This is a genomic window from Citrobacter sp. CK189 (assembly GCF_030333505.1).
GTDB classification, from domain to species: domain Bacteria; phylum Pseudomonadota; class Gammaproteobacteria; order Enterobacterales; family Enterobacteriaceae; genus Citrobacter_B; species Citrobacter_B koseri.
In genome coordinates, this window is record NZ_JAOWFV010000039.1 from 461374 (window position 1) to 519044 (window position 57671).

52 protein-coding genes (2 of these 52 only partly in view) are annotated in these 57671 nt (G+C 54.9%); 37 read left to right on the top strand and 15 right to left on the bottom strand.

The window, feature by feature from the left end:
- A protein-coding gene (csdA, locus tag OGV83_RS17875) for a cysteine desulfurase CsdA (RefSeq protein WP_200029657.1) crosses the window boundary here: on the bottom strand, positions 1 to 280 show its beginning. 926 nt of this gene lie to the left of the window's left edge; the window shows 280 of its 1206 coding nt (coding positions 1–280); the start codon lies at positions 278 to 280; the stop codon falls past the left edge of the window.
- A 198-nt stretch (positions 281 to 478) separates the two neighbouring features.
- Here csdA and OGV83_RS17880 point away from each other — a divergent pair, with 198 nt between their 5' ends.
- The 4 genes from OGV83_RS17880 to rlmM all read left to right on the top strand — a co-directional run bounded on the left by OGV83_RS17880 (position 479) and on the right by rlmM (position 3480).
- The gene (locus OGV83_RS17880) at positions 479 to 706 is read left to right on the top strand and encodes a YgdI/YgdR family lipoprotein (RefSeq protein WP_024130904.1); all 228 of its coding nucleotides are present in this window, start codon (positions 479 to 481) and stop codon (positions 704 to 706) included.
- A 349-nt stretch (positions 707 to 1055) separates the two neighbouring features.
- Positions 1056 to 1973: a glycine cleavage system transcriptional regulator GcvA gene (gene gcvA / locus OGV83_RS17885; protein WP_012134925.1), complete on the top strand. Its 918-nt coding sequence runs from the start codon at positions 1056 to 1058 to the stop codon at positions 1971 to 1973.
- Between the two features lie 18 nt (positions 1974 to 1991).
- Positions 1992 to 2387, top strand: a complete 396-nt coding sequence (locus OGV83_RS17890; RefSeq protein WP_012134924.1) for a DUF423 domain-containing protein — start codon at positions 1992 to 1994, stop codon at positions 2385 to 2387.
- A complete protein-coding gene (gene rlmM / locus OGV83_RS17895; RefSeq protein ID WP_286464246.1) occupies positions 2380 to 3480 on the top strand; it encodes a 23S rRNA (cytidine(2498)-2'-O)-methyltransferase RlmM in 1101 nt (366 codons plus the stop codon). Before OGV83_RS17890 ends, rlmM begins: the two co-directional genes overlap by 8 nt.
- An 82-nt stretch (positions 3481 to 3562) precedes the next feature.
- On the opposite strand, the gene fucR is transcribed toward rlmM, so the two are convergent.
- The 5 genes from fucR to fucP form a co-directional block, all read right to left on the bottom strand.
- The gene (gene fucR / locus OGV83_RS17900) at positions 3563 to 4285 is read right to left on the bottom strand and encodes an L-fucose operon activator (protein ID WP_012134922.1); all 723 of its coding nucleotides are present in this window, start codon (positions 4283 to 4285) and stop codon (positions 3563 to 3565) included.
- A gap of 58 nt (positions 4286 to 4343) precedes the next feature.
- On the bottom strand, positions 4344 to 4766 hold the full coding sequence (gene fucU, locus OGV83_RS17905; protein ID WP_012134919.1) for an L-fucose mutarotase: 423 nt from the start codon (positions 4764 to 4766) through the stop codon (positions 4344 to 4346).
- A 1-nt stretch (position 4767) separates the two neighbouring features.
- Positions 4768 to 6186, bottom strand: coding sequence for an L-fuculokinase (fucK, locus tag OGV83_RS17910; RefSeq protein ID WP_047461559.1), 1419 nt, complete (start codon positions 6184 to 6186; stop codon positions 4768 to 4770).
- A 103-nt stretch (positions 6187 to 6289) separates the two neighbouring features.
- Positions 6290 to 8065, bottom strand: a complete 1776-nt coding sequence (fucI, locus tag OGV83_RS17915; protein ID WP_286464248.1) for an L-fucose isomerase — start codon at positions 8063 to 8065, stop codon at positions 6290 to 6292.
- A gap of 31 nt (positions 8066 to 8096) precedes the next feature.
- The gene (gene fucP / locus OGV83_RS17920) at positions 8097 to 9407 is read right to left on the bottom strand and encodes an L-fucose:H+ symporter permease (protein ID WP_012134914.1); all 1311 of its coding nucleotides are present in this window, start codon (positions 9405 to 9407) and stop codon (positions 8097 to 8099) included.
- A gap of 555 nt (positions 9408 to 9962) precedes the next feature.
- Here fucP and fucA point away from each other — a divergent pair.
- Together fucA and fucO are read left to right on the top strand one after the other, a co-directional pair.
- On the top strand, positions 9963 to 10610 hold the full coding sequence (fucA, locus tag OGV83_RS17925) for an L-fuculose-phosphate aldolase (protein ID WP_012134912.1): 648 nt from the start codon (positions 9963 to 9965) through the stop codon (positions 10608 to 10610).
- Positions 10611 to 10635: 25 nt separating this feature from the next.
- A complete protein-coding gene (gene fucO / locus OGV83_RS17930) occupies positions 10636 to 11784 on the top strand; it encodes a lactaldehyde reductase (protein ID WP_058668032.1) in 1149 nt (382 codons plus the stop codon).
- An 80-nt stretch (positions 11785 to 11864) separates the two neighbouring features.
- Here the strand turns inward: fucO and xni are convergent, their stop codons facing one another.
- The 5 genes from xni to queF form a co-directional block, all read right to left on the bottom strand.
- Complete coding sequence (xni, locus tag OGV83_RS17935; protein ID WP_047461571.1) at positions 11865 to 12620, bottom strand: flap endonuclease Xni; 756 nt, start codon at positions 12618 to 12620, stop codon at positions 11865 to 11867.
- Between the two features lie 170 nt (positions 12621 to 12790).
- Complete coding sequence (sdaB, locus tag OGV83_RS17940) at positions 12791 to 14158, bottom strand: L-serine ammonia-lyase II (protein ID WP_115181216.1); 1368 nt, start codon at positions 14156 to 14158, stop codon at positions 12791 to 12793.
- 60 nt (positions 14159 to 14218) lie between these two features.
- Entirely contained in the window at positions 14219 to 15508 is a 1290-nt protein-coding gene (gene sdaC / locus OGV83_RS17945) for an HAAAP family serine/threonine permease SdaC (protein WP_049009488.1), read from the bottom strand.
- A gap of 564 nt (positions 15509 to 16072) precedes the next feature.
- Positions 16073 to 17437, bottom strand: coding sequence for a nucleotide 5'-monophosphate nucleosidase PpnN (ppnN, locus tag OGV83_RS17950; RefSeq protein ID WP_049009490.1), 1365 nt, complete (start codon positions 17435 to 17437; stop codon positions 16073 to 16075).
- 114 nt (positions 17438 to 17551) lie between these two features.
- A complete protein-coding gene (queF, locus tag OGV83_RS17955) occupies positions 17552 to 18400 on the bottom strand; it encodes an NADPH-dependent 7-cyano-7-deazaguanine reductase QueF (protein WP_114848807.1) in 849 nt (282 codons plus the stop codon).
- A 68-nt stretch (positions 18401 to 18468) separates the two neighbouring features.
- Between queF and syd the strand changes: the two genes are divergently transcribed.
- The 8 genes from syd to OGV83_RS17995 all read left to right on the top strand — a co-directional run bounded on the left by syd (position 18469) and on the right by OGV83_RS17995 (position 26963).
- Entirely contained in the window at positions 18469 to 19014 is a 546-nt protein-coding gene (gene syd, locus OGV83_RS17960) for a SecY-interacting protein (protein WP_047461575.1), read from the top strand.
- A 633-nt stretch (positions 19015 to 19647) separates the two neighbouring features.
- Positions 19648 to 19977, top strand: a complete 330-nt coding sequence (locus OGV83_RS17965; RefSeq protein ID WP_058668029.1) for a YqcC family protein — start codon at positions 19648 to 19650, stop codon at positions 19975 to 19977.
- Positions 19977 to 20759 carry a tRNA pseudouridine(65) synthase TruC gene (gene truC, locus OGV83_RS17970; RefSeq protein ID WP_047461581.1) on the top strand — a complete coding sequence of 261 codons (783 nt, stop codon included), beginning with the start codon at positions 19977 to 19979 and terminating at the stop codon, positions 20757 to 20759. Before OGV83_RS17965 ends, truC begins: the two co-directional genes overlap by 1 nt.
- Before the next feature lie 18 nt (positions 20760 to 20777).
- Positions 20778 to 21227 carry a flavodoxin gene (locus OGV83_RS17975; protein ID WP_012134900.1) on the top strand — a complete coding sequence of 150 codons (450 nt, stop codon included), beginning with the start codon at positions 20778 to 20780 and terminating at the stop codon, positions 21225 to 21227.
- Positions 21228 to 21683: 456 nt separating this feature from the next.
- Positions 21684 to 23036 (top strand): galactarate/glucarate/glycerate transporter GudP, encoded by a 1353-nt coding sequence (gudP, locus tag OGV83_RS17980; RefSeq protein ID WP_012134898.1) that lies wholly within the window; start codon positions 21684 to 21686, stop codon positions 23034 to 23036.
- A gap of 2 nt (positions 23037 to 23038) precedes the next feature.
- A complete protein-coding gene (locus tag OGV83_RS17985) occupies positions 23039 to 24379 on the top strand; it encodes an enolase C-terminal domain-like protein (protein ID WP_286464253.1) in 1341 nt (446 codons plus the stop codon).
- A 19-nt stretch (positions 24380 to 24398) separates the two neighbouring features.
- Entirely contained in the window at positions 24399 to 25739 is a 1341-nt protein-coding gene (gene gudD / locus OGV83_RS17990) for a glucarate dehydratase (RefSeq protein ID WP_024130902.1), read from the top strand.
- An 81-nt stretch (positions 25740 to 25820) separates the two neighbouring features.
- Positions 25821 to 26963: a glycerate kinase gene (locus tag OGV83_RS17995; RefSeq protein ID WP_286464255.1), complete on the top strand. Its 1143-nt coding sequence runs from the start codon at positions 25821 to 25823 to the stop codon at positions 26961 to 26963.
- A 133-nt stretch (positions 26964 to 27096) separates the two neighbouring features.
- On the opposite strand, the gene barA is transcribed toward OGV83_RS17995, so the two are convergent.
- The gene (gene barA / locus OGV83_RS18000; RefSeq protein ID WP_049009494.1) at positions 27097 to 29853 is read right to left on the bottom strand and encodes a two-component sensor histidine kinase BarA; all 2757 of its coding nucleotides are present in this window, start codon (positions 29851 to 29853) and stop codon (positions 27097 to 27099) included.
- Between the two features lie 57 nt (positions 29854 to 29910).
- Between barA and rlmD the strand changes: the two genes are divergently transcribed.
- From rlmD to queE, 6 genes are all read left to right on the top strand, one after another.
- Entirely contained in the window at positions 29911 to 31209 is a 1299-nt protein-coding gene (gene rlmD / locus OGV83_RS18005) for a 23S rRNA (uracil(1939)-C(5))-methyltransferase RlmD (RefSeq protein ID WP_114848683.1), read from the top strand.
- Between the two features lie 51 nt (positions 31210 to 31260).
- Entirely contained in the window at positions 31261 to 33495 is a 2235-nt protein-coding gene (gene relA / locus OGV83_RS18010; RefSeq protein WP_047461598.1) for a GTP diphosphokinase, read from the top strand.
- A 130-nt stretch (positions 33496 to 33625) separates the two neighbouring features.
- Complete coding sequence (gene mazG / locus OGV83_RS18015; RefSeq protein WP_012134891.1) at positions 33626 to 34417, top strand: nucleoside triphosphate pyrophosphohydrolase; 792 nt, start codon at positions 33626 to 33628, stop codon at positions 34415 to 34417.
- 353 nt (positions 34418 to 34770) lie between these two features.
- Entirely contained in the window at positions 34771 to 36408 is a 1638-nt protein-coding gene (pyrG, locus tag OGV83_RS18020; protein ID WP_012134890.1) for a glutamine hydrolyzing CTP synthase, read from the top strand.
- 89 nt (positions 36409 to 36497) lie between these two features.
- Positions 36498 to 37796, top strand: coding sequence for a phosphopyruvate hydratase (gene eno, locus OGV83_RS18025; RefSeq protein ID WP_012134889.1), 1299 nt, complete (start codon positions 36498 to 36500; stop codon positions 37794 to 37796).
- A gap of 136 nt (positions 37797 to 37932) precedes the next feature.
- Positions 37933 to 38604 carry a 7-carboxy-7-deazaguanine synthase QueE gene (gene queE, locus OGV83_RS18030; RefSeq protein WP_047461605.1) on the top strand — a complete coding sequence of 224 codons (672 nt, stop codon included), beginning with the start codon at positions 37933 to 37935 and terminating at the stop codon, positions 38602 to 38604.
- Between the two features lie 112 nt (positions 38605 to 38716).
- On the opposite strand, the gene queD is transcribed toward queE, so the two are convergent.
- Positions 38717 to 39079 carry a 6-carboxytetrahydropterin synthase QueD gene (queD, locus tag OGV83_RS18035; protein ID WP_012134875.1) on the bottom strand — a complete coding sequence of 121 codons (363 nt, stop codon included), beginning with the start codon at positions 39077 to 39079 and terminating at the stop codon, positions 38717 to 38719.
- A 307-nt stretch (positions 39080 to 39386) separates the two neighbouring features.
- On the opposite strand from queD, the gene cysJ reads away from it, so the two are divergent.
- The 3 genes from cysJ (at position 39387) to cysH (ending at position 43740) form a co-directional block, all read left to right on the top strand.
- Positions 39387 to 41192, top strand: a complete 1806-nt coding sequence (gene cysJ, locus OGV83_RS18040; RefSeq protein WP_248622654.1) for an NADPH-dependent assimilatory sulfite reductase flavoprotein subunit — start codon at positions 39387 to 39389, stop codon at positions 41190 to 41192.
- The gene (cysI, locus tag OGV83_RS18045) at positions 41192 to 42904 is read left to right on the top strand and encodes an assimilatory sulfite reductase (NADPH) hemoprotein subunit (RefSeq protein ID WP_012134872.1); all 1713 of its coding nucleotides are present in this window, start codon (positions 41192 to 41194) and stop codon (positions 42902 to 42904) included. Before cysJ ends, cysI begins: the two co-directional genes overlap by 1 nt.
- A gap of 101 nt (positions 42905 to 43005) precedes the next feature.
- Positions 43006 to 43740: a phosphoadenosine phosphosulfate reductase gene (cysH, locus tag OGV83_RS18050; protein WP_058668019.1), complete on the top strand. Its 735-nt coding sequence runs from the start codon at positions 43006 to 43008 to the stop codon at positions 43738 to 43740.
- 134 nt (positions 43741 to 43874) lie between these two features.
- Here the strand turns inward: cysH and OGV83_RS18055 are convergent, their stop codons facing one another.
- Positions 43875 to 44918 carry an aminopeptidase gene (locus OGV83_RS18055; protein WP_114848670.1) on the bottom strand — a complete coding sequence of 348 codons (1044 nt, stop codon included), beginning with the start codon at positions 44916 to 44918 and terminating at the stop codon, positions 43875 to 43877.
- Positions 44919 to 45171: 253 nt separating this feature from the next.
- Here OGV83_RS18055 and cysD point away from each other — a divergent pair, with 253 nt between their 5' ends.
- From cysD to rpoS, 12 genes are all read left to right on the top strand, one after another.
- Positions 45172 to 46080 (top strand): sulfate adenylyltransferase subunit CysD, encoded by a 909-nt coding sequence (gene cysD / locus OGV83_RS18060; protein ID WP_012134868.1) that lies wholly within the window; start codon positions 45172 to 45174, stop codon positions 46078 to 46080.
- A gap of 9 nt (positions 46081 to 46089) precedes the next feature.
- Positions 46090 to 47517: a sulfate adenylyltransferase subunit CysN gene (gene cysN / locus OGV83_RS18065; protein WP_104868262.1), complete on the top strand. Its 1428-nt coding sequence runs from the start codon at positions 46090 to 46092 to the stop codon at positions 47515 to 47517.
- Positions 47517 to 48122 carry an adenylyl-sulfate kinase gene (gene cysC / locus OGV83_RS18070; RefSeq protein WP_104868263.1) on the top strand — a complete coding sequence of 202 codons (606 nt, stop codon included), beginning with the start codon at positions 47517 to 47519 and terminating at the stop codon, positions 48120 to 48122. Before cysN ends, cysC begins: the two co-directional genes overlap by 1 nt.
- A 49-nt stretch (positions 48123 to 48171) precedes the next feature.
- Positions 48172 to 48495, top strand: a complete 324-nt coding sequence (locus tag OGV83_RS18075; protein WP_012134865.1) for a DUF3561 family protein — start codon at positions 48172 to 48174, stop codon at positions 48493 to 48495.
- Positions 48496 to 48696: 201 nt separating this feature from the next.
- Positions 48697 to 49008, top strand: a complete 312-nt coding sequence (gene ftsB / locus OGV83_RS18080; RefSeq protein WP_012134864.1) for a cell division protein FtsB — start codon at positions 48697 to 48699, stop codon at positions 49006 to 49008.
- A gap of 18 nt (positions 49009 to 49026) precedes the next feature.
- Positions 49027 to 49722 (top strand): 2-C-methyl-D-erythritol 4-phosphate cytidylyltransferase, encoded by a 696-nt coding sequence (gene ispD / locus OGV83_RS18085; protein ID WP_112001655.1) that lies wholly within the window; start codon positions 49027 to 49029, stop codon positions 49720 to 49722.
- Positions 49723 to 49861: 139 nt separating this feature from the next.
- The gene (ispF, locus tag OGV83_RS18090; RefSeq protein ID WP_012134862.1) at positions 49862 to 50341 is read left to right on the top strand and encodes a 2-C-methyl-D-erythritol 2,4-cyclodiphosphate synthase; all 480 of its coding nucleotides are present in this window, start codon (positions 49862 to 49864) and stop codon (positions 50339 to 50341) included.
- The gene (gene truD / locus OGV83_RS18095) at positions 50338 to 51387 is read left to right on the top strand and encodes a tRNA pseudouridine(13) synthase TruD (RefSeq protein ID WP_286464260.1); all 1050 of its coding nucleotides are present in this window, start codon (positions 50338 to 50340) and stop codon (positions 51385 to 51387) included. The genes ispF and truD overlap by 4 nt, the downstream gene beginning before the upstream one ends.
- Positions 51368 to 52129 carry a 5'/3'-nucleotidase SurE gene (surE, locus tag OGV83_RS18100; protein ID WP_012134860.1) on the top strand — a complete coding sequence of 254 codons (762 nt, stop codon included), beginning with the start codon at positions 51368 to 51370 and terminating at the stop codon, positions 52127 to 52129. Before truD ends, surE begins: the two co-directional genes overlap by 20 nt.
- Complete coding sequence (gene pcm, locus OGV83_RS18105; RefSeq protein ID WP_012134859.1) at positions 52123 to 52749, top strand: protein-L-isoaspartate O-methyltransferase; 627 nt, start codon at positions 52123 to 52125, stop codon at positions 52747 to 52749. Before surE ends, pcm begins: the two co-directional genes overlap by 7 nt.
- A 138-nt stretch (positions 52750 to 52887) precedes the next feature.
- Entirely contained in the window at positions 52888 to 54015 is a 1128-nt protein-coding gene (nlpD, locus tag OGV83_RS18110) for a murein hydrolase activator NlpD (RefSeq protein WP_024130899.1), read from the top strand.
- A 62-nt stretch (positions 54016 to 54077) separates the two neighbouring features.
- The gene (gene rpoS, locus OGV83_RS18115) at positions 54078 to 55070 is read left to right on the top strand and encodes an RNA polymerase sigma factor RpoS (RefSeq protein WP_000081498.1); all 993 of its coding nucleotides are present in this window, start codon (positions 54078 to 54080) and stop codon (positions 55068 to 55070) included.
- A gap of 150 nt (positions 55071 to 55220) precedes the next feature.
- On the opposite strand, the gene OGV83_RS18120 is transcribed toward rpoS, so the two are convergent.
- Positions 55221 to 55625, bottom strand: a complete 405-nt coding sequence (locus OGV83_RS18120; RefSeq protein WP_286464262.1) for a MarR family winged helix-turn-helix transcriptional regulator — start codon at positions 55623 to 55625, stop codon at positions 55221 to 55223.
- 167 nt (positions 55626 to 55792) lie between these two features.
- Here OGV83_RS18120 and OGV83_RS18125 point away from each other — a divergent pair, with 167 nt between their 5' ends.
- Positions 55793 to 56386 (top strand): non-oxidative hydroxyarylic acid decarboxylases subunit B, encoded by a 594-nt coding sequence (locus OGV83_RS18125; RefSeq protein WP_012134854.1) that lies wholly within the window; start codon positions 55793 to 55795, stop codon positions 56384 to 56386.
- A protein-coding gene (locus OGV83_RS18130; protein WP_286464263.1) for a non-oxidative hydroxyarylic acid decarboxylases subunit C crosses the window boundary here: on the top strand, positions 56386 to 57671 show its 5' portion. 142 nt of this gene lie beyond the right edge of the window; the window shows 1286 of its 1428 coding nt (coding positions 1–1286); its start codon is at positions 56386 to 56388; its stop codon lies off the right edge, out of view. The genes OGV83_RS18125 and OGV83_RS18130 overlap by 1 nt, the downstream gene beginning before the upstream one ends.

Below are 57671 nucleotides of genomic sequence, written 5' to 3' on the forward strand. Positions count from 1 at the left end.
TGGCTTCCGTGGTGCCGCGTGTCCAGACAATCGATGCATCATCAGGCGCGTTCAGCCACTGCGCCACTTTGCCGCGCGCCGCTTCATAGCGTGCGGTTAGCCGCTGTGCCTCGGCGAACTGGCTGCGATGGACGTTTCCGGCGCTCAGGCTGTAGAACTGATGCGTGGCGTCGATCACGGCCTGAGGCTTAAGCGCCGTCGCGGCGCTGTCGAGATAAACGCCCGCATCGGTAAGGGCAGGAAATTGCGCGCGAAACTGCGCAGGATTGAAAGCGTTCATGGTATTCCTCAATTCAGTATACCGATCGTGGCGCAAAAAGGGCTGTGATACAAGGTTTGTCCTAACCATCGGAATTGTCTGGTTATCCTGGTGAAGTCAGGGAAGCAGGTTATGCTAAATAGTGTTAGGCGAATGTTTTTGCCTGTTACGGAACCCGTTTTATTTAGCATAAACAGCTTTAAGGAGAAGAAGATGAAAATGAAAAAGACTGCCGCAATGATCTCTGCATGTATGCTGACTTTTGCCCTGAGCGCCTGTTCCGGTCCGAATTATGTGATGCACACAAATGATGGCCGTACTATCGTGTCAGACGGTAAGCCAAAAACCGATGATGAAACCGGCATGATTTCTTATAAAGACGCTAACGGCAACAAACAGCAGATCAATCGTACTGACGTTAAAGAGATGGTCGAACTGGATCAGTAACCGGTCGGTCATGGACAAAAAAAAGCACCGCAATTGGCGGTGCTACATTAATCACTATGGACAGACAGGGTAAATGTACAGGAAGTGAAAAAGGGTAGCTTCGCTACCATGGTCTGAATCGCAGACCAATTGCAAACACAACAACACAACATCACAACCGTAAGCCAAAAGCCCATCAGAACACGCATTCCGATAAAACTTTTCGTTCCGGCTCAGGAAGTGTCGCCACTATAGGTATTTGCTGGTAGAACCTCAACGGACAAATTATAATGGCTCAGATTAAAAAAACTAATAGGTTACACAAGGTTACCTAATTGTTAAATTTATTTAACATCAAAGTCTAAAAGCCATGTCAAAACGATTACCACCCTTAAATGCATTACGTGTTTTTGATGCCGCAGCGCGGCATTTAAGCTTCACTCGCGCAGCAGAAGAGCTTTTTGTGACACAGGCCGCAGTAAGTCACCAAATCAAGTCACTTGAGGATTTTTTGGGGCTAAAACTGTTCCGTCGTCGCAATCGTTCGCTTTTGCTCACGGAAGAGGGGCAGAGCTATTTCCTCGACATCAAAGAGATTTTTTCGCAATTAACCGAAGCGACGCGTAAACTTCAGGCGCGGAGTGCAAAAGGCGCGCTTACGGTCAGTTTATTGCCCAGTTTTGCGATCCAGTGGCTGGTTCCTCGACTCTCAAGCTTTAACTCAACTTATCCGGGAATCGATGTCAGAATTCAGGCCGTGGACCGTCAGGAAGATAAGCTGGCTGATGATGTCGACGTCGCTATTTTTTATGGGCGTGGCAACTGGCCAGGCTTGCGCGTCGAAAAATTGTACGCAGAATATTTACTGCCGGTGTGTTCACCGTTATTACTGACGGGCGATAAGCCGTTAAAGACGCCGGAAGATCTGGCAAAACATACATTACTGCATGATGCTTCGCGAAGAGACTGGCAGACCTATACGCGTCAGTTGGGGCTGAATCATATTAATGTGCAGCAGGGACCTATTTTCAGCCATAGCGCAATGGTGCTACAGGCTGCCATCCACGGACAGGGGGTTGCGCTGGCGAACAACGTCATGGCGCAATCAGAAATTGAAGCCGGGCGTCTTGTCTGTCCCTTTAACGACGTTCTGGTCAGTAAAAATGCTTTTTATCTGGTTTGTCATGACAGTCAGGCAGAACTGGGTAAAATAGCCGCCTTTCGTCAGTGGATTCTGACCAAAGCGGCCGCTGAACAAGAAAAATTCCGCTTTCGTTACGAACAATAATTTATTTAGGGTACTACCATGACCAGCCGTTTTATGCTGATTTTTGCCGCGATAAGCGGCTTTATCTATGTTGCTCTGGGTGCCTTTGGGGCGCATGTCCTGAGCAAAACTCTTGGTGTGGTTGAAATGGGCTGGGTCCAGACCGGCCTGCAATATCAGGCGTTTCATACGCTGGCCATTTTTGGCCTGGCGGTTGCGATGCAGCGACGCATTAGCATCTGGTTTTACTGGAGCAGCGTTTTTCTGGCGTTAGGTACGGTGCTGTTTAGCGGCAGCCTGTATTGCCTGGCGCTGTCTCATTTACGCCTGTGGGCGTTTGTTACTCCTGTCGGCGGCGTGAGTTTCCTGGCAGGCTGGGTGCTGATGTTAATTGGCGCCATCCGTTTGAAACGTAAGGGCGTTGGTCATGAATAAGGTTGTATTGTTGTGTCGCCCTGGTTTTGAAAAGGAGTGCGCTGCTGAAATAACGGATAAGGCGGCGCGTCGGGAAATCTTTGGCTTCGCTCGTGTTAAAGACAATGCCGGATACGTCGTCTTTGAGTGCTATCAGCCGGACGATGCTGAAAAAATAGTAAAAGAGTTGCCTTTTTTCTCGCTCATTTTTGCGCGTCAGATGTTCGTCGTCGGCGAGTTGCTGCGCGACCTGCCGCCGGACGATCGCATTACGCCGATTGTCGGGATGCTACAGGGCGTTGTGGAAAAAGGCGGCGAGCTGCGTGTTGAAGTCGCAGACACCAATGAAAGCAAAGAGTTGATGAAGTTTTGCCGTAAATTTACGGTGCCGCTGCGGGCCGCGCTGCGCGACGCGGGGATTCTGACAAACTATGAAACGCCAAAGCGTCCGGTGGTGCATGTTTTCTTCATCGCGCCGGGCTGCTGTTATACCGGGTATTCGTATCCTGACAACAACTCGCCGTTCTATATGGGAATTCCGCGGCTGAAATTCCCGGCCGATGCGCCAAGCCGTTCGACGCTGAAGCTGGAAGAAGCGCTGCATGTTTTTATTCCGGCCGATGAGTGGGATGAACGTCTGGCGAACGGGATGTATGCCGTGGATTTAGGCGCCTGCCCTGGCGGTTGGACCTACCAGTTAGTGAAGCGCAACATGTGGGTTTACTCTGTCGATAACGGCCCAATGGCGCAGAGCCTGATGGATACCGGGCAGGTGACCTGGCTGCGCGAAGATGGATTCAGATACCGTCCGAATCGCAATAACATCTCGTGGATGGTGTGCGACATGGTGGAAAAGCCTGCTAAGGTTGCCGCGCTGATGGCGCAGTGGTTAGTAAACGGCTGGTGTCGCGAGACGATCTTCAATCTCAAGCTGCCGATGAAAAAACGCTATGAAGAGGTGTCGCAGAACCTGGCGTACATTCAGGCGCAGCTTGATGAACACGGCATTAACGCGCAAATTCAGGCGCGACAGTTGTATCACGATCGTGAAGAAGTGACCGTGCATGTCCGTCGGCTGTGGGCCGCCGTGGGCGGGCGTCGCGACGAGCGGTAATACGATGGATTGCCGGATAGCGGCGTAAATGCCTTATCCGGCCTGCGCCGGGTATTTGTTGTCCTGATAAGCGGCAACGCCATCAGGCGTGAATCACCCCCTGGCGCTCATCGGAAATGATGTGCGTCACATCATCCAGATGCCCGATGCAGGCCTCTCCCGAGCGGTTGAGCTTACTCTTGTCGATCAACAATAAAGACTGCGATGCGCGCTTAAGCAGCGTGGATTTGAAATCCGCGTTGATCGTATTTGAGTCCCAGAGCGCGCCGCCGCGGTCGATCCCCTCGCAGGAAAAAATAAACAGGTCAATGTCGAGCGGCTTAAGCTGAGAAATAAGCGACGGATTGACGTAGCAGCCATATTTACGCTCAAGCTGGCCGCCGGAACTGATGAGCTGAATATGCTCGCGTTTGCCCAGCTCCTGGCAAATCGGGTGACTGTTGGTAAAGACGTGAATATCAATGTCCGGCAACTGGCGGGCCAGATACCAGCAGGTTGAGCTGGCGTCCAGAGCGATCACCATGCCCGGTTCTATCCATGCCAGCGCCTCCCTGGCGATATCCGCCTTATGCGCATAGTGGCTTTTCAGCCGGATGTGGAACGGGTCGCCGCTGTCCTGGTTTTCCCGGTGAATATACTTGGCGCGCCCGTGATTGCGCAGCACTTTTCCCTGCGCCTGTAGCTCGCTGAGATCGCGGCGAATGGTCTCTTTGCTGACGTTAAGCTGTACCGACAGCGCCTCAGTGGTCAGACTTTTATGGTTGATCAGCAGGTCTACTATCGCTTGTTGGCGTGCCGCTTTCATCTTTTCTCACCCCATCATTCGATGAACGCCCGCATCATGCGGGCGCACCGGCAAGAGATTACGGCGTTACCCCTTTTTTTAAAAGAATATTCCCGTACTTCGCGCACTCTCCTGTGATAACGATCGCAAAGGCTTTTTGCGCCCGCTCATAAAACGCATAGCGGTCGATGCGGACAATCTCCGGGCACGGCGTCTGCAATGAGAGCGCATCGCGATAACGTGCTTCAACCGTCGGGTCGAGCGAATCGCCCTCTACGGCGGCCATCATCACCAGCGGCGGCGCGTAGCTGTCCAGTTCAAACAGCGGGATAATCGCCCGGAGCAGATCGCTGACTTTCAGACCATCTGCGCGAATAACCTGCGGTCCCATGCTGTGCGCGGGAAAGTGGGCATCGGAAAAAATAATCTCATCCCCGTGCCCCATTTCAGCCAGCACTTTCAGTAACTCAGGGGATATTAATGGCGAAATAGTTTTTAGCATCTCACACTCCCTCAATAAATTCGGGTTCAGTTTGCGGCCAGAAATAGCGGTACTGATAGCGTACCTGGGCTCGGGCCTGTTCCGGGCTGGCAAATTCGCCTACGCCATACCAGCCGAACATGGCTGCCCCGGCGACGGTGGTTTCCGCGTCATCCAGCACCTTAATCGGTATATCAAGCAGATTGGCTTTGATTTGATTCCACAGCGCGTTGCGGCTTCCGCCGCCAACCAGCAGAAGCTCAGTTGCCTGGAAGTGACCAATCTTTTCCAGCGTTTGCAGATTACGTTGCAGTTGCGCCGTGAGCCCTTCCAGCGCGGCGCGGTAAAAATGACCACGCGTTGTGTTCAGCGTCACCCCCTGCCAGCCCGCGTTTTGACAGGTGAGGAGATCGCACTGCATCTTCACGCCTTCAGCACCCGGCGGAATGGCGTGCGCCTCGTCAATCAGCGTCTGCCACGGCGTTTCTGGCGTCCAGAGCAGTTTGCGCACCCATTCGAGCACGCCGGAAGCCAGCCACTGCATGCCTGGGTTATAAAGTCCGGCCTGGCTGTCCAGTTCACAGGTGGAACCGGCGTAATGGCTGAGCAGCGGCGTGTTCACCTGCGCGCTGCGTACCATCAGGATTTCCCACGTACCGGACGAGAGTACCGGTTCATCCTGTTCTGCGCCGGCGCCAAAGAGGGCAAACTGCGTGTCATGCCCGGCGGAGATCACCGGAATACCCGCCTCAAGCCCAAGCAGGTTTGCGGCGTCGTTTTGCAGCGTGCCAATCCGTTCGCCCGCTTCAACTAACCGTGGAAACAGACGGCGGGGTAAACCCGTGGCCTGTAAAATCTCCGGGCTGAAATCCCGCTGGTGGATATCCAGCATCTGGCTGGTGCCCGCCATGGTGATATCCGTGGTGAATTCACCGGTTAAACGGTGGTTGATCAGCGATGAAATAAATAGCCAGGCGTGCGCCTGTTCGAGCAACTGCGGGTGGTTCTCTTTCAGCCACACCAGTTTATACAGCGTATTAAAGGCGAATGCGCCGACGCCGGAGATCGCCTGCAACTGCTGCGGCGGCATAAAGCGGCCGATGTTTTCCATGACGGCAAGGGTGCGAGGGCATTTCCAGCTGATCACCGGATAGCGTAACTGACCCTGTTCATCAACCAGAGCGCCGTCTACGCCGAACGTCGTGACGGTGATGCCGCGAACCCGGCAGGCCGCCAGTTCCGTCTTCAGTTGCTGACAGCAGTCCGCGAAGCGTTGCAGAATGGCCGCCAGCGACCACTGATGCCAGGCGCTATTTTCCGTGGCGATGTCGCTGGCATTCGCTGTTGATGCGCGGGCGACAATGTTTCCCTGACGGTCAACGGCCATTGCCCGTACGTTGGTGGCGCCGCAGTCGAGAACCAGAATGACGTCTTGTTTCATAGTAGCTCCGAAACGTTGCCGGATGGCGCTGCGCTGATCCGGCCTACAAAATGCGAAATTGTAGGCCCGGTAAGCTTACGCCACCGGGCAAAGAAGTGACGCATTAACGTTTGTACAGCGGCCCGTAGTTCTGGCAGGCGCGATAATCCTGACCTTCAATATCCATACCGTGCGCAGCCCAGGCGGAAGGACGGTAGATTTTCGCATCGTCCACGTTGTGCATGCAGACCGGAATACGCAGCATGGCGGCGAGCGTGATGAAGTCAGCGCCGACGTGGCCGATGGTCAGTACGCCGTGGTTAGCGCCCCAGTTCGCCATCACCGAGTAAACGTCGGTGAACGGGCCTTTACCGGTAAGACGTGGCGCAAACCAGGTGGTCGGCCAGGTCGAGTTGGTGCGGGCGTCGAGCTGATCGTGCATCTCCTTCGGCAGTTCCACGCTCCAGCCTTCAGCGATTTGCAGTACCGGCCCCAGACCCTTGATGATGTTCACGCGGGTCATGGTGAACGGCACGCCGCCTTCGGTCAGGAAGCGAGAGGAGTAGCCGCCGCCACGGAAGTATTCGTGGATCGCCGGGCACCATTCGGTAGCGGCCAGGCAGGCGTCCGCTTCCTGTTGGCTGATTTCCCAGTGCGGCTTCATGGTCGGTTTGCCTTCGCTATCGCGCTGCTTGCAGGAGCCGTCCAGCGCCGCAGAGCCGGAGTTGATCAGGTGAATGATGCCGTGCTCCGCAAGGCCGGTGAGCGGCTGGCCTGTGACGCGCTCTACCGCTTCCGGCGACCAGTAGGTTCGCACGTCGGCAAAGACCTGCGCGGTTCCGGTGAGTTGATGGCCCAGCAGCATCGCTACGCCGTTGAGGCTGTCGTTTTCGGTAGCGACGACAAACGGTTCGCGCACGCCGTTCCAGTCAAAGGAGCTGTTCAGCAGCGCTTCGGCGGTGTCGCCGTTCGGGTATTGATCGGTCCAGTGGCGCTGGCCCTGGAAGCCTGCCGCAATGGCGTTATATCCCAGCGACTCTTCGACCAGCCCTTTTTCCGCCAGCTTGTTGTTGCCCTGCATCATGTCGCGAATGCACATCGCCATCAGCAGGCTCTCTTTCAGCACCGCGCGGCTTTGTTCTTCATTACGTTTGTACTGCTGCGCGTTCTGATCCTCGCCATAGCGGAAGTTTTTATCCGCCCACGCCAGCGCCATCTCCAGCTCGGCTTCGTCATAGATTTTCTGGTCGATGCGACGGCGCAGTTCGGTCATGTCCACCGCCTGCACTTTCATCCCCAGCCAGGACTCAAAGAAGTTGTGATCGACGATGGAACCGGCAATCCCCATTGAGACGCCGCCCACAGAGAGGTAGCTTTTGCCTTTCATGCTGGCGACCGCCAGACCCGCGCGCGCAAAGCGCAGCAGTTTTTCTTCAACGTCGGCAGGGATCGAGGTGTCGTCGGCATCCTGTACGTCATGACCATAAATAGAGAATGCCGGAATGCCTTTCTGGCTGTGCGCGGCCAACGCGGCGGCCAGATAAACGGCGCCGGGACGTTCCGTACCGTTGAAGCCCCAGATGGCTTTCGGGCGCATTGGGTCCATATCGATGGTTTCGCTGCCGTAGCACCAGCACGGCGTCACGGTAATGGTTACGCCAACATTCTGGCTGCTGAATTTCTCTTCACAGGCGGCGGATTCCGCCATTCCGGCAATGCAGGTATCCGCAATCACGCACTCAATCTGCGCGCCGCAGGCATGGCGGAGTTTTTCGGTGATAAGCTCAGCGGTGGCTTTCGCCATATTCATGGTCTGTTCTTCCAGCGACTCGCGTACCCCCATGCGACGTCCATCAATAACCGGGCGAATGCCAATTTTCGGTAAGCTGATTTTTTTCATTACAGGTTCCTCACGTTATTCGGAAAAATGTTCAGTTAGTTGCCGCTTGTGAACGGAAACGGGCAAAGATGAAGATGACGGCAAAGCAGAGCGCCGGGACCAGCTCTGCCGTTGGGATGTTGCCCGCCGCATCGCTGACAAAACCCATGACCGGCGTGACGATGCCGCCGCCAATGATGGTCATGACGATGAACGACGAGCCGTATTTGGTGTCCTGTCCCAGATTTTTAATACCCAGCGAGAAGATAGTGGGGTACTGAATCGACATAAACGCGCTGCACAGCGTCAGGGCCAGCAGACCGATATGGCCGCCGCTAAAGGCTGAAACCAGACACAGGATCATGGAGAGCAGGGCATAGGCCGCCAGCACTTTATGCGGCGCAAAGCGGCTGATAAGCCAGGTGCCGGAGAAGCGGCCAATAAAGAAGCACACCATCGTGCCGGTCAGGTAGTTGGCGGCAAAGCCAGGCGTCATGCCGGGGATCTCTTCGATAGCGTAACGGATCAGGTAGCTCCAGCAGGCGGTTTGCGCGCCGACGTAGCAGAACTGCGCCAGCACCGCCCAGCGCCAGTGGCGAATACGCACCAGGCGGGCAAGCGAAGCGGTGAATGAACTTTGTTGGGCGTCACTGTGATCGTCGCTCTGTAGCGCCGGGAATTTGGTCAGCATGATCAGCAGGGCAACCAGTAGAACGATAGCCACGATGATCATATAAGGCGTCTGTACCGACAAAACCAGGCTGTGTTTATACGTGCTCAATTGCTCAGGCGTCATTTTATCGAGCACGTCCTGAGATTGATGTGGGACGTTAGACAAAATAAGACTTTGCCCGAACACCACGGCGATAATAGCGCCGAAAGAGTTAAATGTTTGCGCCAGATTGAGACGGAAATGGCCACCGCTTTCTGGCCCTAATACCGTAACAAAAGGGTTCGCGGCGGTTTCAAGACAACCAAGTCCTGCGGCAATAATAAAAAGACCAATCAAAAACAAGGTGTAATTCATCACTTCAGCAGCCGGCCAGAATAATGCTGCGCCAAAAGCATATAAGAATAGTCCGGTAATTATCCCCGCTTTATAACTCAGCTTTTTCATCAAAATACCCGCGGGGATGGGAATAACAAAATAGCCGAAATAAAAAGCAGACTGAATCAAACCTGCCTGAAAATTAGTTAACGTAAAGGCTTGCTGAAATTGTGGTAATAAAATGTCATTCAGGTTATTGGCAACCGCCCAAAGGAAAAACAGTGAGCAGAGTAAAGCGAACGGAATGATATAGCGTTTGCTTTGCCCTGTATCCACCGCACGAAAACTCTGCGTCTGTATTGTTGTGTTTCCCATAGCATCCTCATTGGCTCAGAAGCGTGTTCAACATTTTAGAAGTACGACCGGTGTTTCTCACCAGATCGACAAACCAGGCGAGTTCCTGTTATCTGCCAGAGAAAATTGGCTGTTGATGGTGAACTCATGAATTCATTTTCAAATAAAAAACGCTGTTTAATATGATGGTGGTCACATTTAGCACCTGGAGGGTGGCTTTATGTGATTATCATCACTTTAATTTCTGAAAAATGATGCCCGTTTGAGTAAATAAAATTAAAAACCCACAGCGTTGATGACCGATTTAATTTATTACTGCGAAAACGGGCATTTGTTACAAATATTATGAAAATGCCCGTTTGGATAAATAATATTAAGAGCGGTCATTTTGGCGAGAGTGAATCCGGCGAAAACGGTATTTAACTGACGTGATTAATTGATGCGTATCACAAAATAAAGTCATGTAAATTCCTTTATCGCTATTCAATATGATGATGGTTACCAAATGTTCAATTAATTCAGCAGAGCAACGTGCTGTTCTGTTGTCGCGTTTTGAATGACTGAGAGAGGTAACTAATGGAACGAAACACACTGGCCCGCCAGATTATCGACACCTGCCTGGAGATGACCCGGCTGGGGCTGAACCAGGGGACCGCAGGCAATGTGAGCGTGCGTTATCAGGGCGGGATGCTGATCACGCCAACGGGCATTCCGTATGACAAACTCACCGAATCACATATCGTCTTTATTGATGCAGAGGGTCAGCATGAGCAGGGAAAATTGCCTTCCAGCGAGTGGCGTTTTCATATGGCGGCCTACCAGACGCGCCCGGATGCTAATGCTGTCGTCCATAACCATGCCGTTCACTGCACGGCGGTGTCGATCCTCAATCGTCCTATTCCAGCCATTCATTACATGATTGCGGCGGCGGGGGGGAACTCCATTCCGTGTGCGCCTTACGCCACGTTCGGCACGCGTGAACTTTCTGAATACGTTGCCGTTGCGCTCAAAAATCGCAAAGCGACCCTGCTACAGCATCATGGGTTGATCGCCTGCGAAGAGAACCTGGAAAAAGCGCTGTGGCTGGCGCATGAAGTGGAAGTGCTGGCGCAGCTGTACCTCAGTACGCTGGCGATTACCGATCCGGTGCCTGTACTGGATGATGAGGCTATCGCCATTGTGCTGGAAAAATTCAAAACCTACGGATTACGTATCGAAGAGTAATTTCGCACAGCGAAGGAGACGGGCTATGGCGAACAGAATGATCCTGAACGAAACGGCATGGTTTGGCCGGGGGGCGGTGGCGGCGTTAACCGATGAGGTTCAACGCCGGGGCTATCGCAAGGCGCTAATTGTCAGTGACAAAACGCTGGTGCAGTGCGGTGTGGTCAGAAACGTCACGGATAAGATGGATGCCGCAGGGCTGGCATGGGCGATCTACGATGGCGTGATCCCAAATCCAACCATCGGTGTGGTGAAAGAGGGGCTGAACGTATTTCAACAAAGCGGGGCAGACTACCTGATTGCCATCGGCGGCGGCTCCCCGCAGGATACCTGTAAGGCGATCGGTATTATCAGCAATAACCCTGAGTTTGCTGACGTGCGCAGTCTGGAAGGTCTGTCGCCGACCCGTTATCCGAGCGTGCCGGTGATGGCGATCCCGACCACTGCGGGAACCGCAGCGGAAGTGACCATTAACTATGTGATCACCGATGAAGAAAAGCGGCGTAAATTTGTTTGTGTCGATCCGCATGATATCCCGCAGGTCGCGTTTATTGATGCCGACATGATGGATGGCATGCCGCCCGCGCTGAAGGCGGCAACCGGGGTGGATGCGTTAACCCACGCGATCGAAGGATACATCACCCGTGCCGCGTGGGCGTTGACGGATGCGCTGCATATTAAGGCCATTGAGATTATCGCCGGGGCATTGCGTGGTTCGGTTGCGGGCGAGCGTGAAGCGGGCGAAGCGATGGCGCTGGGGCAGTATGTTGCCGGGATGGGCTTTTCCAACGTGGGGCTTGGGCTGGTGCACGGGATGGCGCATCCGCTGGGCGCGTTTTATAACACTCCGCACGGCGTTGCTAATGCGATTCTTCTGCCGCATATCATGCGCTACAACGCGGAATATACCGGTGAGAAGTTCCGTGATATCGCGCGTGCGATGGGCGAGAAGGTTGAAGGGATAAGTTTGAGCGAGGCGCGTAATGCCGCCGTGGAAGCGGTATTTACCCTCAACCGGGACGTCGGTATTCCGTTGCATTTACGCGATGTCGGCGTGCGTAAAGAGGATATTCCGGCGCTGGCGCAGGCGGCATTTGACGATGTTTGCACCGGTGGTAATCCGCGTGAAGCGAGTATTGCCGATATCGTCGAGTTGTATCATACCGCCTGGTAATTTTGCCGGATGGCCTTATCCGGCCTACAGGATTGCACGAAATGTAGGTCGGATAAGCGTAGCGCCACCCGGCAACACAGCTACCGCGTCAGCCGTAGCTGCTGCAAGTTCCCGTCGATATGGAGATCCGTTTGCAGGCGCGCGATATCGCGGCACAAAAATGCCATCTCTTTATGCGCTTCAAGCTTCTTGCGCCACTTTTCCGCCACCTCGTCGAGGTGCGCATAAATCCCTTCCAGAGTCTGAAACTGAACCAACAATTGAGTCGCGCTTTTGGGGCCGATACCCGCCACGCCGGGGACTTTTGAACTGCTGATCCCCGCCAGCCCCCAGTAGTCCGGCAACTGTTGGGGAAGGACGCCGAACTCTTTCTCAATGAATGGCGCATCCAGCCAGCGTTTCTGGAAATAATCGCGGATACGCAGCGTCGGGGAGAGCAACTGACAGTAGCCTTTGTCGGTAGAAACGATAGTGGCCTGATGCCCGGCCTGTGTGACCTTGACCGCCAGCGTGGCGGCTAAATCATCCGCCTCATTGCCGCTGGAAACCCAGCATTGCACGCCGCGCTGTTCGAAGGCGGCGCGTATTGCGGGCATCTCATTGTGCAACTCGTCAGGCATGGGAGGACGACCGGCTTTGTAGTCCGGGAGACGCTGATGACGCCAGCCGCTGTTGCGCGCTTCATCGTCAAATACGGCGACGGCGTGCGTCGGCTGACTGTGTACAATCAACTGCTCAAGCGCATGCAGGCAGGTCTCCGCGCAGGGCGAGCCTTGAACCGCATGAATACGGCGAATTAAATTCAGTGCATCGACGATAAGCAGATGGACGGCCACGGTGTTCTCCCTGACAAATTTGGGGACAGGGTAACATCCAGGGCGACAGGAGGCGAGTGTTGCGAAATAGCGCGATCCGTAGGCCTGATAAGCGAAGCGCCATCAGGCAATAAATGCCGGATGGCGGCGAGCGCCTTATCCGGCCTACAGATCCTGAAACGTGGTAGGACTTAATCGCAGGCGACAATCTTCATCGCCAGGCCGCCGCGAGAGGTTTCACGGTACTTGGCGTTCATGTCTTTACCGGTTTCGTACATGGTCTCAATAACTTTATCGAGGCACACGCGCGGCTCGCTGGTACGACGCAGCGCCATACGCGCGGCGTTGACCGCTTTCACGGAGGCAATCGCGTTACGCTCAATGCACGGCACCTGTACCTGGCCCGCAACCGGATCGCAGGTCAGACCCAGGTTGTGTTCCATGCCAATTTCCGCAGCGATGCACACTTGCGTCGGACTGCCGCCCAGCAGCTCTGCCAGACCCGCCGCCGCCATAGAGCAGGCCACGCCGACCTCACCCTGACAGCCCACTTCCGCACCGGAAATGGAGGCGTTCATCTTGTACAGAGAGCCGATCGCGCTGGCCACCAGCATGTAGCGAGCCAGTGAGTTGGCGTTAACTTCGCGGATAAACTTGTCGTAGTACGCCAGTACCGCCGGAACGATGCCGCATGCGCCGTTGGTTGGCGCAGTCACGACACGCCCGCCCGCCGCGTTCTCTTCGTTGACCGCCAGCGCGAACATGTTGATCCAGTCGACAACCGCCATCGGATCGGTCGTGGTTTTATCCTGGCTGACCAGCATACGACGCAGCGCTGCGGCACGACGTGGAACGCGCAGTTTCCCCGGCAGTACGCCTTCCGTCGTGATGCCGCGCTCAATACCGCCGCGCATCACTTCCCAGACGTTGGCAAAGTGCTGTTCCAGCTCTTCTTTGCTGTGCAGCGCCAGCTCGTTTTGCATCATCAGGCCGGAAAGCGATAGACCGGTTTCCTGGCAGTGTTTTTGCAGATCGGCTGCGGATTTGTACGGATACGGCACGTTGACCGGCGCACTGTTCGACAAACCGAAATGTTCTTCATCAACGATGAAACCACCGCCAATGGAGTAGTAAGTTTGGCTGTAGAGGACCTTATCGCCCGCCAGCGCGCTAATACGCATCCCGTTCTCATGCAGAGACAGGTTGTCGGCATGGAAATTCATGCACTTATCGACCGGAAACTCCACTTCATGCTGACCATTCGCCAGCAGTAAACGTCCGTGGGTGTTCACGTCCTGAATAAAGAATGGAATGGAGTCGATGTCGACGGTATCCGGCAGATTTCCCGCCAGACCCATAATAATGGCAATGTCAGTGTGGTGACCTTTACCGGTCAGCGACAGTGAACCATAGACATCCACCACGACGCGGGTGACATCGGTCAGGATATTGCGGGCAATCAGATCATCCGTGAATTGTTTGCCTGCTTTCATTGGCCCGACGGTGTGAGAGCTGGAAGGGCCAATGCCGATTTTGAAAATATCGAATACGCTAATCATAGGGCATCCATTGCTTAAATCTCAGGGAGGAAGCGCCGCCCGAAAGCGGCGCTACAAAACTTAGCTGAACAGGGAGTAGAAAATAGCGGAGATAGCGATCAGACCCATAACAACAACGAATACGTTGCTGATGTGGCCGCTGTACTTACGCATTGCCGGGACTTTCTGGATGGCATACATCGGCATCAGGAACAGAATCATCGCGATGATTGGGCCGCCCAGGGTTTCAATCATTCCCAGGATGCTTGGGTTCAGCGTGGCGACAATCCAGGTCGTAACCAGCATGAACAGCGCAGTGATTTTGTTCAGTTTGTTGATTTCGATGGATTTGCCTTTGCCGCGCAGAGACTTGATAACCATTCCGTTGAAACCTTCACGAGCGCCCAGGTAGTGGCCGAGGAAGGATTTCGTGATGGCGATAATCGCGATGATCGGCGCCATCCAGGCGATGACTGGCGCGTTAAAGTGGTTCGCCAGGTAAGACAGAATAGAGATGTTCTGCTCTTTCGCTGCTGCCAGGTCTGCCGGCGTCAGGCTCAATACGCAACTGAAGACGAAGAACATAACGGTCAGCACCATCATGATGTGAGCGAATGCCAGGATCTTAGAGCATTTCTTCTCAGCCGCATCGCCGTACTCTTCACGCTTCGCGACCGCGAAGGAGGAGATGATTGGAGAGTGGTTGAAAGAGAACACCATTACCGGAATTGCCAGCCACAGCGTCATCCACAGACCATTGCCGGTAGAGGCAGCGGAATCAAAGGAGAGCGTTTCCAGCGCTGCGCCGCTCCACTGAGGGATCAGGTACAGGGCCAGCAGCATCAGGGCCGCAACAAACGGGAATACCAGAATACTCATCGCTTTAACGATCATCTGCTCACCGAAGCGCACGATGGTCATCATGCCGACAATCAGGATCAGAGACAGAATCGCGCGCGGCGGCGGGGTGATGGCCAACTGGTGGGTCATGAAGCTTTCCACGGTGTTGGTAATCGCCACACTGTAAACCAGCAGAATCGGGTAAATCGCGAAGAAGTAGAGCAGGGTGATCAGTTTACCCGCGCCAATACCGAAGTGCTCTTCAACCACTTCAGTGATGTCTTCGCCAGGGTTTTTACCGGACAGCACGAAGCGAGTCAGGCCGCGGTGTGCGAAGAAGGTCATCGGGAAAGCGATAATCGCCATGATGATCAGCGGGATCATACCGCCGACGCCTGCGTTAATTGGCAGGAACAGTACGCCCGCGCCGATTGCCGTGCCGTAAAGGCCCAGCATCCACATGGTGTCCGTCTTGCGCCATCCGCTTCGAGAATCAATCGAAGCAATAGTGCTGGTTTGAGTGGTTTCCATCTGTTTCTCCTGGAGGAAGCTAAAAGTCAGGTTTGTGGTCTAATCCAATGAAAAAAGACCTGACCGTAAAATGAAATTCGTTTAATGACGATTTTTATATAATTTTTCGCCGTAATAATTTGCGGGCGGAAAGATACATTTAACTTATGAATGTATCAGTGATCGCGATCCCAAATGCAATAATCCACCTGTTATGTGGATAAATTTGGACCATTAATCTGTTAAAAAAACGTCAAAGCGAATTTACGGGCGCGAAGGCTACCATTAACGACATATGCCCTAAAAGATCGGGGCGCAATATACGGAGGTTTGGCTATAAAAAACAATGTTTTTGGAGGATTGTCGCGACTAATAAGAATTACGGCTGATAAATTACTATTGGTATTGTAAGGTAAACGTTTGCGCATTAATGCTTTTATTTTGAAATATAAGCGGCATTTATAAACTTAGCTTCACTATGTGACTGGTATCAATGAAAAAACCGGGCGGTGAAAACACCAGACCCGGTCTGAGAAAGCGGACGATCGTCTGACCCGGCGGATGTGCTCCACCGGGCGCTGCGCGTTATGCGCAGATTTCGTAGCAGGGAATGTAAGCCGAGCCGGGCAGTTTCATACGATGCTGCGCGACAAAGCCCTGGAGCAGGTCGTCCATGCGACGCATCATCTCGCGGTCGCCGTGGATTTTATAAGGCCCGAACTCCTCAATCGCACGGATGCCGACCTCCTTGACGTTACCCGCAACGATGCCGGAGAAGGCGCGCCGCAGATCCGCCGCCAGAATTTCAACCGGCTGATCGGGGTAAAGTTGCAGATTCGCCATATTCTCATGCGACGGTTCGAACGGAATTTGCAGGTCCGGCGCGATGCGAATCGACCAGTTGAAGCTGTAAGCGTCGCCAGTGTCGCGGCGATTCTCTTTCACCAGCGGCATCGCTTTTTTCATCAGCCGCGCCACTTCCGTGGCGTCATCAATGATGATGCGGTAGTAACGGCGGGCGTCTTCTCCCAGCGTATGCACGATAAATTCGTCCAGCACGCGGAAGTAATCCGCACTCTCTTTCGGCCCGGTGAGGATCAGCGGCAGCACCTGATCTTTATTCGCCGGGTTCATCAGAATCCCCAGCAGATAGAGAAGTTCTTCCGCCGTACCGACGCCGCCTGGGAAGATGATGATGCCGTGGGCGATACGCACGAAGGCTTCGAGGCGTTTTTCGATATCCGGCATGATGATCAATTCATTGACCAGCGGGTTAGGCGGTTCTGCCGCGATGATGGAAGGTTCCGTCATACCGATAAAGCGGCTGTCTTTGTAACGCTGCTGCGCGTGGCCTACCGCTGCGCCTTTCATTGGCGCTTCCATTGCCCCTGGCCCGCAGCCGGTGCAAATGTTCAGCTCACGCAGACCCAGCTGGGTGCCGACGCGGCGGGCATAGAGATATTCGTTTTCGTTAATGGAGTGACCGCCCCAGCAGACGACCATGTTTGGCGCTTCGCCGACGTGCAGCGCCCGGGCGTTGCGCAGAATCGAGAACACCAGGTTGGTAATATGCACCGAGCTTTCGAGATCCAGATGCTGGAAACGGCCTGCATTGTGAATCTGACCGTTGACGAACAGGATGTCGCGCAACACGGCGAACAGGTTAGCCTGCAAGGCGCGGATGATGCGTCCGTCCACAAAGGCGTCTTCAGGCGGGTTAATCAGTTCGAGCTTCACGCCGCGTTCACGACGCAGCACGTTGATGTCGAAACTTTCAAAACGAGACAGCAATTCTTTGCTGTTATCAGTCAGACTGCCGGAGTTCAGTACGGCAAGCGAACAGTTACGAAACAGTTGATACAAGTCGCTGCTGGCCGTGCGTTTAAGCATATCGACTTCCAGCTGCGACAACATGTCCATTGAGCCAAGCGGGCTAATATGTGTAATCAAGTAAACTCCTTATGGGACGCAAGACGTCATTCCCTGTTGATTACAATAGCGCTGGCTTATGACCTTTCACAACCTTGCGCGCGGAATCCGGCGCGCAAAATTGAGAAAAAAAGATTACTGACGCACCAGTCTGCCCGTCGCAGGCACAAAATCGGTGTTGCTGCGCCACGGGTTGATATCCAGACCGCCACGACGCGTATAGCGTGCGTACACGCTCAGTTTTTCCGGCTGGCAGAAACGCAGAAGGTCGTTAAAAATGCGCTCAACGCACTGCTCGTGGAACTCGTTGTGATGACGGAACGAGACCAGATAACGCAGCAGCTTCTCGCGGTCGATTTTGCGCCCGCGATAACGAATTTGTATGGAGCCCCAGTCCGGCTGGTGGGTGATCAGGCAGTTTGACTTCAGCAGATGGCTGACCAGCGTCTCTTCCACGACTTTTTCGCCGCTGGCGGCATTCTCCAGATAGTCGGTGCTGAACTGATAGTTATCGATGGTGATATCCTGGTCATCAATGCAGGTGCCGTGAAAATGGGCGACAGGTTGCCCTTCCAGCTCATCAAGACGGTACAGCGCGACGCTGACTTCGCCTTGCGCACAGGCGCGCAGGTCGTTTTCCAGCGTCTGACGCACGGCGTCCCAGGAGTCAAAACGGGTCTGGTTAAAGCTGTTCAGGTACAGCTTAAAACTTTTCGACTCAATCAAATTGACGCTGGTGTAGTCCAGTTCCACATGACCAACGGCGACCTGCGGCACGCCTTTCGCGTTCAGCCATGACAGTTCATACAGCGTCCAGATATCGGCGCCGTGAAAAGGCAGATTGTCCGCTTTTAAATCCAGCGGATCGCGATTCAGGCTGCGCGGGACGCCCTGTAGCAGGCTGGCGTCATAATTATCCCGGTAATCCGTTGATTTTCCGAGAGTCAGGCCATCAAGCGCCTGATGGTTTTCATAAGAAGACATGTTTCACCGTCATAAACCAGATACACTATGCGTCAAGTGTATCCTGGCTTTTATGAAGAGAGAAATCGGTGGACGAACTGACATCGCAAGCCCTGACGGCATTTACGACGCGTTATTGCGACGCATGGCATGAGAAACACAACAGCTGGCCGCTCAGCGAAGAGCTGTATGGCGTGCCTTCCCCGTGCATTATCTCTTCGACCAGCGATGCCGTTTACTGGCAGCCGCAGCCGTTTGAAGGCGAGGCGAATGTAAACGCGGTTGAACGCGCATTTGATATTGTGATACAACCTGCGGTCCATGCTTTTTACACCACGCAATTTGCCGGGGATATGTACGCGCAGTTCGCGGATGAAAAGCTGACGCTGCTGCAAACATGGAGCGCAGATGACTTCAGACGCGTTCAGGAAAACCTGATCGGCCATCTGGTCACGCAGAAGCGTCTCAAGTTACCGCCTACGCTTTTTATCGCCACGCTGGAAAATGAACTTGAGGTCATTTCGGTGTGTAATCTCTCTGGGGAAGTTTGCAAAGAGACGCTGGGAACGCGCAATCGTACCGTTCTGGCCGCCTCTCTTGCGGAATTCCTGACTCAGCTTAAGCCGCTTCTGTAATCCACTTTGCCAGACACCGTGTGAGAGATCTCTTACATACCCTGTGAGAGATCGCCAGATAATAAGCGAATACTTATTCCATGGTGTTAACTATAATTCCTTTAATATTAATGAGTTGAGTTAACAATCCTGCCTTTCATATGAAAATATCCTTAAGGCATTGTCTGTAAGTGTCTTGTAAGACAAGGCGAAACAGGCGATTCTATACCTGTCGACAAGGAGTCGCACAACGAAGCGAACGTCAGGATGATGGCGCTTCAGCAGGACACGCCAGGATGGTGTTACAAGGACAGGCTTCAGGATGAAGCAAAGTGGAAAACGCCGGATGCGTTAAGGGACACCTCCAGGACGGAGAACGAGAGCCGGGCAGGATGTTCGGTGGGTCAGGATGGCCAGGATACTTCAGGATGAAGTCGATTCACATCGGGGTGATGTGAGCAGGATGCAAATTGTTCAGGATGAGCAGGTCGCAAGACCACAGGAAAAGTTGTCACGGATGAGCAGGGAGCACCAAAAGTAGCCGGAATGCTGCGAAACGAACCGGGAGCACTGTTTTTACAGTGCTCCCTTTTTTTATTTCGTCTTCACTGATGCTATTCTTCGCGCCAGTTTTTCATCACTGAGGTTAATTTCATGACGACTCATGACCGTGTGCGCCAGCAACTCCACGCGCTGGAAGCCCTGCTGCGTGAACATCATCACTGGCGGATGGACGAGCCGCAGGCCCACCTGTTTACCAGCACGCAACCTTTTTGTATGGATACGATGGAACCGCTTGAATGGCTGCAATGGGTGTTGATCCCCCGTATGCACGCGTTGCTCGATAACGCGCAGCCGCTTCCGCAAGCCTTTGCTGTCGCGCCGTATTATGAAATGGCGCTGACGGCCGATCATCCTCAACGCGAGGTGATCCTGACGACATTGCAGGATCTGGACGCGCTGTTTACGCGCGATAACGTCTGATGCTGGAAATCCTCTATCAGGATGAATGGCTGGTGGCGGTGAATAAACCGTCTGGCTGGCTGGTTCACCGCAGCTGGTTGGATCGCGACGAAAAAGTCGTGGTGATGCAAACCGTACGCGACCAGATTGGTCAGCACGTCTTTACCGCCCACCGGCTCGACAGGCCGACTTCCGGTGTCCTGCTGATGGGGCTTTCCAGCGAAGCGGGGCGCTTGCTGGCGCAGCAGTTTGAGCAGCATCAGATTCAGAAACGCTACCATGCGATTGTGCGCGGCTGGTTAATGGATGAGGCCGTTCTGGATTATCCGCTGGTGGAAGAACTGGATAAGATTGCCGATAAATTTGCCCGCGAAGATAAAGGCCCGCAGCCTGCCGTGACCCATTACCGGGGGCTGGCGACGGTCGAAATGCCGGTGGCGACCGGGCGTTATCCGACAACCCGCTACGGCCTGGTGGAACTGGAGCCGAAAACGGGCCGTAAACACCAGCTCAGACGTCATCTCGCGCATTTACGCCATCCGATTATCGGCGACAGCAAACACGGCGATTTACGTCAGAATCGCAGCGCCGCAGAGCATTTTGGTTGCCAGCGCTTAATGTTGCATGCCAGTCAACTGACGCTTACCCACCCCTTTACCGGTGAACCGCTGATCCTGCGCGCCGGTCTGGACGACGTCTGGATGCAGGCGTTATCACAGTTTGGCTGGCGCGGACTTCTCCCTGAGAATGAAAGGGTTGAGTTTAGTGCGTTGTCCCGGCAGGATGAAAATAATCAGGCTTAAATCAGGGAGAAAACGTTAATGGCGGAAATTGGTATTTTTGTCGGCACCATGTATGGAAACTCGCTGTTGGTTGCCGAAGAGGCCGAGGCGATCCTTACCGCGCAGGGGCATAAAGCAACCGTCTTTGAAGATCCGCAACTGAGCGACTGGCAGCCGTATCTGGATAAAGTTGTGCTGGTTGTGACATCGACGACGGGGCAGGGCGATCTTCCGGACAGCATTGTGCCGCTGTTCCAGGGAATAAAGGACAATCTCGGTTTTCAGCCAAATCTGCGTTACGGCGTGATTGCGCTGGGCGACAGCAGCTACGTTAATTTTTGCAATGGCGGCAAACAGTTCGATGCGCTGTTGCAGGAGCAAAGCGCGCAGCGTGTTGGGGAGATGCTGTTGATTGACGCCAGCGAACACCCGGAGCCGGAGAGCGAATCCAACCCCTGGGTCGAAAACTGGGGAACATTGCTCTCCTGAGCAAAACCCAGCCGGATGGCGACGTCCGGTCTACATGCGCAGTCTGTTGGCCTGATAAGCGTAGCGCCATCAGGCATTTGCCCTAAAACCCTTTCATACGAAAGGGTTTTCAGAGGCATTTTCATAGGGTCAAGCGACCCGTTTCACACTCCTCTTCTTTTGCTTCTCGCACCCTGTCTGTTTACCTCTTCGTTTTTCATTTCCGTGAAGTGGCTTCCATTGCCCTGGGCTTTTGCCACAAACATACGTGATACGCTGCCGAAATACTGTGTTGTTGCACGGTGAGAGTGCGAGGTGTGCTTTTTATACTTCTCGTGCCAGTTATTAAAAATGCAGTACACAAGGCAAACGACCTCATAAAAAGCTGCAAAAAAACACGAAACGTCATCTCTGATTCCCTACCGGTTGTGCAGTTCAGAGTGAGCGTAGATAACGCGAAAATTCAGGAGTGCAACAATGAGTTCATTAAGTCACGCGGTGAGCGGCGCGGAAAAACGCACCAATGCCCGCTACTGGATAGTGGTGATGCTGTTTATCGTCACATCCTTCAACTATGGCGACCGCGCCACATTGTCCATTGCCGGATCGGAAATGGCCAAAGATATTGGTCTCGACCCGGTAGGCATGGGGTACGTGTTCTCCGCTTTCTCATGGGCCTACGTGATCGGGCAAATCCCCGGCGGTTGGCTGCTCGACCGTTTTGGTTCTAAACGTGTCTACTTCTGGTCCATCTTTATCTGGTCCATGTTTACCCTGTTACAGGGCTTTGTGGATATCTTCAGCGGTTTTGGCATCATCGTGGCGCTGTTTACCCTGCGATTCCTGGTCGGGTTAGCCGAAGCGCCATCTTTCCCCGGCAACAGCCGAATCGTCGCGGCCTGGTTCCCGGCGCAGGAGAGGGGAACGGCGGTGGCGATTTTCAACTCCGCGCAATACTTTGCCACCGTTATCTTTGCGCCAATCATGGGCTGGCTGACCCATGAAGTGGGTTGGTCGCATGTCTTCTTCTTTATGGGCGGTCTGGGGATCGTGATCAGCTTTATCTGGCTGAAAGTGATCCATGAACCAAACCAGCATCCCGGCGTTAACAAAAAAGAGCTGGAGTACATTGCTGAAGGCGGCGCGCTGATCAATATGGATCAGAAAGATACGAAGGTGAAAGTCCCGTTTAGCGTGAAATGGGGCCAAATCAAACAGCTGCTGGGTTCCCGCATGATGATCGGCGTCTATATCGGCCAGTACTGCATTAATGCGTTGACCTATTTCTTTATCACCTGGTTCCCGGTTTATCTGGTGCAGGCGCGTGGCATGTCGATTCTGAAAGCGGGATTCGTCGCTTCCGTCCCGGCTATTTGCGGCTTCGTGGGCGGCGTGCTGGGCGGCATTATTTCCGACTGGCTGATGCGTCGTACCGGCTCGCTGAACATCGCCCGTAAGACGCCGATCGTGATGGGGATGCTGCTGTCGATGGTGATGGTGTTCTGTAATTACGTCAACGTCGAATGGATGATTATCGGCTTCATGGCGCTGGCCTTCTTCGGTAAAGGCATTGGCGCGTTGGGCTGGGCAGTCATGGCGGACACCGCGCCGAAAGAAATCAGCGGCTTGAGCGGCGGCTTATTCAACATGTTTGGCAATATTTCCGGCATCGTAACGCCAATTGCGATTGGCTACATCGTCGGCACGACCGGCTCGTTCAATGGCGCGCTGATTTACGTTGGCGTCCATGCGCTGGTGGCGGTACTGAGTTACCTCGTGCTGGTCGGGGATATTAAACGCATCGAACTGAAACCTGTAGCAGGACAATAAATATGACAACGCAATCAAGTCCCGTCATTACCGATATGAAAGTCATTCCGGAGGCCGGACATGACAGTATGTTACTCAACATCGGTGGGGCGCATAACGCGTATTTCACGCGCAATATCGTCGTCCTCACCGATAACGCCGGTAACACCGGCGTGGGTGAAGCGCCCGGCGGCGAGGTGATTTACCAGACGCTGGTGGATGCGATTCCGATGGTTTTAGGCCAGGAAGTGGCCCGCCTGAATAAAGTGGTGCAACAGGTGCATAAAGGTAATCAGGCTGCCGACTTTGATACCTTTGGTAAAGGCGCCTGGACTTTCGAACTGCGGGTGAATGCGGTAGCGGCTCTGGAAGCGGCGCTGCTGGATCTGCTGGGCAAAGCGCTGAATGTACCGGTGTGCGAACTGTTAGGGCCGGGCAAACAACGCGATGCGGTGACTGTGCTGGGCTACCTTTTCTACGTGGGCGATCGCACCAAAACGGATTTACCTTATCTCGAAAAAACGCCGGGCAATCATGACTGGTATCACCTGCGCCATCAGGAAGCGCTCACCAGCGACGCGGTTGTGCATCTGGCGCAGGCGGCGCAGGATCGCTACGGCTTTAAAGATTTCAAACTGAAGGGCGGCGTGTTGCCCGGCGAGCAGGAGATCGACACGGCCCGCGCGCTGAAAAAACGCTTCCCGGATGCGCGAATCACGGTTGACCCAAACGGCGCCTGGCTGCTGGATGAAGCCATCGCACTGTGTAAAGGGCTGAACGATGTGCTCACGTATGCTGAAGATCCGTGTGGCGCAGAACAAGGATTCTCCGGGCGTGAAGTGATGGCGGAGTTCCGTCGTGCGACGGGGCTGCCGGTCGCGACCAACATGATTGCCACCAACTGGCGTGAAATGGGCCATGCGGTGATGTTAAACGCGGTGGATATTCCGCTCGCCGACCCGCATTTCTGGACGCTCTCCGGCGCGGTGCGCGTGGCGCAATTATGCGATGACTGGGGGCTGACCTGGGGCTGCCATTCGAACAACCATTTCGATATTTCCCTGGCGATGTTCACTCACGTTGGTGCTGCCGCGCCGGGTAAACCGACGGCGATTGACACCCACTGGATCTGGCAGGAGGGCGATTGTCGCCTGACGAAGCAACCGCTGGAAATTAAAGACGGAAAAATTGCAGTGCCGGATGCGCCGGGTCTTGGCGTGGAGCTGGACTGGGAGCAGGTGCAGAAAGCGCATGACGCTTACAAGAAACTGCCCGGCGGCGCGCGCAATGACGCAGGCCCGATGCAATACCTGATCCCCGGCTGGACTTTTGATCGTAAACGCCCCGTTTTCGGCCGTCGCTAATTCATATAAGGACTGAATGATGAGTACACAATTTACGACCCCTGTTGTTACCGCTATGCAGGTTATCCCGGTTGCGGGGCATGACAGTATGCTGATGAACCTGAGCGGGGCGCATGCGCCGTTCTTCACCCGTAATATCGTCATTATTAAAGACAATTCTGGTCACACCGGCGTAGGGGAAATCCCCGGCGGCGAGAAAATCCGCCAGACGCTGGAAGAGGCGATCCCGCTGGTGGTGGGTAAAACGCTGGGTGAGTACAAAAACGTGCTGAATGCCGTGCGTCATCAGTTCGCCGATCGTGATGCGGGTGGGCGCGGCTTACAAACCTTCGACTTACGTACCACCATTCATGTGGTCACCGGCATTGAAGCGGCGCTGCTTGATCTGTTAGGCCAACACCTGGGGGTTAACGTGGCATCCCTGCTGGGTGAGGGGCAACAGCGTAGCGAAGTGGAAATGCTTGGCTATCTGTTCTTTGTCGGCAACCGTAAAGCGACGCCGCTGCCGTACCAGAGTCAGCCGGATGAGAAATGCGACTGGTATCGTCTGCGTCACGAAGAGGCGATGACTCCTGATGCGGTCGTCCGCCTGGCGGAAGCGGCATACGAGAAGTATGGCTTTAACGACTTTAAACTGAAGGGCGGCGTTCTGGCGGGAGATGAAGAGGCGGAATCCATTGTAGCGCTGGCGAAACGCTTCCCGAATGCCCGCGTGACGCTGGACCCGAACGGCGCCTGGTCGCTGAACGAAGCAATCCAAATCGGTAAGTACCTGAAAGGCTCGCTGGCCTATGCGGAAGATCCGTGCGGGGCGGAGCAGGGTTTCTCTGGCCGCGAAGTGATGGCGGAGTTCCGTCGCGCGACCGGTCTGCCGACGGCCACCAATATGATCGCCACTGACTGGCGTCAGATGGGGCATACGCTCTCCTTGCAGTCTGTGGACATTCCGCTGGCTGACCCACATTTCTGGACGATGCAGGGATCAGTTCGCGTCGCGCAGATGTGCCATGAGTTCGGCCTGACCTGGGGTTCGCATTCCAATAACCACTTTGATATTTCCCTGGCGATGTTCACGCATGTGGCCGCCGCCGCGCCAGGCAAGATCACCGCGATCGACACCCACTGGATCTGGCAGGAAGGTAATCAGCGTCTGACCAAAGAGCCGTTTGAAATCAAAGGCGGTATGGTGCAGGTGCCCGATAAACCAGGTCTTGGCGTTGAGATTGACATGGATCAGGTGATGAAGGCGCACGAGTTGTATCAGCAACATGGCCTGGGCGCGCGTGATGATGCGATGGGAATGCAGTATCTGATCCCGAACTGGACATTCGACAATAAGCGCCCGTGCATGGTGCGCTGACTGTATTGAACCGGTTTCGTCATGGGGTCGGTTCTTCTCCTGGTGTATGCTTAGTACAGTCAACATGCGTAAGGATGCTTTATGAAAATAGTGATCGCACCGGACTCTTATAAGGAAAGTTTGAGCGCTCTTGAGGCAGCGACCGCCATTGAGGAGGGGTTTCGTGAAATCTGGCCTGATGCGGATTACGTAAAACTCCCGGTTGCTGATGGTGGTGAGGGAACGGTTGAAGCGATGGTCGAGGCCACGGCAGGCCGGATTGTTGATGTTGACGTGACAGGCCCGCTCGGTGACAGCGTGCGGGCATTTTATGGGCTTTCTGGCGACGAGCGTTCGGCCTTTATCGAAATGGCCGCCGCCAGCGGGCTGGAGTTGGTTCCACCGCAATTACGCGATCCGCTAAAAACCACCTCGTGGGGAACCGGCGAGTTAATTCGCCACGCCCTCGATGCCGGGGTGGAACATATTATTATTGGCCTTGGCGGTAGCGCGACGAATGACGGCGGCGCCGGTATGGTGCAGGCGCTGGGGGCGAAATTGCTGGATGCGCAGCACCAGGAGATTACGCAAGGCGGCGCGGCGCTGGAAGCGCTCTCAAAGATTGATATCAGCGGTATTGATAAACGTCTTGCCGCGTGTCGTATCGAAGTCGCCTGCGATGTCACGAATCCGCTGACCGGGAAAGAGGGGGCATCTGCGGTATTTGGTCCGCAAAAAGGCGCCACGCCGGAGATGATTCAACGCTTAGACGACGCGCTGACGCACTATGCCCGGCTGATTTCCCGCGATCTGGATATTAACGTGTTTGAACTGGCGGGCGGCGGCGCGGCGGGTGGTCTGGGAGCCGCATTATATGCGTTTTGCGGCGCGGAGTTACGGCGCGGCATTGAGATCGTGACCGATGCCTTGCATCTGGAGGAGTGCGTTGCTGATGCGGATCTGGTTGTTACCGGAGAAGGGCGCATTGACAGCCAAACGATTCACGGCAAAGTGCCTGTCGGCGTGGCAAAGGTCGCGAAACGACATAATAAGCCCGTGATTGGTATTGCAGGTAGCCTGACGGCAGATGTGGGTGTTGTGCACCAACATGGGCTGGATGCTGTTTTCAGCGTGATTTATACCGTCTGTACGCTGGATGAGGCGCTGGAGAATGCCGCAGAAAATGTGCGCATGGCTGCGCGCAATATCGCCGCCACCCTTAACGTGGGGCAACATTTACGTTAACTGCCTGATGGCGCTGCGCTTATCAGGCCTACGGTCACGCACCTGTAGGCCGGTCACGTTGCGCTTATCAGGCCTACGGCCACGCACCTGTAGGCCGGATAAGACGCGCTAGCGTCGCCATCCGGCATCCCCCTCATCCTAATATTTTCTTTGCTTCGCGCGCGACGTTGTCCATCTCATCAAGCAGCTCCAGGAACTCGGGTTCAAGCTCCTCTTCTTTGGTGCCGCTGCGTAACTGCTGCTCAATTAACTGGCACAAGTTTTTCATGCGCGGCACCCCGCTGTAGCCGCAGCTGCCGTGCAGCGTGTGGATGAGATCCACCAGCCCTTCGGGCGCCTCTCCCACCAGCTGTTCTTCAATTTTGTTACGCACTTCCGGCAGGAAGTCGATGAGCATTTGCAGCAGATCCCGCGCCAGATCGGATTTTCCGGCCGCCTGGCGCAGCGCCAGTTGCCAGTCGAGCGTTGCGTTCGGGTTGACGATAAACTCTGTCGATTCAGCGGCGGGTAATCGGGTCGCTACCACGGCCCCCGGCTTATAGCGCAACAGCAGGCTGTGCAGTTTCTCTTCTTCTATCGGCTTGGCCAGATAGTCATTCATCCCCGCGCTCAGCAGCTTCTCTTTCTGACCCGCCATCGCATGTGCCGTCACGGCGATCACCGGCGTTTGCTGCTGATGCGGAAGCTGATGAATCAGTTCACAGGCGCGGATACCGTCCATATCCGGCATCTGAATGTCCATCAGGATCAAATCAAACTGCATCTGTTTGGCCCGCTCCACCGCCTGATGCCCGCTGTCGCAAAGCTCCACATGCTGGACTTTATCCTCCAGCAGCGCGCCGATCAGCTTCAGGTTGGCCGGGTTATCGTCGACCGCCATTACCGTCATGGCGATTTTATTTTCATCCGTCAGCAGCGGTTCAACATGCTGATTCAAATGGCAGTATTCCGTCAGCGCAGGCAGTAAACGCGTTGAGGTGAGCGGTTTTAACAGACAGGCCGCCGCGCCGCCTTGCTTGAGTTTTTCGGCGTTAATCTGGGCATGGCAAGGCAGCGCCAGCAGCAGGAAGTCCGTCATGGCGGCGGCTTTCGCCAGCCGTTCTTGCTGCATGGTGAGCGGTTCGTTAAAGGTCACCGGAACGCTGATAAGCAGGATATCGTAGTGATCCAGCGGCAACGCTGAGAACGTCGGGCTGTAGATCACCTCCAGCGGCGTGTCGCTCAGCATATCCAGCGTGCATTGCGCGGCGGTGGCGTTCGGTTCGACGTAGGCTAGTCGTTTTCCTACCAGACAGCGCGTTGGCGGCGCGTCGCTTATCACATTCGGGTTGAGATCGAGATTAATGTGGAACCAGAAAGTGGAACCGCGATTGGGCTGACTGTGGAACGAGATATCGCCGCCCATCTCATTGACCAGTTTTTGCGTAATCACCAGCCCCAGGCCGGTTCCGCCATGACGGCGTGAAATGCTGGCGTCCGCCTGGCGGAAAGCCTGGAACAGACGCGACTGGTCGCGCTCGGGAATGCCGATGCCGGTATCGCGGATCTGGATTTCAATCTGTACTTTGGTATTACTGAGCGCGCGCTTTTCAACCAGAATGTCGATATTGCCGCTTTCGGTAAATTTAATGGCATTACCGACCAGATTGGTAATGACCTGCTGTAGGCGCAGCGGGTCGCCGATGACGTTATCCGGTACGTCATTTTTGATGTTTAACGTGAGCTCCAGCCCTTTGTCATGGGATGAATGCGCCAGCAGCGTCACCACTTCATCCAGCGTGCTGCGTAGCGGGAAGGGAATGCTTTCCAGAATCAGCTTGCCCGCTTCCAGCTTGGAAAAATCGAGCACGTCATTGATGATCGCCAGCAGGTTGTTGGCCGAACGCTCGATAGTATTGAGGTGATCGCGCTGGGTTGTATTGAGTTCGGTTTTTAGCGTCAGACGGGTAAAGCCAATCACGCCGTTAAGCGGCGTACGCAGTTCGTGCGACATGTTGGCCAAAAACTCAGACTTAATACGCGCCGCTTCCTGAGCGCGCTTCTTCGCCAGATCCAGCTCAACGTTCTGGATCTCCATCTGTTCCAGCGTTTCGCGCAGATCCGAAGTGGCCTGATCGATATTATGCTGCATCTCTTCATGGTAAGCGGCAAGCGACATCGCCATCGAGTTGATGCCGTTTTTCAGCATATCCAGCTCGCCCAGCATAAAGCCCTCGACGCGGCTGTCGAGCTGCCCACGACGAATGCGGTCAACGGTATTGACCATATTACGAATGGGGCCGGTGACGTCGCGCATCAGGCGCCAGCCAAAAATTAAGGCAATGCCGATACAGAACAGCATCATCACGCTGGAGATGAAAATCTCTTTGTACTGTTGCAGGCGGACGGACTTGAGATCCAGTTCAAGCGCCACATATCCCAACATATTTCTCGGCGTTTTGGCGTCTGTTACGGGGGATTCGTCCGGCGAATACCTTTCGGAGATAATCGGCGTTCGCAGGATCATAATGTCCCCGTGGCGGGTCACGCTCAGCCTGCGGGGAAACGGCTCCCCGGTGGCGAGCTGCATTTCTGACGGATCGAGATGGAAATTGGATGTGACAAACAGCCGGTTATTCTCGTCATAAACGGAAATGGCGCGCACGATGTCGGAGTGGCGGCGATGGAGAACGCTGATGAGCTGCCCGATTGATTCGCGGTTTTGCAGGTTCATGCCATATTCGCTGGAGACCGCAAGAGGTTCGATAATGCTGGCGCCAGCATCTTCCAGTTGACGCTGCAAGTCGTTATAGCGATGCACAACGAAAAAGATACTGAGCAGTAAACCAATGAGGACGGTCGGGGCCAGGATCAGAATCATCATGCGTGCGCGCAGGCTGTAGTTGGTCATGGAGTTCCGTTATGGGACAATTAGGGTCACACTGTTAAATTGAGAAATATCTCGTCGATGGCGCAATTCTACTCTGCAAAACGACGCGTGACGACGCGTCAGATCATAACCGTTACGGTCAATGACCTCGATCCTTTTGGTCAGGGCGTGGCTCGCCATAATGGAAAGGCGCTGTTTATACCGGGATTACTGCCCCAGGAAAAGGGCGACGTCGTCATTACCGAAGATAAAAAACAGTTCGCTCGCGCGCAAGTTAAGCGTCGCCTGAATGATAGCCCGGAACGGGAAACGCCGCGCTGCCCACACTTTGGCGTCTGTGGCGGCTGCCAGCAGCAGCATGCCAGCGTCGCGCTGCAACAACGCAGCAAAAGCGCCGCGCTGTCGCGCTTAATGAAATGCGATGTCGCCGAGGTGATCGCCGATACGCCGTGGGGCTATCGACGTCGCGCGCGTTTAAGCCTGAATTATCTGCCTAAAACTCAGCAATTGCAGATGGGATTTCGCAAGGCGGGCTCCAGCGATATCGTGGATGTCAGGCAGTGCCCCATTCTGGTGCCCCAGCTTGAGGCGCTGTTGCCTCGCGTCAGGGCGTGTCTGGAAAGTTTGCAAGGAAACCGCCACTTTGGCCATGTCGAGCTGGTACAGGCGGGGAATGGCACCCTGATGGTGCTGCGTCATACGGCGCCCTTGAGCGCGGCGGACAGAGAAAAACTGGAACGCTTTTCGCATTCTGAGGGACTGTCTCTGTTTCTGGCCCCTCAAAGCGACATACTTGAACCGCTTACCGGGGAGACGCCCTGGTATGATTCAAACGGGCTACGCTTAACCTTCAGCCCGCGCGACTTTATTCAGGTCAACGAAGGGGTGAACCAGAAAATGGTCGCCCGGGCGCTGGAATGGCTGGATATTCAACCTGGCGACCGCGTTCTGGATCTGTTCTGCGGCATGGGGAATTTTACTCTGCCGCTGGCGACGCGCGCCGCCAGCGTTGTGGGCGTTGAAGGCGTTCCGGCGCTGGTGGAAAAAGGCCGGGAAAACGCGCGGCGTAACGGATTACAGAATGTGACATTCTTTCACGAAAATCTCGAAGAAGATGTCACGAAGCAGCAATGGGCGAAAAACGGTTTTGACAAAATTTTGCTCGATCCCGCTCGTGCCGGGGCGGCAGGCGTGATGAAACACATTATAAAGTTAAAACCAATTCGTATTGTTTATGTATCCTGTAATCCTGCTACGCTGGCACGGGATAGCGACGCCTTGTTGAATGCCGGATACCAAATTCAGCGGCTGGCGATGCTCGACATGTTCCCACACACTGGGCATCTGGAATCAATGGTGTTGTTTGAGCGTTTGTAATGAGTCATGGCTTGCTGACTTCGGTAGGCCTGGTCCCTTAAGGAGAGGACAATGGTTGCGGTAAGAAGTGCACATCTTAATAAAGCTGGTGAGTTTGATCCGAAAAAATGGATCGCGAGTCTGAGTATCTCCAGCCAGCAGTCGTGTGAACGCTTAGCCGAAACCTGGGCGTATTGCCTGCAACAGACACAAGGACATCCCGATGCGGAACTGTTGCTGTGGCGTGGCGTGGAGATGGTGGAAATCCTCTCTACGTTAAGTATGGATATCGACACGCTGCGGGCGGCGCTGCTCTTCCCCCTGGCTGACGCCAATGTTGTCAGCGAAGATATCCTGCGCGAGAGCGTGGGGACATCGATCGTCAATCTGATTCACGGCGTGCGCGATATGGCGGCGATTCGTCAACTGAAAGCGACGCATAACGATTCCGTCTCCTCCGAGCAGGTGGATAACGTTCGTCGGATGCTGCTGGCGATGGTGGACGACTTCCGCTGCGTGGTCATCAAGCTGGCGGAACGCATCGCCCATCTGCGCGAGGTTAAAGACGCGCCGGAAGATGAACGCGTACTGGCGGCGAAAGAATGCACCAATATCTATGCTCCGCTGGCTAACCGGCTGGGCATCGGGCAACTGAAGTGGGAGCTGGAAGATTACTGCTTCCGCTATCTGCACCCGGCGGAATACAAGCGGATCGCCAAACTGCTGCACGAACGCCGCATTGACCGCGAGCATTACATTGAAGAGTTTGTCGGGCATCTGCGTTCTGAAATGAAAACCGAAGGTGTGAAGGCGGAGGTCTATGGCCGCCCGAAACACATCTACAGCATCTGGCGCAAAATGCAGAAAAAGCATCTGGCGTTTGACGAGCTGTTTGACGTGCGCGCCGTGCGTATTGTGGCTGAACGTTTGCAGGACTGCTATGCCGCGCTGGGGATTGTGCATACGCACTATCGCCATCTGCCGGACGAGTTCGATGATTACGTCGCCAACCCGAAACCTAATGGCTACCAGTCAATCCATACGGTGGTGCTTGGCCCTGGCGGTAAAACCGTTGAGATCCAGATTCGTACCAAACAGATGCACGAAGATGCTGAACTGGGCGTCGCGGCGCACTGGAAGTACAAAGAGGGAGCGGTCTCCGGGGGGGCGCGCACGGGCCATGAAGACAGAATTGCGTGGCTGCGTAAGCTGATCGCCTGGCAGGAAGAGATGGCGGATTCTGGCGAAATGCTGGATGAAGTGCGTAGCCAGGTCTTTGACGACCGGGTGTATGTCTTTACGCCAAAAGGCGATGTGGTGGATCTGCCCGCAGGCTCCACGCCGCTTGACTTTGCCTACCATATCCACAGCGATGTGGGGCATCGCTGCATCGGGGCGAAAATCGGCGGGCGTATCGTGCCGTTTACCTATCAGTTGCAGATGGGCGATCAGATTGAAATCATCACCCAGAAACAGCCAAACCCTAGCCGGGACTGGCTCAACCCGAACCTGGGCTATGTGACGACCAGCCGTGGCCGTTCCAAAATTCACGCCTGGTTCCGCAAGCAGGATCGGGACAAGAACATTCTCGCCGGGCGGCAAATCCTCGACGATGAACTGGCGCATTTGGGCATCAGCCTGAAAGAGGCGGAAAAACACCTGCTGCCGCGCTACAACTTCAATGAGCTGGAGGAACTGCTGGCGGCGATTGGCGGCGGGGATATTCGCCTTAACCAGATGGTGAATTTCCTGCAATCGCAGTTTAATAAGCCGAGCGCCGCCGAACAGGATGCCGCCGCGCTGAAACAGCTTCAGCAGAAAACATACGCTCCGCAGAATCGCCGTAAAGACGATGGCCGCGTGGTGGTGGAAGGGGTCGGCAACCTGATGCACCACATTGCGCGCTGCTGCCAGCCGATTCCAGGGGATGAGATTGTCGGGTTTATCACCCAGGGGCGCGGTATTTCCGTACACCGGGCGGACTGCGAACAGCTTGTGGAGCTGCGTTCTCATGCACCGGAACGTATCGTGGATGCGGTGTGGGGCGAGAGCTACTCTGCGGGATATTCGCTGGTGGTACGCGTTCAGGCCAACGATCGCAGCGGCTTGTTGCGGGATATCACCACCATTCTGGCTAACGAGAAGGTGAACGTGCTGGGGGTGGCCAGCCGCAGCGACACCCGGCAACAGCTCGCCACCATCGATATGACCATCGAAATTTACAACCTGCAAGTGCTGGGGCGCGTACTCAGTAAACTCAACCAGGTGCCGGATGTGATCGACGCGCGTCGTTTGCACGGCAATTAATTTTTCCAGGCCGGATAAGCTTTGTAGGCCTGATAAGACGCGTCAGCGTTGCCATCAGGCATTGCCAGTTGCCGGATGGCGGCTGTCGCCTTATCCGGCCTACGTTGGTGACAATTTTCAGGATATTCCAATGAATCAAATCGATCGCCTGCTTGGCATCATGCAACGCTTGCGCGACCCGGAAAACGGCTGCCCGTGGGACAAAGAGCAGACGTTTGCCACCATTGCGCCGTATACCCTTGAAGAAACCTATGAAGTGCTCGACGCCATTGCCCGTGAGGACTTTGACGACCTGCGCGGAGAGCTGGGCGATCTGCTGTTTCAGGTCGTGTTTTATGCGCAGATGGCGCAGGAAGAAGGGCGCTTTGACTTTAATGATATTTGCGCCGCCATCAGCGATAAACTGGAACGTCGCCACCCACACGTCTTTGCGGACGTAGCCGCTCACAACAGTACCGAGGTATTAGCCCGCTGGGAGCAAATCAAAACCGAAGAGCGCGCGCAGAAAGCGCAGCATTCGGCGCTGGATGATATTCCCCGCAGCTTACCGGCGTTAATGCGCGCGCAAAAAATCCAGAAGCGCTGTTCGAACGTCGGCTTTGACTGGACGACGTTAGGGCCGGTTGTCGATAAGGTGTATGAAGAGATCGACGAGGTCATGTTCGAGGCGCGGCAGGCTGTCGTAGACCAGGCTAAACTGGAGGAGGAAATGGGCGACCTGCTCTTTGCCACCGTCAATATGGCGCGTCATTTAGGGACAAAAGCAGAGACCGCGTTACAAAAAGCCAATGAAAAGTTCGAACGGCGTTTTCGTGAAGTTGAGCGGATTGTTGCGGCGCGAGGCCTGGAAATGACGGGAGTTGATCTGGAAACAATGGAAGAAGTCTGGCAGCAGGTAAAACGCCAGGAAATTGATCTCTAACGAATTTAGGCAGTCAAGGGCGTTTTGTGTGATTTTTTAAATAACAAGCTCTTGATTTACGTCAAAAACATTTACCCCAAAGGGGCTATTTTCTCTTCCCGTTATGTTGATGAAACACCTTGTATACTGCCTCTTCGAGTTATTCGAGTCGCAACAAGGCGGCGACTGAAAGAATCCCCAGGAACATAGAAATGCGATGTGACTGGGGGGAGTGAAGGAAGCTAACACTGGTGCGGCTTGAAGAACGAAGGAGAGGGGATAATGAAAGTTTGTGGCGTACGCCATGTTCGGGTATACTGCTTTCCCGTCCTGGTTATTCCATCGTCTTTTAAACCTAACTTCTCAGGTTCAGCATGACAACGAACTATATTTTTGTGACCGGCGGGGTCGTATCCTCTCTGGGTAAAGGCATTGCCGCAGCCTCCCTCGCAGCCATTCTTGAAGCCCGTGGCCTCAACGTGACCATCATGAAACTGGATCCGTACATCAACGTCGATCCCGGTACTATGAGTCCAATCCAACACGGGGAAGTGTTCGTTACTGAAGACGGCGCCGAAACCGATCTGGACCTGGGTCACTATGAGCGCTTCATTCGCACCAAGATGAGCCGCCGCAACAACTTCACCACGGGTCGTATTTACTCCGACGTTCTGCGTAAAGAACGCCGTGGCGACTATCTGGGCGCAACCGTACAGGTTATCCCGCACATCACCAACGCGATTAAAGAGCGCATCATCGAAGGCGGCGAAGGCCACGACGTGGTGCTGGTCGAAATCGGCGGTACTGTCGGTGATATCGAGTCCCTGCCGTTCCTGGAAGCGATTCGTCAACTGGCGGTTGATATCGGTCGTGAGCACGCGCTGTTTATGCACCTGACGCTGGTGCCGTACATGGCCGCGGCAGGCGAAGTCAAAACGAAACCGACGCAGCACTCCGTTAAAGAACTGCTCTCCATCGGTATCCAGCCGGATATTCTGATCTGCCGTTCCGATCGCGCCGTTCCGGCCAATGAGCGTGCGAAGATTGCATTGTTCTGTAACGTTGCTGAAAAGGCCGTTATTTCTCTGAAAGACGTCGATTCTATTTATAAAATTCCGGGCATGTTGAAATCTCAGGGCCTGGACGATTATATTTGTAAACGATTCAGCTTAGACTGCCCGGAAGCGAACCTGGCCGAATGGGAACAGGTTATCTACGAAGAAGCGAACCCGGCGGGCGAAGTGACTATCGGTATGGTCGGCAAGTACATTGAACTGCCGGATGCCTATAAGTCGGTGATTGAAGCGCTGAAACACGGTGGCCTGAAGAACCGTGTCACCGTCAACATCAAGCTGATCGATTCGCAGGATGTTGAAACGCGCGGCGTCGAAATTCTGAAAGATTTGGACGCTATCCTGATCCCAGGCGGCTTCGGCTACCGTGGCGTTGAAGGTAAGGTCGCGACGGCGCGTTATGCGCGTGAAAACAATATTCCTTATCTGGGTATTTGCCTGGGTATGCAGGTTGCGCTGATTGAATTTGCGCGCAACGTAGCGGGTATGGAAAACGCCAACTCAACGGAATTTGTGCCAGACTGTAAGTACCCTGTTGTGGCGCTGATTACCGAGTGGCGTGACGAGAACGGCAACGTTGAAGTCCGTACGGAGAAGAGCGATCTGGGTGGCACCATGCGTCTTGGCGCGCAGATGTGTCAGCTTTCCGATGAGAGCCTGGTTCGCCAGATGTACGGTACGCCGACAATCACTGAGCGCCATCGTCACCGCTATGAAGTCAACAACATGTTGTTGAACCAAATTGAAGCTGCGGGTCTGCGCATTGCGGGCCGTTCCGGGGATGATCAGTTGGTCGAGATCATCGAAGTGCCGAACCATCCGTGGTTCGTTGCCTGTCAATTCCACCCGGAATTTACTTCAACGCCGCGTGACGGGCATCCGCTGTTTGCAGGCTTTGTGAAAGCCGCCAGCGAATATCAGAAGCGTCAGGCGAAGTAAGAAGTAAAAAAAGTTAGAACGGCAACGCGTACCAAAGGTACGCGTTGTTTGTCTGGAGTTTTAGTTTAACTTGTACTGAGGAAAACCTAATGTCCAAAATCGTTAAAGTCATCGGTCGTGAAATCATCGACTCCCGTGGTAACCCGACTGTTGAAGCCGAAGTACACCTGGAAGGTGGTTTCGTTGGTATGGCAGCCGCTCCGTCAGGTGCTTCTACGGGTTCCCGCGAAGCGCTGGAACTGCGCGATGGCGACAAATCCCGTTTCCTGGGTAAAGGCGTAACCAAAGCTGTTGCAGCGGTTAACGGCCCGATCGCTCAGGCAATCCTTGGCAAAGACGCCAAAGATCAGGCTGGCATTGATAAAATCATGATCGACCTGGACGGTACTGAAAACAAATCTAACTTCGGTGCGAACGCGATCCTGGCTGTGTCTCTGGCTAACGCCAAAGCCGCTGCGGCCTCTAAAGGTCAGCCGCTGTACGAGCACATCGCTGAACTGAACGGCACCCCGGGTAAATACTCCATGCCGGTTCCGATGATGAACATCATCAACGGCGGCGAGCACGCTGACAACAACGTTGATATCCAGGAATTCATGATTCAGCCGGTTGGCGCTAAAACCCTGAAAGAAGCAGTACGTATGGGTTCTGAAGTGTTCCACAACCTGGCTAAAGTTCTGAAAGCTAAAGGTATGAACACTGCTGTTGGTGACGAAGGCGGCTATGCGCCGAACCTGGGCTCCAACGCTGAAGCACTGGCTGTTATCGCTGAAGCGGTTAAAGCTGCTGGCTACGAGCTGGGCAAAGACATCACTCTGGCGATGGACTGCGCAGCATCTGAATTCTACAAAGACGGCAAATACGTTCTGGCTGGCGAAGGTAACAAAGCATTCACCTCTGAAGAATTCACTCACTTCCTGGAAGACCTGACCAAACAGTACCCGATCGTTTCCATCGAAGACGGTCTGGACGAGTCTGACTGGGACGGTTTCGCATACCAGACCAAAGTGCTGGGCGACAAAATCCAGCTGGTTGGTGACGACCTGTTCGTAACCAACACCAAGATCCTGAAAGAAGGTATCGACAAAGGCATCGTTAACTCCATCCTGATCAAATTCAACCAGATCGGTTCTCTGACCGAAACGCTGGCTGCTATCAAGATGGCGAAAGACGCTGGCTACACTGCCGTTATCTCTCACCGTTCTGGCGAAACTGAAGACGCGACCATCGCTGACCTGGCTGTTGGTACTGCGGCAGGCCAGATCAAAACCGGTTCTATGAGCCGTTCTGACCGTGTTGCTAAATACAACCAGCTGATTCGTATCGAAGAAGCGCTGGGCGAAAAAGCGCCGTACAACGGTCGTAAAGAGATCAAAGGTCAGGCGTAATCCTGCTCTTCACTCTTAACGTAAAAAACCCGCTCCGGCGGGTTTTTTTATGGCGTGCGTTTGGCGCAGCTGCTGTGCATGACCTTAGCGAGGCTTTCTGCGATAATCACTGATTATCCCCTTAACAGAGAATGCTATGCAGTACCCGATTAACGAGATGTTCCAGACCCTGCAAGGTGAGGGTTACTTTACCGGCGTCCCCGCCATTTTTATCCGTTTACAGGGATGCCCGGTTGGCTGTGCCTGGTGCGATACCAAACACACCTGGGATAAGCTTGAAGATCGGGAAGTGTCGTTATACAGCATCCTGGCGAAGACCAAAGAGAGCGACAAGTGGGGCGCGGCAAGTAGTGAAGACCTGCTGGCGGTGATAAGCCGACAGGGGTATACCGCGCGTCATGTCGTGATCACCGGCGGTGAGCCCTGTATCCATGACCTGATGCCATTGACCGATTTACTTGAGAAGAATGGATTCAGCTGTCAGATTGAAACCAGCGGCACACACGAGGTTCGCTGTACGCCGAATACCTGGGTGACGGTTTCGCCGAAGGTGAATATGCGCGGTGGCTATGACGTCCTGTCGCAGGCGCTGGAGCGTGCGAATGAAATCAAGCACCCTGTTGGTCGCGTCCGTGATATTGAAGCGCTGGATGAGCTATTGGCGACGCTGAGCGACGATAAGCCGCGAATCATTGCCTTGCAGCCAATCAGCCAGAAAGAAGACGCGACGCGTCTGTGCATTGAAACCTGTATCGCGCGTAACTGGCGCTTATCAATGCAGACACACAAATATCTGAATATTGCGTGATAAAAAATCGTTAGCGCGTTCGCCGGGGGCGCTTCGCTTGCCCGGCCTACGGTCATACTCATTTGTAGGCCGGATAAGACGCAACGCGTCGCCATCCGGCAAAACAAAAAAATCACTCGCCGCGATACACGCAGCCTGCTGTGCAGGTCTCTTTCACCATTACTGCGCTCAGCAGCGGTACGGCAGGTTTAACCTGATCCCAAATCCATTTTGCCAGCACTTCGCTGGTTGGATTTTCCAGACCTGGAATATCGTTCAGATAATAATGATCCAGACGATCGTACGTCGGTTTGAACGCGGCTTTCAGTTCGGCGAAATCCATGATCCAACCGGTATGCGGATCGACGTCACCGGTAATTTCAAGGCGCACCATAAATGAATGACCATGCAGGCGGCCACATTTATGCCCTTCCGGTACGTGGGGCAGGCGGTGAGCGGCTTCAAAGGTGAAATCTTTAAACAAGGTGGTGGACATGGATGATTAACTCTCAAGAATACAAAAACCGCCGTAGGGTACCGGAAAGCACATTTTTTATCATTAACTAAAACGGCGTTGACGCGCGGATAATGAGATTTGCACAAGAATTGTGAATTATTTCTTTCTATTTCAATAGGTTGTTTAATCGCTTTTGTTGTTAATAACTATAACTAAAACAGGTTAGTCCATTTGGTTATTTGTTATTTCCATCCCTTCTTTAATTGTTATTATCCCCGCCGTTAACCTTATCGCTAGTTTGGTCTTTTTGCATAAATTCCGCTTTGCTACTGGAACATAACGACGCATGACAACACAGGCCCCACCATCCGCTTTGCTTCCGCTAAACCCGGAGCAACTGGCACGCCTTCAGGCGGCCACAACCGATCTTTCTCCCACCCAGCTTGCCTGGGTTTCCGGCTATTTCTGGGGAATGCTGAACCAGCAGCCGGGCACGCTCGCCGCCACGCCAGCGCCTGTCGCTGAAATGCCGGGTATTACGCTTATTTCTGCATCGCAAACCGGCAATGCGCGGCGCGTGGCGGAAGCCCTGCGCGATGACCTGCTGGCGGCAAAACTGAGCGTCACGCTGGTTAATGCGGGCGACTACAAATTCAAACAGATCGCCAATGAAAAGCTGCTGGTTGTGGTCGCGTCCACGCAGGGCGAAGGCGAGCCACCGGAAGAAGCCGTTGCGCTGCGTAAGTTTCTGTTCTCTAAAAAAGCGCCGAAGCTCGACAACACCGCCTTCGCCGTCTTTGGCCTCGGTGATACCTCCTATGAATTTTTCTGCCAGGCGGGTAAAGATTTCGACAGCAAGCTGGCGGAACTGGGGGGGGAGCGTCTGCTCGATCGCGTCGATGCGGATGTGGAATACCAGGCGGCGGCACAAGAATGGCGGGCTCGCGTTGTTGACGCACTGAAAGCGCGTGCGCCGAGCGCATCGGCAGCGCAGGTCGCTGTCGCGGCAACGGGGGCCGTGAATGACGTGCATTCCAGCCCTTATACCAAAGAAGCGCCGCTGAGCGCCTCGCTCGCCGTCAATCAGAAAATCACCGGCCGCGACTCGGAAAAAGATGTGCGCCATATCGAAATCGATCTGGGCGATTCTGGCCTGCGCTACCAGCCGGGCGATGCCCTGGGCGTCTGGTATCAGAACGATCCTGAACTGGTCAAAGAGATCGTCGAACTGGTCTGGCTGAAAGGCACGGAGCCGGTCACCGTTAACGGTAAGGTGCTGCCGCTTGCCGAAGCCTTGCAGTGGCATTTTGAGCTGACGGTGAACACCGCCAATATCGTGGAAAACTACGCCACGCTGACCCGCAGCGAATCGCTGTTGCCGCTGGTGGGTGATAAAGCCCAGTTGCAGCATTACGCCGCGACGACGCCTGTCGTTGATATGCTGCGTTTCTCTCCGGCTCAGCTGGATGCTGACGCGCTGGTGGGGCTGCTGCGCCCGCTGACGCCGCGTCTTTACTCGATAGCCTCTTCCCAGGCGGAAGTCGAGAGCGAAGTGCATATCACCGTAGGCGCCGTGCGTTATGAAATAGAAGGCCGGGCGCGGGCGGGCGGGGCATCAAGCTTCCTGGCCGACCGCGTGGAAGAAGAGGGTGAAGTGCGCGTATTTATCGAACACAACGATAATTTCCGTCTGCCGGCCAACCCGGAAACACCGGTGATCATGATAGGTCCAGGCACCGGGATCGCCCCTTTCCGCGCCTTTATGCAGCAGCGTGCGGCAGATGAAGCGCCGGGTAAAAACTGGTTGTTCTTTGGCAACCCGCACTTTACCGAAGATTTCCTCTACCAGGTGGAATGGCAGCGCTACGTCAAAGAGGGCGTCCTGAGCCGCATCGATCTGGCCTGGTCCCGCGATCAAAAAGAAAAAATATACGTACAAGACAAACTGCGCGAACAGGGCGCAGAGCTGTGGCGCTGGATTAATGACGGCGCGCACATTTATGTCTGCGGCGACGCCAATCGCATGGCGAAAGACGTTGAGCAGGCACTGCTGGAAGTGATTGCCGAATTCGGCGGTATGGATGCCGAAGCGGCGGATGAATTTTTAAGTGAGCTGCGCGTTGAGCGCCGTTATCAGCGAGATGTCTACTAATGAGCGAAAAACATCCAGGCCCACTGGTGGTCGAAGGTAAACTGGCAGATGCCGAGCGCATGAAGCTTGAGAGCAACTACCTGCGCGGCACCATTGCTGAAGATTTGAATGACGGCCTGACCGGCGGTTTTAAAGGCGACAACTTTCTGCTGATCCGTTTTCACGGTATGTACCAGCAGGATGACCGTGACATTCGCGCCGAGCGCGCCGAGCAGAAGCTGGAGCCGCGTCATGCGATGCTGCTGCGTTGCCGTCTGCCGGGTGGGGTTATCACCACCAGACAGTGGCAGGCGATCGATAAATTCGCCGCGGAAAATACGATTTACGGTAGCATTCGCCTGACTAACCGTCAGACCTTCCAGTTCCACGGCATTCTGAAAAAGAACGTGAAGCCGGTACATCAGATGCTGCACTCCGTTGGGCTGGACGCGCTGGCGACCGCCAACGACATGAACCGTAACGTGCTGTGCACCTCTAACCCGTATGAGTCTGAGCTGCATGCCGAAGCCTATGAGTGGGCGAAAAAGATCTCCGAGCATTTGCTGCCGCGCACCCGCGCCTATGCGGAGATCTGGCTTGATCAGGAAAAGGTCGCCACAACGGATGAGGAGCCGATCCTCGGCCAGACCTATCTGCCGCGTAAGTTCAAAACGACCGTGGTGATCCCGCCGCAGAACGACATCGATCTGCACGCCAACGACATGAACTTTGTCGCCGTGGCGGAAAACGGCAAGCTGGTGGGCTTTAACCTGCTGGTCGGCGGCGGGCTTTCTATTGAGCACGGGAACAAGAAAACGTATGCCCGCACCGCGAGCGAGTTCGGCTATCTGCCGCTGGAGCATACTCTGGCGGTGGCGGAAGCGGTGGTGACGACTCAGCGCGACTGGGGTAATCGTACCGATCGTAAAAACGCCAAAACCAAATACACTCTGGAGCGTGTTGGGGTCGAGACGTTCAAGGCGGAAGTCGAGCGTCGTGCAGGCATCAAATTTGAACCGATCCGCCCGTATGAATTTACCGGGCGCGGCGATCGCATCGGTTGGGTGAAAGGCATCGACAACAAATGGCACCTGACGCTGTTTATTGAGAATGGCCGTATTCTGGATTATCCGGGGCGCCCGCTGAAAACCGGTCTGCTGGAGATCGCGAAGATCCACAAGGGCGAATTCCGTATTACCGCCAACCAGAACCTGATCATTGCCGGCGTGCCGGAAAGCCAGAAAGCGAAGATTGAAAAACTGGCGCGCAACCACGGCCTGATGAATGCGGTCACGTCGCAGCGTGAAAACTCGATGGCCTGCGTATCGTTCCCGACCTGCCCGCTGGCGATGGCGGAAGCGGAGCGTTTCCTGCCGACCTTCGTCGATAAAGTGGACGCGTTGATGACCCACCACGGCGTGAGCGATGAGCACATCGTGCTGCGCGTGACGGGCTGCCCAAATGGCTGCGGACGCGCCATGCTGGCGGAAGTCGGTCTGGTGGGGAAAGCGCCGGGTCGTTATAACCTGCATCTGGGCGGTAATCGCATCGGAACGCGTATCCCGCGTATGTTCAAAGAGAACATTACCGAGCCGGAAATTCTGGCGTCGCTGGATGAACTGATTGGGCGCTGGGTGAAAGAGCGCGAAGCGGGTGAAGGCTTCGGCGACTTTACGGTGCGTGCGGGCATCATTCGCCCGGTGCTCGATCCCGCCCGGGATTTCTGGGAATAACGTGCATCGCCGGATGGCGGCATAAATGCCTTATCCGGCCTACGTAGACGGTAGGTCTGATAAGCGCAGCGCCATCAGGCAAGGCAAACAGTGAGGAACTTATGTCCGTACTCGATCTAAACGCCCTGAATGAATTGCCGAAAGTCGAGCGCGTCATGGCGCTGGCTGAAACCAACGCGCAGCTGGAAAAGTTGGATGCTGAAGGACGCGTGGCGTGGGCGCTGGAGAATCTACCCGGTGAATACGTGCTCTCGTCGAGCTTTGGTATTCAGGCGGCGGTCAGCCTGCATCTGGTTAACCAGATTCGCCCGGATATTCCGGTTATCCTGACCGATACCGGCTATCTGTTCCCGGAAACCTACCAGTTTATTGATGAGCTGACGGAAAAGCTGAACCTGAACCTGAAAGTCTACCGTGCGACGGAAAGCGCGGCCTGGCAGGAAGCCCGCTACGGTAAACTGTGGGAGCAAGGCGTTGAGGGCATTGAGAAATACAATGACATCAACAAAGTCGAGCCGATGAACCGGGCGTTAAAAGAGCTTAACGCGCAAACGTGGTTTGCTGGCCTGCGCCGCGAACAATCCGGGAGCCGGGCGCATCTGCCTGTGCTGGCGATTCAGCGCGGCGTTTTTAAAGTGCTGCCCATCATCGACTGGGATAACCGGACGGTGTACCAGTATCTGCAAAAACACGGTCTGAAATACCATCCGCTATGGGATCAGGGCTATCTGTCGGTTGGCGATACCCACACCACCCGTAAATGGGAGCCCGGCATGGCAGAAGAAGAGACGCGATTCTTCGGGCTGAAGCGCGAGTGCGGGCTGCACGAAGGGTGATTGTTTTGCCTGATGGCGCTACGCTTATCAGGCCTACCAGACAGTGTCTGTAGGCCTGATAAGGCATTTATGCCGCCATCCGGCAAGTGCAGCTCTGTAGGCCCGGTAAGGCGTAGCCGCCACCGGGCGACACATCAGGCTTTACCGGCTTTCGCCAGTTCTTTTACCAGCGGCAACATGATGCGCACGACATCGCGACTGCGGTGTTCAATTCTTCCTGGTAGCGCCTTGTCGATGTGCTGTTGGTTATCCAGACGCACATCGTGCCAGCTGTTTCCGGCCGGGAATGAAGGCGTTTTCGCACGCTGCTGATAGCCGTCTTTTTTCCCCAGATTCCAGTTGGTGGCCTCAACCGACAGCACGGAAATACCGGCTTTATCGAAGACTTCGGCGTCGTTACAGCAGCCTGTGCCTTTCGGGTAATCCTTGTTCAGACCCGGATTGGTCGCGGCGGCGATACCGTGGCTGCGCGCAATCGTCAGCGCCCGGTCGCGCGTCAGTTTGCGTACGGCTTCCGGCGTTTGCTGCCCGCTGTTGAAGTAGAGTTTGTCGCCGACAATCAGGTTATCAAGGTTAATTACCAGCAGCGTATTTTTCTTCTCAGCGGCGCTCATCCGCTTAAGCAGGTTTTCTGCGCCCAGTTTTCCCTCTTCTTCACCGCTGGTGGCGATAAAGCGGATGCCGTACTGCGTCGGGATGTCTTTCAGGCGTTCAGCCAGTTCCAGCATCACGCCCAGCCCGGCGGCGTTATCGTCAATGCCCTGCAAGGTTAAACCGCCGAGATTGGCGTCGGTATCGGCATCGCTCAGCGGCGCATAGGTATCCAGGTGCGCCATAATAATAATTTGTTGCGGCGCTTTCCCTTCGTGCGCCGCAATAACGGTACTGCCCGTCACGTTATGCCAGTTCTTGCGATTATTCCTGGCGGTATAAATATAGCGGCTATTAAATGTTCGGATATCGCTGCGATATCCCATCTGCTCAAATTGCTGACGTAAATAATCGGCAGAGAGCATCTCCGCCGGTGTTCCGGTCATTCTGCCGGGAAAGAATGTTGCAATGTGTCGTGCCTGAATATTGGCGATATCGCCAGGCTTCGGTGACGTTGCCTGCGCGGGAAGGATAAAGCATACGCCGAGCGCCAGGAGCGCTGCACGGAGGCGCGATGCGGAAAACATAGTGAGTCCTTAAATACAGAGCAGAAATTTTTACCCGCTTAGTATGAAACCGTGATTGCCGTAAAACAATTTCATTTGCTCTGAAATGCCCTAAATTCGGTGGGTTAAGCACTTTTTGATATTTGCTTTCTCAAATCGTTATTCCTTTGAGGAACTACTCATTCCAATTCGTAATTTCATTCGTTCTCCTGCGCTCCCTATAGTCGTGTTATCTGAATGTTTAGCAAAATAGCGGTATTGCAAAGGAACGGTTATGGACCAAAAACGACTCACCCACCTGCGGCAGCTGGAAGCGGAAAGCATCCATATCATTCGCGAGGTGGCCGCCGAATTTTCTAATCCGGTGATGATGTATTCCATCGGTAAAGATTCCAGCGTCATGCTGCATCTGGCGCGTAAAGCGTTTTATCCAGGTACGTTGCCGTTTCCGCTGCTGCACGTTGATACCGGCTGGAAGTTTCGTGAGATGTACGAATTCCGCGATCGCACCGCAAAGGCCTACGGTTGTGAACTGCTGGTGCATAAAAACCCGGAAGGGGTGGCGATGGGGATTAACCCGTTCGTTCACGGCAGCGCTAAACACACCGATATTATGAAAACCGAAGGGTTGAAACAGGCGTTGGATAAATATGGCTTTGACGCCGCGTTCGGCGGCGCGCGCCGCGACGAAGAGAAGTCGCGCGCCAAAGAGCGTATTTACTCCTTCCGCGACCGCTTTCACCGCTGGGACCCGAAAAACCAGCGCCCGGAGCTATGGCACAACTACAACGGGCAGATTAACAAAGGCGAAAGCATCCGCGTTTTCCCGCTCTCTAACTGGACCGAGCAGGATATCTGGCAGTACATCTGGCTGGAAAATATCGAGATCGTGCCGCTGTACCTGGCCGCTGAGCGCCCGGTGCTGGAGCGCGACGGCATGCTGATGATGATCGATGACGATCGTATTGACCTGCAACCCGGCGAGGTGATCAAAAAACGCATGGTGCGTTTCCGTACCCTCGGCTGCTGGCCGCTCACGGGGGCGGTGGAATCCAGCGCGCAGACGCTGCCGGAAATTATTGAAGAGATGCTGGTCTCGACCACCAGTGAACGTCAGGGGCGCGTGATTGACCGCGACCAGGCGGGCTCAATGGAGCTGAAGAAACGTCAGGGGTATTTCTAAGGAGCCGCCATGAACACCACACTTGCACAACAAATCGCTAATGAAGGCGGCGTCGAAGCCTGGATGGTTGCCCAGCAACACAAAAGCCTGCTGCGCTTCTTGACCTGCGGCAGCGTCGATGACGGTAAAAGCACGCTGATTGGCCGACTGCTGCACGATACGCGTCAGATTTATGAAGATCAGCTCTCGTCGCTGCATAACGACAGTAAGCGTCATGGCACCCAGGGTGAAAAACTCGATCTGGCGCTGCTGGTCGACGGGTTGCAGGCTGAGCGCGAGCAGGGAATTACCATTGATGTGGCATACCGCTATTTCTCGACCGAGAAACGCAAATTTATTATTGCCGACACGCCAGGGCACGAGCAGTACACGCGTAACATGGCGACCGGCGCATCGACCTGCGATCTGGCGATCCTGCTGATCGACGCCCGCAAAGGCGTGCTGGATCAGACCCGCCGCCACAGTTTCATCTCTACGCTGCTGGGCATCAAGCACCTGGTGGTGGCGATCAACAAGATGGATCTGGTGGGGTTCAGCGAGGAGACGTTCGCCCGTATTCGCGAAGATTACCTGACGTTTGCCGGGCAGCTGCCGGGGAACCTGGACATCCGCTTTGTGCCACTCTCTGCGCTGGAAGGGGATAACGTCGCGACCCAGAGCGCCAGTATGCCGTGGTACAACGGCCCGACGCTGCTGGAAGTGCTGGAGACGGTTGAGATCCAGCGGGTTGTCGACACCCAGCCGATGCGCTTCCCGGTACAGTATGTGAACCGTCCGAACCTCGATTTCCGTGGTTATGCCGGAACGCTGGCCTCCGGCAGCGTGAAGGTCGGGCAGCGTGTCAAAGTTCTGCCGTCCGGCGTTGAATCCAACGTGGCGCGCATCGTCACCTTTGATGGCGATCTGCAAGAGGCGCACGCCGGTGAAGCGATTACGCTGGTGCTGAAAGATGAAATCGACATCAGCCGTGGCGATCTGTTGCTGGATGCAGGCGAAAACCTGCCAGCCGTACAGAGCGCCGCCGTTGATGTGGTATGGATGGCGGAACAACCGCTGTCGGCCGGGCAGAGTTATGACATCAAGATTGCCGGTAAAAAGACCCGTGCGCGCGTCGATGCCATTCGCCATCAGGTTGATATCAACAACCTGACCCAGCGCGAGGTGGAAAGCCTGCCGCTGAACGGTATCGGCCTGGTCGAACTGACTTTTGACGAACCGTTAGTGCTGGATACATACCAGCAGAACCCGGTCACTGGCGGGTTAATCATCATCGACCGGCTGTCCAACGTGACCGTTGGCGCGGGGCTGGTGCGTGAGCCTATTGAGCGCACCGCCGCGACGCCTTCCGGGTTCAGCGATTTTGAGCTGGAACTGAACGCGCTGATCCGTCGCCACTTCCCGCACTGGGGCGCGCGTGATTTGCTGGGAGGCAAGTAATGGCGCTGCATGACGAAAACGTCGTCTGGCATGCCCATGCGGTGACGCGCGAAGATCGTGAAGCGCTGCATGGGCATAAAGGGGCTGTGGTCTGGTTTACGGGACTTTCCGGTTCGGGGAAATCAACGGTTGCAGGCGCGCTGGAAGAGGCCCTGCATAAGCTGGGCGTCAGCACCTGGCTGCTGGATGGCGATAATGTCCGTCACGGCCTGTGCAGCGATCTTGGCTTTAGCGACGCAGACCGTAAAGAGAATATCCGTCGGGTGGGGGAGGTTGCGAACCTGATGGTGGATGCCGGGCTGGTGGTGCTGACGGCGTTTATTTCGCCGCATCGCGCGGAGCGGCAGATGGTGCGCGAGCGCATCGGGGAGGGGCGGTTTATCGAGGTTTTTGTCGATACGCCGCTGGCAACCTGTGAAGCGCGCGATCCTAAAGGGCTGTACAAGAAGGCCAGGGCGGGTGAACTGCGTAATTTCACCGGCATTGATTCGGTATATGAAACGCCTGAATCGCCTGAAGTTCATCTGGATGGTGAACAATTAGTAACAAATTTGGTTGCCCAATTATTAGATCTACTGAGACAGGGCGATATTATCAGATCCTGAGACACCGCCGGGCTTGTATGCCCGGTGAGTCAAGGTTACAGGATTCGATATGCGTAATAGCCATAACATTACTATCACAAGGTCAGATGCCCTCACGACCGACGACGACACAACCTGGTCACTGCCGGGCGCCGTGGTCGGTTTTGCTTCGTGGCTGCTGGCGTTGGGAATTCCCTTTCTCATCTATGGCCCTAACACGCTGTTTTTCTTCCTCTATACCTGGCCCTTCTTCCTGGCGCTCATGCCCGTTGCGGTTGTGGTCGGCGTGGCCCTGCATTCAATCATGAGCGGCAAACTGTTCTACAGCATTACGGCTACGCTATTAACGGTAGGCGCGATGTTTGGCGCGCTCTTCATGTGGCTGTTGGGGTAGGTCAGCCCTCCCTTTTCATGACGGGCGAGAGTGGCCATAATTCAAACCGTAACCAACAATAAGATTATGTTCTCCCTGCACGAGATATGCGGATCGGCGGATAAATGTGGTACATTTGCCCGCGTTGTCGCGGCATTCCCGCCTCAGAGTAGAGTCTCTGGGAAAGTTATGGGATGATGGTGCCGTTTTTCAGGGGGCAGGATGGGTAAACTAACGCTGCTGCTGCTGACTTTACTGGTCTGGTTGCAGTATTCGCTGTGGTTCGGTAAGAACGGCATACATGACTACAGCCGCGTCAACGATGATGTGGCTGCGCAGCAAGCTACGAATGCGAAACTTAAAGCGCGTAACGATCAGCTTTTCGCCGAAATTGACGATCTCAATGGCGGCCAGGAAGCGATCGAGGAGCGCGCGCGTAATGAACTCAGCATGACCAAACCGGGCGAAACTTTTTACCGTCTGGTGCCTGACGCGTCTAAACGTGCTCAGGCTGCGGGGCAAACTAATCGATAAATCAGCCCAGGAAATGACATGGCAGCCACTTTATTGGACGTTTGCGCTGTGGTACCGGCTGCCGGATTTGGCCGCCGAATGCAAACGGAATGTCCTAAGCAATATCTCTCTATTGGCAATAAAACCATTCTTGAACACTCGGTGCATGCGCTGCTGGCGCATCCCCGGGTGACGCGCGTCGTTATCGCAATCAGCCCTGGCGACAGCCGCTTCGCCGAACTTCCTCTGGCGCAACATCCGCAGGTCACCGTCGTGGACGGAGGTGACGAACGCGCCGATTCCGTACTGGCAGGCTTACGGGCGGCCGGTGACGCGCAGTGGGTGCTGGTGCATGACGCCGCCCGGCCTTGTCTGCATCAGGATGACCTGGCGCGTCTGCTCTCGCTTAGCGAAACCAGCCGCACGGGCGGAATCCTCGCCGCTCCGGTACGCGACACCATGAAACGCGCCGAGCCGGGTCAAGCCGCCATTGCGCATACCGTAGAGCGTACCGACCTGTGGCACGCGTTAACGCCGCAATTCTTCCCACGCGAGCTGCTGCATGATTGCCTGAGCCGTGCGCTGAACGAAGGCGCGACCATTACCGATGAGGCGTCCGCGCTGGAGTATTGCGGTTTTCATCCCCAACTGGTTGAAGGCCGGGCTGATAATATAAAAGTCACCCGCCCGGAAGATCTGGCGCTTGCGGAATTTTATCTGACCCGAACAATCTAGACACAAAATCATTCAGGCTGCATCGAGGCGGCAACTGAGTGCATCCCCAGGAGCTTACATAAGTAAGTGACTGGGGTGAACAAAGGCAGCCAACAAAGAGGCAGCTTGAAGGATGATGTGTATATCAGGAGAATGCATGATGCGAATCGGACACGGTTTTGACGTACACGCTTTTGGCGGAGAAGGCCCAATTATCATTGGTGGCGTGCGCATCCCGTATGACAAAGGGCTGCTGGCGCATTCTGATGGCGACGTGGCGCTGCATGCGCTGACCGATGCGCTGCTCGGCGCGGCGGCGCTTGGCGATATCGGCAAACTTTTCCCGGATACCGATCCGGCCTTTAAAGGCGCGGACAGCCGCGAATTGCTGCGGGAAGCATGGCGACGTATTCAGGCCAAAGGCTATACCCTTGGTAACGTGGACGTGACCATTATCGCCCAGGCGCCGAAGATGCTGCCGCATATCCCGCAAATGCGCGTGTTTATCGCGGAAGATCTTGGTTGTCATATGGATGATGTCAACGTCAAGGCGACCACCACGGAGAAACTCGGGTTCACCGGGCGTGGGGAAGGGATTGCCTGCGAAGCGGTGGCGCTACTGATTAAGGCCGCGAAATGACCGAGTTTGAAAACCTGACGTACCTCCACGGAAAGCCGCAGGGCACCGGGCTGCTTAAAGCGAACCCGGAAGATTTTGTGGTGGTTGAAGATTTAGGTTTTGAGCCAGATGGCGAAGGCGAACATATTCTGGTTCGCATTCTGAAAAACGGTTGTAACACCCGTTTTGTGGCCGATGCGCTGGCGAAATTCCTTAAAATTCATGCCCGTGAAGTGAGCTTTGCCGGGCAGAAAGACAAGCATGCCGTCACTGAACAGTGGCTGTGTGCGCGCGTGCCGGGCAAAGAGATGCCAGACCTGAGCGCATTCCAGATTGAAGGCTGTAAAGTGCTGGAGTACGCGCGTCACAAACGTAAGCTGCGTTTAGGCGCGCTGAAGGGCAACGCGTTTACGCTGGTGCTGCGTGAAGTCAGCCATCGTGATGATGTTGAAGCCCGGCTACAGGCCATCAATACGCGCGGCGTACCAAACTATTTTGGCGCGCAGCGATTCGGCATTGGCGGCAGCAACCTGCAAGGCGCGCTGCGCTGGGCGCAAAGCAATGCGCCGGTGCGCGATCGCAATAAACGCAGTTTTTGGTTGTCGGCGGCCCGCAGTGCGTTGTTTAATCAGATCGTCAACGAACGCGTGAAAAAACCAGACTTTAATCAAGTTGTTGATGGCGATGCGCTACAATTAGCGGGGCGCGGGAGCTGGTTTGTGGCCACGCAGGAAGAACAGGCGGAATTACAGCGTCGCGTTGACGAAAAAGAACTGATGATTACGGCGGGGCTTCCCGGTAGCGGCGAGTGGGGAACCCTGCGCGACGCGCTGGCGTTTGAAGAGGCTGCCATTGCGGATGAGAGCGAACTGCAATCGTTACTGCTGCGCGAAAAGGTTGACGCGGCGCGCAGGGCGATGCTGCTCTATCCGCAACAATTACGCTGGAACTGGTGGGATGACGTCACCGTTGAGCTGCGCTTCTGGCTACCGGCAGGCAGTTTCGCCACCAGCGTCGTAAGGGAACTGATTAACACAATGGGTGATTATGCGCATATTGCTGAGTAACGATGATGGGGTCCACGCGCCCGGTATACAAACGCTGGCGAAAGCGCTGCGTGAGTTTGCTGACGTACAGGTCGTCGCCCCGGATCGTAACCGCAGTGGCGCGTCAAACTCGCTGACGCTGGAATCCTCGCTTCGTACCTTTACCTTTGATAACGGCGATATCGCCGTGCAGATGGGCACGCCGACCGACTGCGTCTACCTGGGCGTGAACGCGCTGATGCGTCCGCGCCCGGATATTGTGGTTTCAGGCATTAACGCGGGCCCTAATCTGGGCGATGATGTCATCTATTCCGGGACCGTCGCCGCAGCGATGGAGGGCCGTCACCTGGGTTTTCCCGCGCTGGCGGTATCGCTTGACGGCCATCAGCACTATGAGACGGCGGCAGCGGTAACCTGCTCTATTTTGCGTGCATTACGTCGGGAGCCGCTGCGTACCGGACGCATTCTGAATATCAATGTCCCGGATCTGCCGCTGGATCAAATCAAAGGCATTCGCGTAACCCGCTGCGGCAGCCGCCATCCGGCCGATCAGGTTATTCCACAGCAGGACCCGCGCGGCAACACGCTGTACTGGATCGGCCCGCCGGGCGGCAAATGCGACGCCGGGCCGGACACCGATTTTGCGGCGGTGGATGAGGGCTATGTCTCCGTTACCCCGCTGCATGTGGATTTAACGGCGTATAGCGCGCATGATGTGGTTTCGGACTGGTTAGACAGCGTGGGAGTTGACGCGCAATGGTAAGCAGACGCGTACACACTCTTCTTGAACAATTGCGCGCTCAGGGCATCAAAGATGAGCAAGTGCTGGATGCGCTTGCCGCCGTCCCGCGTGAAAAATTCATTGATGAAGCGTTTGAACATAAAGCCTGGGACAATATCGCTTTGCCGATTGGCCAGGGGCAGACCATTTCGCAGCCCTATATGGTGGCGCGAATGACAGAATTGCTTGAGTTGACGCCGCAATCCAGAGTGCTGGAGATCGGCACCGGCTCCGGGTATCAGACGGCGATTCTTGCGCATCTGGTACAGCATGTGTGCTCGGTGGAGCGCATTAAAGGGCTGCAATGGCAGGCGCGTCGTCGCCTGAAACAGCTTGATTTACACAATGTTTCAACTCGTCATGGCGATGGATGGCAAGGTTGGCAGGCTCGCGCCCCGTTTGACGCCATCATCGTGACGGCAGCTCCGCCGGAAATTCCGACGGCGTTAATGACGCAACTGGATGAAGGCGGGATTCTCGTTTTACCCGTGGGTGAGGAGCATCAGTTCTTGAAACGGGTGCGTCGCCGGGGAGGCGAATTTATTATCGATACCGTGGAGGCCGTCCGCTTTGTGCCTTTAGTGAAAGGCGAACTCGCTTAAGCATCCTTTAATACCCGGATTTTTCCTGGTTATTTTATAAAGGGTAAGCGTATTGTGGGGACGTTTCCAGCGTCCAGGCCGATGCCTTGCACGGTTATTACGTCACTGGTTGTTAACCAAATTTTTCCTGGGGGATAAATGAGCGCGGGAAGCCCAAAATTCACCGTTAGCCGCATTGCGGCATTGTCGCTGGTTTCGCTATGGCTGGCAGGTTGTTCCAATTCTTCGAATCCTCCTGCGCCGGTAAGCTCAGTTAATGGTAATGCCCCGTCGAGCACCAGCTCCGGGATGCTGATCACGCCGCCGCCCAAGATGGGGACAACGGCGCAACAAACGCCGCAGATTCAGCCCGTGCAGCCTGTTCAACCGGTTGCCCAGTCCCGGCAGATCCAGCCGGTCGCTGAGCAGCCTGTGCAAATGGAAAATGGCCGTATCGTGTACAACCGCCAGTATGGGAACATTCCGAAAGGCAGCTACACCGGCGGCAGCACATACACCGTTAAAAAAGGCGACACGCTTTTCTATATCGCCTGGATCACCGGGAACGATTTCCGCGACCTTGCTCAGCGTAACAACGTTCCGGCCCCATACGGCCTGAATGTGGGGCAAACGCTCCAGGTCGGCAATGCCTCAGGCACGCCAATTACCGGCGGCAACGCGATTACGCAGGCGGATGCAGTAGAGCAAGGAGTTGTGACCAAACCTGCACAAAATTCCACCGTTGTAGTTGCGTCGAAACCGACAATTACGTATTCTGAGGATTCAGGTGAACAAAGTGCTAATAAAATGTTGCCGAACAACAAGCCTGCTGGGACCGTGGTCACAGCGCCTGTAACGGCACCAACAGCGAGCACAACCGAACCGACTGCAAGCAGTACGTCAACCAGTTCGCCAATCTCCACATGGCGCTGGCCGACTGAAGGCAAAGTGATCGAAAACTTCGCGGCTACCGAAGGTGGCAACAAAGGGATCGACATTGCAGGCAGTAAAGGACAGGCTATTGTCGCGACCGCAGATGGACGCGTCGTATATGCCGGTAACGCGCTGCGCGGTTACGGTAATCTTATTATCATCAAACACAACGATGATTACCTGAGTGCCTACGCCCATAACGATACGATGCTGGTCCGGGAACAACAAGAAGTTAAGGCGGGGCAAAAAATCGCTACCATGGGTAGCACCGGAACCAGTTCTACACGCTTGCATTTTGAAATTCGTTACAAGGGGAAATCCGTAAACCCGCTGCGCTATTTACCGCAGCGATAATTCGGCGGAACCAGGCTTGCACTTGCTAGTTCCGTCCAGGGATCACGGGTAGGAGCCACCTTATGAGTCAGAATACGCTGAAAGTTCATGATTTAAATGAAGACGCGGAATTTGATGAGAACGGAGTAGAGGCTTTTGACGAAAAAGCCTTGAGTGAAGAGGAACCCAGTGATAACGACCTGGCTGAAGAGGAGCTGTTATCGCAAGGGGCCACACAGCGTGTGTTGGACGCGACTCAGCTTTACCTTGGTGAGATTGGTTATTCGCCACTGTTAACGGCCGAAGAAGAAGTTTATTTTGCGCGTCGCGCACTGCGTGGAGATGTTGCCTCTCGCCGTCGCATGATTGAGAGTAACTTGCGTCTGGTGGTAAAAATTGCCCGCCGTTATGGCAATCGTGGACTGGCGTTGCTGGACCTGATTGAAGAGGGCAATCTGGGGCTTATCCGTGCCGTCGAGAAGTTTGACCCTGAACGTGGGTTCCGTTTCTCAACATACGCTACCTGGTGGATTCGCCAGACGATCGAACGGGCCATTATGAACCAAACCCGTACGATTCGACTGCCGATTCACATTGTTAAAGAGCTGAACGTCTATCTGCGTACCGCACGAGAGTTGTCGCATAAACTGGACCACGAACCGAGCGCGGAAGAGATAGCAGAGCAACTGGATAAACCGGTTGATGACGTCAGCCGTATGCTTCGTCTCAACGAGCGCATAACCTCGGTAGACACCCCGCTGGGTGGTGATTCCGAAAAAGCGTTGCTGGATATCCTGGCCGATGAAAAAGAGAACGGCCCGGAAGACACCACGCAAGATGATGATATGAAACAGAGTATCGTCAAATGGCTGTTCGAACTGAACGCCAAACAGCGTGAAGTGCTGGCACGTCGTTTCGGTCTGCTGGGGTATGAAGCGGCGACACTGGAAGATGTGGGGCGTGAAATTGGTCTCACCCGTGAACGTGTTCGTCAGATTCAGGTTGAAGGCCTGCGTCGTCTGCGCGAAATTTTGCAGACTCAGGGGCTGAATATCGAAGCGCTGTTCCGTGAGTAAGTGATTATTCGTCAAAAAAAGGCCAGTCGTGAGACTGGCCTTTTTCTTTGGGCGTCAGTTCGTAGGCCGGATAAGGCGTAGCCGCCATCTGGTACTTATTGCCCGATGGCGCTTTGCTTATCGGGCCGACAAAAATATCCCAGGCTGACTTTACCCCATCATCTTGCGCACCAGCTGCGTGAACTGTTTGCGCTCATCGTCGCTCAGGCGCCCTAAAAATTCATCATCCACACGATCCCCCAACGGCATGGCGCTGGTCAGCAGCGTTTCTCCTTCGCCAGTAAGATAAACAAAGCGGCGGCGTTTATCTTGTGGATCGCTTTCCCGCGTCACCAGTCCCCGGCTTTCCATTCGACTCAGCATCTCCGCCAGCGTCGCTTTTGTACTGACCGCCGCCTCCATTAGGGCAATCTGCTCAATGCCTGGATGCTCAGCAATAGCGCGCATTACCGCATACTGTGGCTTGGTCAGTTCCGGTAATTCGTGCTGCCAGTGGGCCGTATGCTGTTGAAAAAGCTGACGTAACAGATGAAACGCTGTGTTTCGTAACTCCATGTGCGCTCCTGGCAAAATATCTGTTGCTATCATAACGGGTTGTAGCAATTTTTATAATGCTCAATCTTTTAGCTCTCCGTGCGGCTATGGGGAATGAAGCTTGTCCAGGTATTCCGGGTAGCGTATTTTATCTAAAACGTTCGTATACGAACAAAATGGAGTGATGGATGAGACTGATTGTGGGGATGACCGGCGCAACGGGGGCGCCGCTAGGCATTGCGCTGCTACAGGCGCTGCGGCAAATGCCGACAGTAGAAACACACCTGGTAATGTCTAAGTGGGCCAAAACGACCATTGAGCTGGAAACGCCTTACAGTGCGCGAGATGTTGCCGGACTGGCTGATTACTGCCATAACCCGGCGGATCAGGCGGCGACGATCTCTTCCGGCTCATTTCGCACCGACGGCATGATCATTATGCCTTGCAGTATGAAAACGCTGGCGGGGATTCGCGCAGGATATGCCGAGGGGTTAGTTGGCCGTGCCGCCGATGTGGTGTTGAAAGAAGGGCGCAAACTGGTGCTGGTGCCGCGTGAAATGCCGCTCAGCACGATCCATCTGGAAAACATGCTCGCCCTTTCCCGCATGGGGGTCGCGATGGTGCCGCCCATGCCTGCTTTCTACAACCATCCGCAAACCATTGATGATATTACGCAGCATATTGTGGCGCGTGTGCTGGATCAGTTTGGTCTGGAGCATCCGCGTGCCCGGCGCTGGCAGGGGTTGCAGCAGGCGCAGAATTTTTCACAGGAGAATGAATAATGGCATTTGATGACTTACGCAGCTTTTTGCAGGCGCTCGACGAGCAGGGGCAACTGCTGAAAATCAGTGAAGAAGTGAATGCAGAGCCGGATCTGGCTGCTGCGGCTAACGCAACCGGGCGCATTGGCGACGGCGCGCCGGCGCTGTGGTTCGACAATATCCGTGGCTTCACGGATGCGCGCGTGGCGATGAACACCATTGGTTCCTGGCAGAACCATGCCATCTCTTTAGGCTTGCCGCCTAATACGCCAGTAAAAAAGCAAATTGATGAATTTATCCGCCGCTGGGACACGTTCCCCGTCGCCCCCGAGCGCCGTGTCAACCCGGCGTGGGCGGAAAACACCGTTGATGGCGAGGCGATCAACCTGTTTGATATTCTGCCGCTGTTTCGCCTCAACGATGGCGATGGCGGCTTCTATCTGGATAAAGCCTGTGTCGTCTCCCGCGATCCGCTCGACCCGGATCACTTCGGCAAGCAGAATGTGGGTATCTACCGGATGGAAGTGAAAGGCAAGCGTAAGCTGGGCCTGCAACCGGTGCCAATGCACGATATCGCGCTGCATCTGCATAAGGCGGAAGAGCGTGGCGAAGATCTGCCGATTGCTATTACGCTCGGTAACGATCCGATCATCACTCTGATGGGCGCCACTCCGCTGAAATACGATCAGTCTGAGTATGAAATGGCGGGCGCGCTGCGCGAAAGCCCATACCCGATCGCCACCGCGCCGCTGACCGGCTTTGATGTGCCGTGGGGCTCAGAAGTGATCCTTGAAGGGGTGATCGAAAGCCGTAAGCGTGAAATTGAAGGGCCGTTTGGCGAGTTTACCGGCCACTATTCTGGTGGGCGCAATATGACGGTGGTGCGCATCGACAAAGTGTCTTATCGCACTAAACCGATTTTTGAATCGCTCTACCTCGGGATGCCGTGGACTGAAATTGACTACCTGATGGGGCCAGCGACCTGTGTGCCGCTGTATCAGCAGCTGAAAGCGGAGTTCCCGGAGGTGCAGGCGGTTAACGCCATGTATACCCACGGTCTGCTGGCGATTATCTCGACCAAAAAACGCTACGGTGGATTTGCCCGCGCGGTTGGCCTGCGGGCAATGACCACGCCGCACGGTCTGGGCTATGTGAAGATGGTGATTATGGTTGATGAGGATGTCGATCCGTTCAACCTGCCGCAGGTGATGTGGGCGCTGTCGTCGAAGGTCAACCCGGCAGGCGATCTGGTGCAGCTGCAGAACATGTCGGTACTGGAACTGGACCCAGGCTCAAGCCCGGCGGG

Bases quoted from the DNA above. Each gene is read 5' to 3' on its own strand.
- fucU (WP_012134919.1), bottom strand. From the start codon at position 4,766: ATGCTAAAAACTATTTCGCCATTAATATCCCCTGAGTTACTGAAAGTG.
- OGV83_RS18075 (WP_012134865.1), top strand. From the start codon at position 48,172: ATGCGTAATAGCCATAACATTACTATCACAAGGTCAGATGCCCTCACG.
- sdaB (WP_115181216.1), bottom strand. From the start codon at position 14,158: ATGATTAGCGTATTCGATATTTTCAAAATCGGCATTGGCCCTTCCAGC.
- eno (WP_012134889.1), top strand. From the start codon at position 36,498: ATGTCCAAAATCGTTAAAGTCATCGGTCGTGAAATCATCGACTCCCGT.
- queD (WP_012134875.1), bottom strand. From the start codon at position 39,079: ATGTCCACCACCTTGTTTAAAGATTTCACCTTTGAAGCCGCTCACCGC.
- truC (WP_047461581.1), top strand. From the start codon at position 19,977: ATGCTGGAAATCCTCTATCAGGATGAATGGCTGGTGGCGGTGAATAAA.
- pcm (WP_012134859.1), top strand. From the start codon at position 52,123: ATGGTAAGCAGACGCGTACACACTCTTCTTGAACAATTGCGCGCTCAG.
- pyrG (WP_012134890.1), top strand. From the start codon at position 34,771: ATGACAACGAACTATATTTTTGTGACCGGCGGGGTCGTATCCTCTCTG.
- fucK (WP_047461559.1), bottom strand. From the start codon at position 6,186: ATGAAACAAGACGTCATTCTGGTTCTCGACTGCGGCGCCACCAACGTA.
- queE (WP_047461605.1), top strand. From the start codon at position 37,933: ATGCAGTACCCGATTAACGAGATGTTCCAGACCCTGCAAGGTGAGGGT.
- OGV83_RS17995 (WP_286464255.1), top strand. From the start codon at position 25,821: ATGAAAATAGTGATCGCACCGGACTCTTATAAGGAAAGTTTGAGCGCT.
- OGV83_RS18120 (WP_286464262.1), bottom strand. From the start codon at position 55,625: ATGGAGTTACGAAACACAGCGTTTCATCTGTTACGTCAGCTTTTTCAA.
- cysH (WP_058668019.1), top strand. From the start codon at position 43,006: ATGTCCGTACTCGATCTAAACGCCCTGAATGAATTGCCGAAAGTCGAG.
- queF (WP_114848807.1), bottom strand. From the start codon at position 18,400: ATGTCTTCTTATGAAAACCATCAGGCGCTTGATGGCCTGACTCTCGGA.
- ispF (WP_012134862.1), top strand. From the start codon at position 49,862: ATGCGAATCGGACACGGTTTTGACGTACACGCTTTTGGCGGAGAAGGC.
- rlmD (WP_114848683.1), top strand. From the start codon at position 29,911: ATGGCGCAATTCTACTCTGCAAAACGACGCGTGACGACGCGTCAGATC.
- fucA (WP_012134912.1), top strand. From the start codon at position 9,963: ATGGAACGAAACACACTGGCCCGCCAGATTATCGACACCTGCCTGGAG.
- nlpD (WP_024130899.1), top strand. From the start codon at position 52,888: ATGAGCGCGGGAAGCCCAAAATTCACCGTTAGCCGCATTGCGGCATTG.
- OGV83_RS17965 (WP_058668029.1), top strand. From the start codon at position 19,648: ATGACGACTCATGACCGTGTGCGCCAGCAACTCCACGCGCTGGAAGCC.
- barA (WP_049009494.1), bottom strand. From the start codon at position 29,853: ATGACCAACTACAGCCTGCGCGCACGCATGATGATTCTGATCCTGGCC.
- ispD (WP_112001655.1), top strand. From the start codon at position 49,027: ATGGCAGCCACTTTATTGGACGTTTGCGCTGTGGTACCGGCTGCCGGA.
- OGV83_RS17975 (WP_012134900.1), top strand. From the start codon at position 20,778: ATGGCGGAAATTGGTATTTTTGTCGGCACCATGTATGGAAACTCGCTG.
- OGV83_RS17880 (WP_024130904.1), top strand. From the start codon at position 479: ATGAAAAAGACTGCCGCAATGATCTCTGCATGTATGCTGACTTTTGCC.
- rlmM (WP_286464246.1), top strand. From the start codon at position 2,380: ATGAATAAGGTTGTATTGTTGTGTCGCCCTGGTTTTGAAAAGGAGTGC.
- fucR (WP_012134922.1), bottom strand. From the start codon at position 4,285: ATGAAAGCGGCACGCCAACAAGCGATAGTAGACCTGCTGATCAACCAT.
- OGV83_RS18055 (WP_114848670.1), bottom strand. From the start codon at position 44,918: ATGTTTTCCGCATCGCGCCTCCGTGCAGCGCTCCTGGCGCTCGGCGTA.
- OGV83_RS17985 (WP_286464253.1), top strand. From the start codon at position 23,039: ATGACAACGCAATCAAGTCCCGTCATTACCGATATGAAAGTCATTCCG.
- sdaC (WP_049009488.1), bottom strand. From the start codon at position 15,508: ATGGAAACCACTCAAACCAGCACTATTGCTTCGATTGATTCTCGAAGC.
- cysN (WP_104868262.1), top strand. From the start codon at position 46,090: ATGAACACCACACTTGCACAACAAATCGCTAATGAAGGCGGCGTCGAA.
- cysJ (WP_248622654.1), top strand. From the start codon at position 39,387: ATGACAACACAGGCCCCACCATCCGCTTTGCTTCCGCTAAACCCGGAG.
- gudP (WP_012134898.1), top strand. From the start codon at position 21,684: ATGAGTTCATTAAGTCACGCGGTGAGCGGCGCGGAAAAACGCACCAAT.
- fucP (WP_012134914.1), bottom strand. From the start codon at position 9,407: ATGGGAAACACAACAATACAGACGCAGAGTTTTCGTGCGGTGGATACA.
- rpoS (WP_000081498.1), top strand. From the start codon at position 54,078: ATGAGTCAGAATACGCTGAAAGTTCATGATTTAAATGAAGACGCGGAA.
- cysC (WP_104868263.1), top strand. From the start codon at position 47,517: ATGGCGCTGCATGACGAAAACGTCGTCTGGCATGCCCATGCGGTGACG.
- surE (WP_012134860.1), top strand. From the start codon at position 51,368: ATGCGCATATTGCTGAGTAACGATGATGGGGTCCACGCGCCCGGTATA.
- fucI (WP_286464248.1), bottom strand. From the start codon at position 8,065: ATGAAAAAAATCAGCTTACCGAAAATTGGCATTCGCCCGGTTATTGAT.
- OGV83_RS17890 (WP_012134924.1), top strand. From the start codon at position 1,992: ATGACCAGCCGTTTTATGCTGATTTTTGCCGCGATAAGCGGCTTTATC.
- gudD (WP_024130902.1), top strand. From the start codon at position 24,399: ATGAGTACACAATTTACGACCCCTGTTGTTACCGCTATGCAGGTTATC.
- cysD (WP_012134868.1), top strand. From the start codon at position 45,172: ATGGACCAAAAACGACTCACCCACCTGCGGCAGCTGGAAGCGGAAAGC.
- gcvA (WP_012134925.1), top strand. From the start codon at position 1,056: ATGTCAAAACGATTACCACCCTTAAATGCATTACGTGTTTTTGATGCC.
- cysI (WP_012134872.1), top strand. From the start codon at position 41,192: ATGAGCGAAAAACATCCAGGCCCACTGGTGGTCGAAGGTAAACTGGCA.
- OGV83_RS18125 (WP_012134854.1), top strand. From the start codon at position 55,793: ATGAGACTGATTGTGGGGATGACCGGCGCAACGGGGGCGCCGCTAGGC.
- relA (WP_047461598.1), top strand. From the start codon at position 31,261: ATGGTTGCGGTAAGAAGTGCACATCTTAATAAAGCTGGTGAGTTTGAT.
- truD (WP_286464260.1), top strand. From the start codon at position 50,338: ATGACCGAGTTTGAAAACCTGACGTACCTCCACGGAAAGCCGCAGGGC.
- mazG (WP_012134891.1), top strand. From the start codon at position 33,626: ATGAATCAAATCGATCGCCTGCTTGGCATCATGCAACGCTTGCGCGAC.
- ftsB (WP_012134864.1), top strand. From the start codon at position 48,697: ATGGGTAAACTAACGCTGCTGCTGCTGACTTTACTGGTCTGGTTGCAG.
- fucO (WP_058668032.1), top strand. From the start codon at position 10,636: ATGGCGAACAGAATGATCCTGAACGAAACGGCATGGTTTGGCCGGGGG.